The 53,781-nt window shown below is 69.5% G+C and carries 61 protein-coding genes and 3 pseudogenes (2 of these 64 running past the window's edge); 37 read left to right on the top strand and 27 right to left on the bottom strand.

What is annotated here, in order from left to right; genetic code table 11:
* Positions 1 to 47, bottom strand: partial view of a VOC family protein gene (locus J7I98_RS18130; RefSeq protein ID WP_214921757.1) — the 5' portion only. 355 nt of this gene lie to the left of the window's left edge; the window shows 47 of its 402 coding nt (coding positions 1–47); the start codon lies at positions 45 to 47; its stop codon lies off the left edge, out of view.
* A gap of 161 nt (positions 48 to 208) precedes the next feature.
* On the opposite strand from J7I98_RS18130, the gene J7I98_RS18135 reads away from it, so the two are divergent.
* From J7I98_RS18135 to J7I98_RS18165, 8 genes and pseudogenes are all read left to right on the top strand, one after another.
* The gene (locus J7I98_RS18135; RefSeq protein ID WP_308377845.1) at positions 209 to 625 is read left to right on the top strand and encodes a hypothetical protein; all 417 of its coding nucleotides are present in this window, start codon (positions 209 to 211) and stop codon (positions 623 to 625) included.
* Positions 626 to 669: 44 nt separating this feature from the next.
* A pseudogene (locus tag J7I98_RS41080) lies at positions 670 to 1,287 on the top strand (caspase domain-containing protein); the annotation flags it as partial.
* 297 nt (positions 1,288 to 1,584) lie between these two features.
* Positions 1,585 to 1,776: pseudogene (locus tag J7I98_RS42915) on the top strand (hypothetical protein); the annotation flags it as partial.
* A gap of 640 nt (positions 1,777 to 2,416) precedes the next feature.
* Entirely contained in the window at positions 2,417 to 2,773 is a 357-nt protein-coding gene (locus J7I98_RS18145) for a YciI family protein (protein WP_214921759.1), read from the top strand.
* Positions 2,774 to 2,821: 48 nt separating this feature from the next.
* Positions 2,822 to 4,063 carry an RNA polymerase sigma factor gene (locus tag J7I98_RS18150; RefSeq protein WP_214921760.1) on the top strand — a complete coding sequence of 414 codons (1,242 nt, stop codon included), beginning with the start codon at positions 2,822 to 2,824 and terminating at the stop codon, positions 4,061 to 4,063.
* A gap of 70 nt (positions 4,064 to 4,133) precedes the next feature.
* On the top strand, positions 4,134 to 4,571 hold the full coding sequence (locus J7I98_RS18155) for a hypothetical protein (RefSeq protein ID WP_308377846.1): 438 nt from the start codon (positions 4,134 to 4,136) through the stop codon (positions 4,569 to 4,571).
* A complete protein-coding gene (locus tag J7I98_RS18160) occupies positions 4,565 to 4,801 on the top strand; it encodes a helix-turn-helix transcriptional regulator (protein WP_214921761.1) in 237 nt (78 codons plus the stop codon). The genes J7I98_RS18155 and J7I98_RS18160 overlap by 7 nt, the downstream gene beginning before the upstream one ends.
* Positions 4,798 to 5,772, top strand: coding sequence for an NAD(P)-dependent alcohol dehydrogenase (locus J7I98_RS18165; protein ID WP_214921762.1), 975 nt, complete (start codon positions 4,798 to 4,800; stop codon positions 5,770 to 5,772). The genes J7I98_RS18160 and J7I98_RS18165 overlap by 4 nt, the downstream gene beginning before the upstream one ends.
* Before the next feature lie 138 nt (positions 5,773 to 5,910).
* Here the strand turns inward: J7I98_RS18165 and J7I98_RS18170 are convergent, their stop codons facing one another.
* Complete coding sequence (locus tag J7I98_RS18170; protein WP_214921763.1) at positions 5,911 to 6,837, bottom strand: LysR family transcriptional regulator; 927 nt, start codon at positions 6,835 to 6,837, stop codon at positions 5,911 to 5,913.
* A gap of 131 nt (positions 6,838 to 6,968) precedes the next feature.
* Here J7I98_RS18170 and J7I98_RS18175 point away from each other — a divergent pair, with 131 nt between their 5' ends.
* On the top strand, positions 6,969 to 7,976 hold the full coding sequence (locus tag J7I98_RS18175; RefSeq protein WP_308377847.1) for an aldo/keto reductase: 1,008 nt from the start codon (positions 6,969 to 6,971) through the stop codon (positions 7,974 to 7,976).
* A 31-nt stretch (positions 7,977 to 8,007) separates the two neighbouring features.
* Here J7I98_RS18175 and J7I98_RS18180 read toward each other — a convergent pair whose 3' ends face one another.
* Positions 8,008 to 9,711: a glycoside hydrolase family 18 protein gene (locus J7I98_RS18180; RefSeq protein WP_308377848.1), complete on the bottom strand. Its 1,704-nt coding sequence runs from the start codon at positions 9,709 to 9,711 to the stop codon at positions 8,008 to 8,010.
* A 261-nt stretch (positions 9,712 to 9,972) separates the two neighbouring features.
* Here J7I98_RS18180 and J7I98_RS18185 point away from each other — a divergent pair, with 261 nt between their 5' ends.
* The 4 genes from J7I98_RS18185 to J7I98_RS18200 all read left to right on the top strand — a co-directional run bounded on the left by J7I98_RS18185 (position 9,973) and on the right by J7I98_RS18200 (position 13,144).
* Positions 9,973 to 10,602, top strand: coding sequence for a hypothetical protein (locus tag J7I98_RS18185; RefSeq protein ID WP_214921765.1), 630 nt, complete (start codon positions 9,973 to 9,975; stop codon positions 10,600 to 10,602).
* A gap of 94 nt (positions 10,603 to 10,696) precedes the next feature.
* The gene (locus J7I98_RS18190) at positions 10,697 to 11,755 is read left to right on the top strand and encodes an NAD-dependent epimerase/dehydratase family protein (RefSeq protein WP_214921766.1); all 1,059 of its coding nucleotides are present in this window, start codon (positions 10,697 to 10,699) and stop codon (positions 11,753 to 11,755) included.
* A 40-nt stretch (positions 11,756 to 11,795) separates the two neighbouring features.
* Complete coding sequence (locus J7I98_RS18195; protein WP_251020806.1) at positions 11,796 to 12,161, top strand: hypothetical protein; 366 nt, start codon at positions 11,796 to 11,798, stop codon at positions 12,159 to 12,161.
* Positions 12,162 to 12,406: 245 nt separating this feature from the next.
* Positions 12,407 to 13,144, top strand: coding sequence for an ankyrin repeat domain-containing protein (locus J7I98_RS18200; RefSeq protein WP_214921767.1), 738 nt, complete (start codon positions 12,407 to 12,409; stop codon positions 13,142 to 13,144).
* Between the two features lie 53 nt (positions 13,145 to 13,197).
* Here J7I98_RS18200 and J7I98_RS18205 read toward each other — a convergent pair whose 3' ends face one another.
* The 3 genes from J7I98_RS18205 to J7I98_RS18215 form a co-directional block, all read right to left on the bottom strand.
* Positions 13,198 to 14,085 carry a class I SAM-dependent methyltransferase gene (locus J7I98_RS18205; RefSeq protein WP_214921768.1) on the bottom strand — a complete coding sequence of 296 codons (888 nt, stop codon included), beginning with the start codon at positions 14,083 to 14,085 and terminating at the stop codon, positions 13,198 to 13,200.
* Between the two features lie 227 nt (positions 14,086 to 14,312).
* On the bottom strand, positions 14,313 to 14,798 hold the full coding sequence (locus J7I98_RS18210) for a GNAT family N-acetyltransferase (protein ID WP_214921769.1): 486 nt from the start codon (positions 14,796 to 14,798) through the stop codon (positions 14,313 to 14,315).
* A 74-nt stretch (positions 14,799 to 14,872) separates the two neighbouring features.
* The gene (locus tag J7I98_RS18215; RefSeq protein WP_214921770.1) at positions 14,873 to 15,217 is read right to left on the bottom strand and encodes a helix-turn-helix transcriptional regulator; all 345 of its coding nucleotides are present in this window, start codon (positions 15,215 to 15,217) and stop codon (positions 14,873 to 14,875) included.
* A 135-nt stretch (positions 15,218 to 15,352) separates the two neighbouring features.
* Here J7I98_RS18215 and J7I98_RS18220 point away from each other — a divergent pair, with 135 nt between their 5' ends.
* Both J7I98_RS18220 and J7I98_RS18225 read left to right on the top strand, forming a co-directional pair.
* Positions 15,353 to 16,348: a zinc-binding dehydrogenase gene (locus tag J7I98_RS18220; RefSeq protein ID WP_214921771.1), complete on the top strand. Its 996-nt coding sequence runs from the start codon at positions 15,353 to 15,355 to the stop codon at positions 16,346 to 16,348.
* Complete coding sequence (locus J7I98_RS18225) at positions 16,348 to 17,274, top strand: 2-dehydropantoate 2-reductase (protein ID WP_214921772.1); 927 nt, start codon at positions 16,348 to 16,350, stop codon at positions 17,272 to 17,274. Before J7I98_RS18220 ends, J7I98_RS18225 begins: the two co-directional genes overlap by 1 nt.
* A 7-nt stretch (positions 17,275 to 17,281) precedes the next feature.
* Here the strand turns inward: J7I98_RS18225 and J7I98_RS18230 are convergent, their stop codons facing one another.
* The gene (locus J7I98_RS18230) at positions 17,282 to 19,309 is read right to left on the bottom strand and encodes a S8 family serine peptidase (RefSeq protein WP_251020807.1); all 2,028 of its coding nucleotides are present in this window, start codon (positions 19,307 to 19,309) and stop codon (positions 17,282 to 17,284) included.
* Between the two features lie 261 nt (positions 19,310 to 19,570).
* Here J7I98_RS18230 and J7I98_RS18235 point away from each other — a divergent pair, with 261 nt between their 5' ends.
* The 3 genes from J7I98_RS18235 (at position 19,571) to J7I98_RS18245 (ending at position 23,077) form a co-directional block, all read left to right on the top strand.
* Positions 19,571 to 20,779 carry an exo-alpha-sialidase gene (locus tag J7I98_RS18235; RefSeq protein WP_214921773.1) on the top strand — a complete coding sequence of 403 codons (1,209 nt, stop codon included), beginning with the start codon at positions 19,571 to 19,573 and terminating at the stop codon, positions 20,777 to 20,779.
* 169 nt (positions 20,780 to 20,948) lie between these two features.
* A complete protein-coding gene (locus J7I98_RS18240; protein ID WP_214921774.1) occupies positions 20,949 to 22,013 on the top strand; it encodes a lipopolysaccharide assembly protein LapB in 1,065 nt (354 codons plus the stop codon).
* Entirely contained in the window at positions 22,010 to 23,077 is a 1,068-nt protein-coding gene (locus J7I98_RS18245) for a polyprenyl synthetase family protein (RefSeq protein ID WP_214921775.1), read from the top strand. The genes J7I98_RS18240 and J7I98_RS18245 overlap by 4 nt, the downstream gene beginning before the upstream one ends.
* Positions 23,078 to 23,163: 86 nt before the next feature.
* Here the strand turns inward: J7I98_RS18245 and J7I98_RS18250 are convergent, their stop codons facing one another.
* Positions 23,164 to 23,604, bottom strand: a complete 441-nt coding sequence (locus tag J7I98_RS18250) for a DUF3618 domain-containing protein (RefSeq protein ID WP_214921776.1) — start codon at positions 23,602 to 23,604, stop codon at positions 23,164 to 23,166.
* Positions 23,601 to 24,020, bottom strand: a complete 420-nt coding sequence (locus J7I98_RS18255) for a phage holin family protein (protein ID WP_214921777.1) — start codon at positions 24,018 to 24,020, stop codon at positions 23,601 to 23,603. Before J7I98_RS18255 ends, J7I98_RS18250 begins: the two co-directional genes overlap by 4 nt.
* Before the next feature lie 145 nt (positions 24,021 to 24,165).
* Between J7I98_RS18255 and J7I98_RS18260 the strand changes: the two genes are divergently transcribed.
* Positions 24,166 to 24,906: a YqjF family protein gene (locus J7I98_RS18260; RefSeq protein ID WP_214921778.1), complete on the top strand. Its 741-nt coding sequence runs from the start codon at positions 24,166 to 24,168 to the stop codon at positions 24,904 to 24,906.
* A gap of 6 nt (positions 24,907 to 24,912) precedes the next feature.
* Here the strand turns inward: J7I98_RS18260 and J7I98_RS18265 are convergent, their stop codons facing one another.
* On the bottom strand, positions 24,913 to 25,824 hold the full coding sequence (locus tag J7I98_RS18265) for a UbiA family prenyltransferase (RefSeq protein ID WP_374225143.1): 912 nt from the start codon (positions 25,822 to 25,824) through the stop codon (positions 24,913 to 24,915).
* A gap of 122 nt (positions 25,825 to 25,946) precedes the next feature.
* On the opposite strand from J7I98_RS18265, the gene J7I98_RS18270 reads away from it, so the two are divergent.
* The 3 genes from J7I98_RS18270 to J7I98_RS18280 are packed head-to-tail and all read left to right on the top strand — an operon-like array spanning position 25,947 to position 28,583.
* Entirely contained in the window at positions 25,947 to 27,002 is a 1,056-nt protein-coding gene (locus J7I98_RS18270; RefSeq protein WP_214921779.1) for a type III polyketide synthase, read from the top strand.
* A 28-nt stretch (positions 27,003 to 27,030) separates the two neighbouring features.
* A complete protein-coding gene (locus tag J7I98_RS18275; protein ID WP_214921780.1) occupies positions 27,031 to 27,573 on the top strand; it encodes an isoprenylcysteine carboxyl methyltransferase family protein in 543 nt (180 codons plus the stop codon).
* On the top strand, positions 27,570 to 28,583 hold the full coding sequence (locus tag J7I98_RS18280; RefSeq protein ID WP_214921781.1) for an NAD(P)/FAD-dependent oxidoreductase: 1,014 nt from the start codon (positions 27,570 to 27,572) through the stop codon (positions 28,581 to 28,583). The genes J7I98_RS18275 and J7I98_RS18280 overlap by 4 nt, the downstream gene beginning before the upstream one ends.
* 56 nt (positions 28,584 to 28,639) lie before the next feature.
* Here the strand turns inward: J7I98_RS18280 and J7I98_RS42250 are convergent, their stop codons facing one another.
* Positions 28,640 to 30,259, bottom strand: a complete 1,620-nt coding sequence (locus tag J7I98_RS42250) for a transcriptional regulator (protein ID WP_285438044.1) — start codon at positions 30,257 to 30,259, stop codon at positions 28,640 to 28,642.
* A gap of 181 nt (positions 30,260 to 30,440) precedes the next feature.
* On the opposite strand from J7I98_RS42250, the gene J7I98_RS18290 reads away from it, so the two are divergent.
* From J7I98_RS18290 to J7I98_RS18305, 4 genes are all read left to right on the top strand, one after another.
* The gene (locus tag J7I98_RS18290; RefSeq protein WP_214921783.1) at positions 30,441 to 31,049 is read left to right on the top strand and encodes a hypothetical protein; all 609 of its coding nucleotides are present in this window, start codon (positions 30,441 to 30,443) and stop codon (positions 31,047 to 31,049) included.
* Between the two features lie 116 nt (positions 31,050 to 31,165).
* Positions 31,166 to 32,377 (top strand): Ig-like domain-containing protein, encoded by a 1,212-nt coding sequence (locus J7I98_RS18295; RefSeq protein ID WP_214921784.1) that lies wholly within the window; start codon positions 31,166 to 31,168, stop codon positions 32,375 to 32,377.
* Between the two features lie 152 nt (positions 32,378 to 32,529).
* Positions 32,530 to 33,426, top strand: coding sequence for a phosphatidylinositol-specific phospholipase C (locus J7I98_RS18300; protein ID WP_214921785.1), 897 nt, complete (start codon positions 32,530 to 32,532; stop codon positions 33,424 to 33,426).
* A gap of 108 nt (positions 33,427 to 33,534) precedes the next feature.
* Positions 33,535 to 33,906, top strand: coding sequence for a cupin domain-containing protein (locus J7I98_RS18305; RefSeq protein WP_214921786.1), 372 nt, complete (start codon positions 33,535 to 33,537; stop codon positions 33,904 to 33,906).
* A gap of 143 nt (positions 33,907 to 34,049) precedes the next feature.
* On the opposite strand, the gene J7I98_RS18310 is transcribed toward J7I98_RS18305, so the two are convergent.
* Positions 34,050 to 34,451, bottom strand: a complete 402-nt coding sequence (locus J7I98_RS18310) for a hypothetical protein (protein WP_214921787.1) — start codon at positions 34,449 to 34,451, stop codon at positions 34,050 to 34,052.
* Between the two features lie 388 nt (positions 34,452 to 34,839).
* On the opposite strand from J7I98_RS18310, the gene J7I98_RS18315 reads away from it, so the two are divergent.
* The 4 genes and pseudogenes from J7I98_RS18315 to J7I98_RS18325 form a co-directional block, all read left to right on the top strand.
* Positions 34,840 to 35,775 carry an SGNH/GDSL hydrolase family protein gene (locus J7I98_RS18315; RefSeq protein WP_214921788.1) on the top strand — a complete coding sequence of 312 codons (936 nt, stop codon included), beginning with the start codon at positions 34,840 to 34,842 and terminating at the stop codon, positions 35,773 to 35,775.
* 141 nt (positions 35,776 to 35,916) lie between these two features.
* On the top strand, positions 35,917 to 36,456 hold the full coding sequence (locus tag J7I98_RS18320; protein WP_214921789.1) for a hypothetical protein: 540 nt from the start codon (positions 35,917 to 35,919) through the stop codon (positions 36,454 to 36,456).
* Positions 36,457 to 36,749: 293 nt separating this feature from the next.
* Positions 36,750 to 36,878 carry a hypothetical protein gene (locus J7I98_RS42255; RefSeq protein ID WP_285438045.1) on the top strand — a complete coding sequence of 43 codons (129 nt, stop codon included), beginning with the start codon at positions 36,750 to 36,752 and terminating at the stop codon, positions 36,876 to 36,878.
* Positions 36,875 to 37,299: pseudogene (locus tag J7I98_RS18325) on the top strand (dihydrofolate reductase family protein); the annotation flags it as partial. The gene J7I98_RS42255 and the pseudogene J7I98_RS18325, both read left to right, overlap by 4 nt.
* Before the next feature lie 54 nt (positions 37,300 to 37,353).
* Here J7I98_RS18325 and J7I98_RS18330 read toward each other — a convergent pair.
* The 5 genes from J7I98_RS18330 to J7I98_RS18345 form a co-directional block, all read right to left on the bottom strand.
* Positions 37,354 to 37,932 carry a type 1 glutamine amidotransferase domain-containing protein gene (locus J7I98_RS18330; protein WP_214921790.1) on the bottom strand — a complete coding sequence of 193 codons (579 nt, stop codon included), beginning with the start codon at positions 37,930 to 37,932 and terminating at the stop codon, positions 37,354 to 37,356.
* 82 nt (positions 37,933 to 38,014) lie between these two features.
* A complete protein-coding gene (locus J7I98_RS42260; RefSeq protein ID WP_308377849.1) occupies positions 38,015 to 38,284 on the bottom strand; it encodes a DUF6098 family protein in 270 nt (89 codons plus the stop codon).
* A 10-nt stretch (positions 38,285 to 38,294) separates the two neighbouring features.
* A complete protein-coding gene (locus J7I98_RS18335; RefSeq protein WP_214921791.1) occupies positions 38,295 to 39,248 on the bottom strand; it encodes a YihY/virulence factor BrkB family protein in 954 nt (317 codons plus the stop codon).
* Between the two features lie 197 nt (positions 39,249 to 39,445).
* Positions 39,446 to 39,667, bottom strand: a complete 222-nt coding sequence (locus J7I98_RS18340) for a hypothetical protein (RefSeq protein WP_214921792.1) — start codon at positions 39,665 to 39,667, stop codon at positions 39,446 to 39,448.
* A 283-nt stretch (positions 39,668 to 39,950) separates the two neighbouring features.
* A complete protein-coding gene (locus tag J7I98_RS18345; RefSeq protein ID WP_214921793.1) occupies positions 39,951 to 40,115 on the bottom strand; it encodes a hypothetical protein in 165 nt (54 codons plus the stop codon).
* 260 nt (positions 40,116 to 40,375) lie between these two features.
* Here J7I98_RS18345 and J7I98_RS18350 point away from each other — a divergent pair, with 260 nt between their 5' ends.
* The 4 genes from J7I98_RS18350 (at position 40,376) to J7I98_RS18365 (ending at position 43,179) form a co-directional block, all read left to right on the top strand.
* Positions 40,376 to 40,567 (top strand): DUF2795 domain-containing protein, encoded by a 192-nt coding sequence (locus tag J7I98_RS18350; RefSeq protein ID WP_214921794.1) that lies wholly within the window; start codon positions 40,376 to 40,378, stop codon positions 40,565 to 40,567.
* Positions 40,568 to 40,842: 275 nt separating this feature from the next.
* Positions 40,843 to 41,457: a hypothetical protein gene (locus tag J7I98_RS18355; protein WP_214921795.1), complete on the top strand. Its 615-nt coding sequence runs from the start codon at positions 40,843 to 40,845 to the stop codon at positions 41,455 to 41,457.
* 86 nt (positions 41,458 to 41,543) lie between these two features.
* Positions 41,544 to 42,257 carry an aquaporin gene (locus tag J7I98_RS18360; RefSeq protein ID WP_214921796.1) on the top strand — a complete coding sequence of 238 codons (714 nt, stop codon included), beginning with the start codon at positions 41,544 to 41,546 and terminating at the stop codon, positions 42,255 to 42,257.
* Between the two features lie 79 nt (positions 42,258 to 42,336).
* The gene (locus J7I98_RS18365) at positions 42,337 to 43,179 is read left to right on the top strand and encodes an SDR family NAD(P)-dependent oxidoreductase (protein WP_214921797.1); all 843 of its coding nucleotides are present in this window, start codon (positions 42,337 to 42,339) and stop codon (positions 43,177 to 43,179) included.
* A 19-nt stretch (positions 43,180 to 43,198) separates the two neighbouring features.
* Here J7I98_RS18365 and J7I98_RS18370 read toward each other — a convergent pair whose 3' ends face one another.
* Positions 43,199 to 43,849 (bottom strand): DUF6629 family protein, encoded by a 651-nt coding sequence (locus J7I98_RS18370; RefSeq protein ID WP_214921798.1) that lies wholly within the window; start codon positions 43,847 to 43,849, stop codon positions 43,199 to 43,201.
* 108 nt (positions 43,850 to 43,957) lie between these two features.
* Positions 43,958 to 44,698, bottom strand: coding sequence for an SDR family NAD(P)-dependent oxidoreductase (locus tag J7I98_RS18375; RefSeq protein WP_214921799.1), 741 nt, complete (start codon positions 44,696 to 44,698; stop codon positions 43,958 to 43,960).
* A 198-nt stretch (positions 44,699 to 44,896) separates the two neighbouring features.
* Between J7I98_RS18375 and J7I98_RS18380 the strand changes: the two genes are divergently transcribed.
* Positions 44,897 to 45,631 carry a GvpL/GvpF family gas vesicle protein gene (locus tag J7I98_RS18380; protein ID WP_214921800.1) on the top strand — a complete coding sequence of 245 codons (735 nt, stop codon included), beginning with the start codon at positions 44,897 to 44,899 and terminating at the stop codon, positions 45,629 to 45,631.
* A 22-nt stretch (positions 45,632 to 45,653) separates the two neighbouring features.
* Positions 45,654 to 46,088 carry a protein-tyrosine phosphatase family protein gene (locus J7I98_RS18385; RefSeq protein WP_214921846.1) on the top strand — a complete coding sequence of 145 codons (435 nt, stop codon included), beginning with the start codon at positions 45,654 to 45,656 and terminating at the stop codon, positions 46,086 to 46,088.
* Here J7I98_RS18385 and J7I98_RS18390 read toward each other — a convergent pair.
* From J7I98_RS18390 to J7I98_RS18420, 7 genes are all read right to left on the bottom strand, one after another.
* On the bottom strand, positions 46,064 to 46,987 hold the full coding sequence (locus tag J7I98_RS18390) for a DUF6397 family protein (RefSeq protein WP_251020808.1): 924 nt from the start codon (positions 46,985 to 46,987) through the stop codon (positions 46,064 to 46,066). The two genes, J7I98_RS18385 and J7I98_RS18390, sit on opposite strands and share 25 nt — an antisense overlap.
* A gap of 108 nt (positions 46,988 to 47,095) precedes the next feature.
* Positions 47,096 to 47,494 carry a roadblock/LC7 domain-containing protein gene (locus tag J7I98_RS18395; protein ID WP_214921801.1) on the bottom strand — a complete coding sequence of 133 codons (399 nt, stop codon included), beginning with the start codon at positions 47,492 to 47,494 and terminating at the stop codon, positions 47,096 to 47,098.
* Between the two features lie 85 nt (positions 47,495 to 47,579).
* Entirely contained in the window at positions 47,580 to 48,185 is a 606-nt protein-coding gene (locus J7I98_RS18400) for an ATP/GTP-binding protein (RefSeq protein ID WP_214921802.1), read from the bottom strand.
* On the bottom strand, positions 48,166 to 48,582 hold the full coding sequence (locus J7I98_RS18405; protein WP_214921803.1) for a DUF742 domain-containing protein: 417 nt from the start codon (positions 48,580 to 48,582) through the stop codon (positions 48,166 to 48,168). The genes J7I98_RS18400 and J7I98_RS18405 overlap by 20 nt, the downstream gene beginning before the upstream one ends.
* A gap of 27 nt (positions 48,583 to 48,609) precedes the next feature.
* Complete coding sequence (locus tag J7I98_RS18410; RefSeq protein WP_214921804.1) at positions 48,610 to 49,053, bottom strand: roadblock/LC7 domain-containing protein; 444 nt, start codon at positions 49,051 to 49,053, stop codon at positions 48,610 to 48,612.
* Complete coding sequence (locus tag J7I98_RS18415; protein ID WP_214921805.1) at positions 49,050 to 51,524, bottom strand: sensor histidine kinase; 2,475 nt, start codon at positions 51,522 to 51,524, stop codon at positions 49,050 to 49,052. Before J7I98_RS18415 ends, J7I98_RS18410 begins: the two co-directional genes overlap by 4 nt.
* 62 nt (positions 51,525 to 51,586) lie before the next feature.
* On the bottom strand, positions 51,587 to 52,360 hold the full coding sequence (locus J7I98_RS18420; RefSeq protein WP_214921806.1) for an MHYT domain-containing protein: 774 nt from the start codon (positions 52,358 to 52,360) through the stop codon (positions 51,587 to 51,589).
* A gap of 151 nt (positions 52,361 to 52,511) precedes the next feature.
* Here J7I98_RS18420 and J7I98_RS18425 point away from each other — a divergent pair, with 151 nt between their 5' ends.
* Positions 52,512 to 53,111: a class I SAM-dependent methyltransferase gene (locus J7I98_RS18425; protein ID WP_214921807.1), complete on the top strand. Its 600-nt coding sequence runs from the start codon at positions 52,512 to 52,514 to the stop codon at positions 53,109 to 53,111.
* 46 nt (positions 53,112 to 53,157) lie between these two features.
* On the opposite strand, the gene J7I98_RS18430 is transcribed toward J7I98_RS18425, so the two are convergent.
* On the bottom strand, positions 53,158 to 53,781 hold the 3' portion of the coding sequence (locus J7I98_RS18430) for an oxygenase MpaB family protein (RefSeq protein WP_214921808.1). It continues 279 nt past the right edge of the window; the window shows 624 of its 903 coding nt (coding positions 280–903); the start codon falls outside the window, past its right edge; its stop codon occupies positions 53,158 to 53,160.

A 53,781-nucleotide genomic window follows, 5' to 3' on the forward strand; every position in this document is an offset into this window, starting at 1 on the left:
TAGGCATGGGCGCAGTCGAAGGCGACGTTGAACAAGGACGAGGTCATGGGTTGAGCCCTTCTCTTTCTTCGTAGTTGGGCAGTTCAGGCCATCTTCTCGAAGCAATGCGTTCACCGATGCCACGGGCCCCCTGGAAACGCCGGTACTCGCGCAGGCCGGCCTCTACGATGAGCACTTCTGAGCACCGTCGGGGGAAGGAACCAGGGGCGTGGAGTTCAATCTCACGTTCAGCAACGACACGGCCGGCAACGGCACGCAGGACGCACACAGCCCCGACCTCGCCGAGTCCGCGACGTCGTTGTACCGCTGGCTGACAGCAGAACCCGAGCTGCGCGGCTGTGCGGACGTGACCACCAGGTCCGGGCAGCCGGGTCAGGGTCACATGGGCGGAGCCCTGGACATCGTCAACGTCGTGCTTGCCAACGGCATCGCGCTGGGCAGCCTGATCACCGCCGTCGTGACGTGGCGGGGCTCGCGTCCGCGTCCGCCTCAGGTGCGGCTCGAACGCAACGGTGTAGTGGTCACCCTGGAAGGCGCCTCGCCCGAAACGGTCGAGCAGATCCTCAAGCTCTGGAACGAGAACACCGGGCCCTCGCCCACCTCGACGGACGGAGACGGCGAGTAACCGTGGCCTTATTGTCGGACCCGGCTCACTCGGAAGCCGTGCTGGTGGGTGTCCATGACTACGCCGAAATGGAGAACCTGCCGGCGGTCGCCCGCAACCTGGAGGGGCTGCGGAATGCCCTGACCGATCCCGCGGTGTGGGGGCTGCCGGCCGGGGCATGCACGGTGATCTCGCAGCCCGCCAGTGCGGGGCACGTGCTGGACACCCTGCGGGAAAGGGCCCGCCGGGCCCAGGACACCTTGCTCGTCTACTACGCGGGACACGGCCTGACAGACCTTCACACCGACGAGCTGTATCTGGCCCTGCCCGACTCGGACCGCGAACGCGAGTACACCTCGCTGCGGTACGAGTATCTGCGCCGGGCAGTGCTGGACCCCCAGGCGCGTGCCCGCCGTACGGTGGTGATCCTCGACTGCTGCTACAGCGGACGCGCGCTGCTCGGCAGGATGAGCGCGAGCGCGCATATCGCGGATCAGGCCGTTGTTGAGGGTACGTGCCTGCTCACGGCCTCCGCCGAGACCCGTCCGGCGCTGGCCCCTCCCGGGGAGACGTACACCGCGTTCACCGGTGAGCTGATCGGCGCCCTGAACGAGGGCGTCCCGGGCAGGCCCGATCCGCTCGACATGGACACCCTCTACCGGCACCTTCATCGGAGGCTCGCCGGCAAGTCCCGACCGTTGCCGCAGCAGCGCAACCGGAACACGGGCGGCCTCATCGCCATCGCCCGTAACCGTGCCGCAGAGCCCGGGGCCGCCGCACCGCCCTTCGCGCCCGACCGGTCAAGCCTCATCTTCCGGCACAGGGAGGCCGAGATGCGGCTCGTACAGATGGAGAAGCGCGCAGAGCAGTTGCGTCTGGAGAACGAGGAGCTGCGCCAGGAGGCGGAACGCCGTGCCCGGCAGACGGTGGAGACGGCACAGCGCCTCGCGAACGCCGTGACGGCCCGTCCCGAACCGGAGTTCACGCTGTTCTGGTTCGCCGTACCGGTGCCGCGTCCGCTCATGGGCGAGGACGGCTCGCTGACACCAGTGGCAGAACTGGTACCGGGCACCTGGTACCTCGCCGTCGAACAACGCGGAAACGCCATCCTCGCCCAGACCCAGGACGGCCTCAGAGGATTCCTGCTCGACACCCACGGAATCCAGCGCGGCGACAGCGGCGTGGACGCGGCAGCAGCCGCAAAGTCGGGCTTCCAGCCGTTCTGGTTCGCCGTACCGGTGCCGTGTCCGCTGAAGGACCAGGACGGCTCACTGCCACCAGTGGCAGAACTGGCACCGGGCACCTGGTACCTCGCCGTCGAACAACGCGGAAACGCCATCCTCGCCCAGACCCAGGACGGCCTCAGAGGATTCCTGCTCGACACCCACGGAATCCAGCGCGGCGACAGCGGCGTGGCGGAAAACCGTGCCCAGCAGACCGTGCGCAAGGCGAAGCGCCTGGCCGGTGCGGTGGCCGCCTCTCCGGAGCCGGACTTCACGCTGTTCTGGTTCGCCGTACCGGAGCCCCAGCAGCTCCTGAGCGAGGACGGCTCACTGACACCAGTGGCAGAACTGGTACCAGGCACCTGGTACCTCGCCGTCGAACAACGCGGAAACGCCATCCTCGCCCAGACCCAGGACGGCCTCAGAGGACTGCTGCTCGACACCGACGGAATCCAGCGGGGCTGATCGCGTGGCCGCCCCGGAAAATTCTCGGAAGAATTCCGGGGAAGCTGTCGATTCGGCCGTCTCCCGTTCGACGCAAGGGTGAGAGGCAGGGACAGCCCCCGCCCTCCCGACCGAGGAGGTCACCATGCCGCGCTTCCTGACATTGATCCGCATCGACGAGCAGAACGTCCCCGCCGAGGGACCCAGCCTCGAGCTCATGGAGCGTATGGGCGCACTGCTCGAGGAGATCACCAAGGCCGGGGTCATGCTGGACACGGCGGGCCTCGCCCCGACCACCGAGGGCACCCGGGTCACCTGGTCCGGCGGCAAGCTCAGCTACACCGACGGGCCCTTCACCGAGAGCAAGGAAGTCATCGGGGGTTATTCCATCGTGCAGGCCAAGGACAAGGCCGAGGCCCTGGAGTGGACCAAGCGGTTCCTGCAGACCCACGAGGACTACTGGACCATCACGGCCGAGGTCCGCGAGATCGCCGAGGCCTGATCCGCCCGCGCTTGCCCCGCCCCGCCACCCCTGTTCTGATGGGTGGCCGTGACGGCAGCAAGCGCGACCGAGACGGTCGAAACGGTGTTCAGGATCGAGTCCGCGCGGATCATCGCAGGTGTCACCCGCATCGTGCGGGACATGGGCATCGCCGAGGAGCTCGCGCAGGACGCTCTGGTCGCCGCACTGGAGCAGTGGCCGGAGTCAGGTGTCCCGGACAAGCCGGGCGCCTGGCTCATGGCCACGGCCAAGCACCGCGCGATCGATCTCGTACGCCGCAAGGAGACGTACGCGCGCAAGCTGGCGGAGGTCGGGCGGACCCTGGAGGACATGCCTCCGCCCGATCCGGCCGACGCCACGGACCCCGAGGGCATCGACGACGATCTGCTGCGGTTGATCTTCACCGCCTGCCATCCCGTGCTGTCGACACAGGCGAGGATCGCGCTCGCGCTGAAGCTGCTGGGCGGGCTGACTACGGAGGAGATCGCCCGCGCGTTCCTGACGTCCGAGGCGACGGTCGCCCAGCGCATCGTGCGCGCGAAGCGCACGCTCGCCAAGGCCGGCGTCCCGTTCGAAGTCCCGTACGGCGCCGAGCGTGCCGCCCGCGTCTCGTCGGTCCTCGAAGTCATCTACCTCGTCTTCAACGAGGGGTACTCCGCGACGGCCGGCGACGACCTGGTGCGCCCGGCCCTGTGCGAGGACGCGCTCCGCCTGGTCCGCGTTCTGGCGGGCCTGATGCCCAAGGAGCCCGAAGTCCACGGCCTGGCCGCACTCCTGGAGTTCCAGGCCTCCCGTATCGCGGCCCGCACGGGCCCGGACGGCGAGCCGGTGCTGCTCGCCGACCAGAACCGGTCCAGATGGAACCGCATGCTCATCCGCCGTGGCATCGAGGCCCTGGAGCGCGCGGGCCACGGCCCGTACTCCGTCCAGGCCGCGATCGCCGCCTGCCACGCGCAGGCCGTCCGGTACGAGGACACGGACTGGGCGACGATCGCCGCGCTGTACGGCCGGCTGATGACGCTGACTCCGTCCCCGGTGGTCGAGTTGAACCGGGCGGTCGCCGTCTCCATGTCGGAGGGCCCCGCGGCCGGCCTGAAGCTGGTGGACGCCCTGGCGGACGAACCGGCCCTCAGTGCCTACCACTTGCTGCCGAGCGTCCGGGGGGATCTGCTGGAGCGCCTGGGGCGGGGCGAGGAAGCGCGCAGGGAATTCGAGAGGGCGGCGTCGCTGACCCGCAACGCACCTGAGCGGAAACTGCTCCTGGAGAGGGCCTCACACTCCGCGAAGTAAAGAACACTTGACATCGTGTTGAGGCTGCTTGACACTCCAGGGTGTCAGGTTTTCTTTACATGGGGAGCGAGTGAGCCGAGTGGCCTTCGAAGAGAAACGCGCCTGGAGCATGCTCCTGGTCACGGTCGCGTCGTACGCGGTCTACCTGGCGGTCGTCCTCGGGCGGCCCGGAGACGCACCCCTCGCCGACACGCCTTATGTGTCCGCGCTGCTGTGGACGGTCGGCGCGGCGATCGCCGCGTCCATCGTTCTCCACATCGCGCTGGCGACGTTCTCGCCCGAGGACGCGAACACCAAGGACCAGCGCGACCGGGAGATCCACCGCTTCGGCGAGCACATCGGACAGTCGTTCGTCGTGATCGGCGGCGTGGCCGGGCTCGCCCTGGCCATGGCCGACCTCGACCAGTTCTGGATCGCCAACGCGATCTACCTGGCGTTCGTCCTGTCGTCGCTGCTCGGATCCGTGACGAAGATCGTCTCGTACCGGCTGGGCTTCCACCCGTGGTGAAGCCGACCAGGGTCACCAACGCGATCCGAGCCCTGCGCTTCACCCACGGCGAGATGACGCAGGCCGAGCTCGCCGGCCGCATCGGCGTCTCCCGCCAGACCGTCATCGCCATCGAACAGGGCCGCTATTCACCCTCTCTGGAGATGGCCTTCCAGATCGCCCGTGTATTCGGTGTACCGCTCGACGCAGTGTTCCAGTACCCACACAACAACGCGGGAGAGACCCAATGAAGGCCATCACCCATGCCACCTACGGACCGTCGTCGGTGCTGCGCCTGGAAGAGATCGCTCAGCCGGTGCCCGGCAGCGGCGAGGTGCTCATACGGGTCCACGCGGCCGCCGTCGACCCGGGCGTCTGGCACCTCATGGCGGGCATGCCGTACCTGATCCGCGCCATGGGCTTCGGCCTGCGGGCGCCCAAGGACCGCGTCCGGGGCCAGGACCTCGCGGGGCGCGTGGAGGCTGTCGGTCCGGACGTCACCCGCTTCCGGCCGGGCGACGAGGTGTACGGCACCTGCGACGGGTCGTTCGCCGAGTACGCCTGCGCCAAGGAGGGCAACATCGCGCGGAAGCCGGCGAACCTCAGCTTCGAACAGGCGGCCGCCGTTCCGGTCTCTGCCTGCACCGCTCTTCAGGCCGTGCGCAACGCCGGACGGCTGAAGGCCGGTCAGACCGTCCTCGTGATTGGCGCGGGCGGCGGGATAGGCCACTTCGCCGTACAGCTGGCCAAGGCCTCCGGAGCCCACGTCACCGGCGTCTGCAGCGCCGCCAAGGCGGACCTGGTCCGCTCCGTCGGCGCCGACGAGGTCATCGACTACACACGCGAAGACCCCACCGACGGCGCCCGCCGCTACGACCTCGTCCTCGACACCGCCGGCAACCGCCCCCTCTCCGGACTCCGCCGCGCCCTCAACCCCCGCGGCACCCTCGTCATCATCGGCGGCGAGGGCGGCGGCAACTGGATCGGCGGCAACGACCGGCAGCTGCGGGCGCTGCTGATATCGCCGTTCATCGGCCAACGGCTCCGCGGGCTGGCGGCCATGGATCTGCCCCACACCGACCTTGAGGTCCTCACGGAGCTCATCGAGGCCGGCTCGGTGACACCGGTCATCGACCGGACCTACCCGCTGGCGGACGTCCCCGAAGCCATCAACTACCTGATGGAGGGGCACGTACTCGGCAAGATCGTCGTCAGCGTGTAGACCTCTCCGACGGACACGGGGCGGTGGGCCCGGCCTGGAAGGCCATGCGGGATCTTGCCGCCGAGTACGGGGACGAGAACGTACGCCTGGTGGTCTGGTTCGGCTGAGCCGGTCTCGCGAAAGAGGCGTGAGACCTGCTCAACCGCCGAGTCCACCGACCGTCGCGTCCAGGGTGCTCGCCGGAGCGGTCATGTCCAGCAGCCCGAGAAGCCCACGGGCCGCCGGGCTCGTGGACTCCTCCTGCGGCAGGGCCGTCACGCTGCTGTACGTCAGATGCTCCGCACCGGCCAGCGGTACGGCGCGCAGCCCCTTCGCCTCCGGTTTCCTCGCGAAGTGCTGGGGAACGAGCGCGACACCCAGCGACTCGTGGACCAGCTCCAGCAGGCTGTGTACGTCATTGACCTCCAGAGAGACCTGGCGGCCGATTCCGGCGGCGGCGAAAGCCGCGTCGCCGACCCTGCGCGGCCCCCAGTCGGAGTGGAAGTCGATGAACGGCTCGTCACGCAGCTCGTGCCAGGACACTTCCGCGGCTCCACCGAGCGCATGATCCCCGTGGCAGAGCAGCATCATCGGCTCGTCCGTGAGCGGCAGCATCCGTACGGTCCGGGGCGTGTCCCCGCAGTCGATGGCGAAAGCCAGGTCGAGCCGTCCGCTGCCGACCTCCTCGATGAGCTGCGCGGAGCCGGCCTGACGCAGCCGGATCTCCACCTGCGGATGCCGCTGGTTGAAGCGCGCCAGCAGCCCGGGGACATGCACACCCGCGATGCACTGCTCGGTGCCCAAGGTGAGCGTTCCGCGCAGGAGCCCCTGGACCGCGGCCACGGCGTCCTTGGCGGCGCGGGCGGCCGAGAGGGTGCGCCGCGCCTCGGCCAGCAACGCGCGCCCCGCTTCGGTCAGTCCGACCGAGCGAGTCGTACGGGCGAACAGCGCGGTGCCGAGTTCGCGCTCCAGTTCCCGCACGGAGGCCGACAGTCCGGACTGGGACACCATGAGCCTCTGTGCGGCCCTGGTGAAGTGGCACTCCTCGGCCACGGTGACGAAGTACTCAAGGTGTCGCAGCTCCATGATTCAGAAGGATAGCTTCTGGAACCCTTCGCATTCTTCTGTTGGACGGGATGAAGGCTGATCCGACACGCTGGGATACGCAGCGTCCCGGCGCCCCCGCAACCCGAGCCACACGCGCAGAGGAGACCAACGTGTACACCGCCCACCCCAGCCGGTACGACACCATGCCGTACCGCCGTATCGGCCGTAGTGGACTCAAACTCCCGGCACTCTCACTCGGCCTCTGGCACAACTTCGGAAGCGACCGCACCCTCGACACACAGCGCGAGATCCTGAGGTGCGCCTTCGACCTCGGGGTCACCCACTTCGACCTCGCCAACAACTACGGTCCCCCACCGGGAGAGGCCGAGACCGTTTTCGGGCGCCTCTTCGCCGAGGACTTCGCGCCGTACCGGGACGAGGTCGTCATCTCCACGAAGGCCGGACATCTGATGTGGCCGGGCCCCTACGGGGAGTGGGGCTCGCGGAAGTCCCTGCTCGCGTCGCTCGACCAGAGCCTGAGCCGGACGGGGCTCGACCATGTCGACATCTTCTACTCGCACCGTTTCGACCCGGACACGCCCCTGGATGAGACGATGGGTGCGCTGCACACCGCCGTCCAGCAGGGCAAAGCGCTCTACGCGGGCATCTCCAACTACCCCGTCGAGGAGACGCACAAGGCCGCGACGATCCTGCGCGAGCTCGGCACTCCCCTGCTGATCCATCAGCCTCGCTACTCGATGCTGGACCGCGCACCCGAGGACGGCCTGCTCGACACCCTGCGCGAGGTGGGAGCCGGAGCCATCGCCTACTCGCCGCTCGCCCAGGGACTTCTCACGGACCGCTACCTCGACGGTGTCCCCGAAGGCTCCCGCGCGGCCGGCACGAGCCCCTTCCTGACCGCGGAAGCGGTGACGGAACCGCTGGTGTCGCGCCTGCGGTCGCTGAATGAACTGGCAGCTGAGCGGGGCCAGTCACTGGCCCAGATGGCGCTCGCCTGGGTCCTGCGCGACGACACGGTGTCCTCCGCGGTCGTCGGTGCGAGCAGCGACCGGCAGTTGCGCAACAGCGTCGAGACCATCGCGCGGCTGGAGTTCGGCGAGGCCGAACTCCAGCGTATCGATGCGATTCTCTCCTCGCCGCCAGTCCCCGCCGTCTGAACCGGCGGAGCTGCTTACGAGAGGTTTGCGTCTACGGGAGGTTGTGAACGTGCGGGCCGACCGCGTTGGACCAGGCGTTGCCGGCCTTCGCGTCCCAGTTCGTGGACCAGGTCATCGCACCGCGCAGGCTCGGGTAGGTCGTGGACGGCTTGAAGGATCCGCAGTTGGTACCACGGGTCAGGCAGTCCAGGGCGTTGTTGACGATCGTGGGCGAGACATAGCCGCTGCCCGCACCGCTCGTCGATGCCGGTACGCCGAGCCCTACCTGGGACGGTGCCAGGCCGCCTTCCAGCTGGATGCAGGCGAGCGCGGTGAGGAAGTCCACCGAGCCCTGGGAGTAGACCTTGCCGTCGCAGCCCAGCATCGAACCACTGTTGTAGTACTGCATGTTGACGACGGTCAGGATGTCCTTGATGTTGAGCGCCGTCTTGAAGTACTCGTTCGAGGTCGACTGCATGTCGATGGTCTGCGGCGCCATGGTGATGACCAGGCCGGATCCCGCCTTTTGTGACAGCGAACGCAACGCCTGTGTCATGTACGTGGAGTTGAGGCCGTTCTCCAGGTCGATGTCGACGCCGTTGAAGCCGTACTCCTGCATCAGCGCATGCACCGAGTTCGCGAAGTTCGTCGCGGAGGCCGCGCTGTTGACGGTGATTGTGCCCTTCTCGCCGCCGATCGAGATGATGACCGACTTGCCGGCGGCCTTCTTGGCCGCGACATCGGCCTTGAACTGGGCGACGGTGTAGCCGCCGAGCCCTGCCGAGTCGAGGTTGAAAGTGACCGCACCCGGTGTGGCGGTCGCGTCGGCGAAGGAGACCGCGATGATGTCGTACTGCGCCTGTACGTCGCTCAGCTTCTGGACGGTCGCGCCGTTGTTGAAGTTCTGCCAGTAGCCGGTCAGTGCGTGCTTCGGCACGTTGGGGTTGCCCGGGTCGCCGCCTCCGCCCGTGGTCGTGCCGGTGACGGCCGCCGACTTCGCGGACTCGCCCGCCGCGTTGGTCGCGGACACCTGGAACTGGTACGACGTCGAGGCGCTGAGCCCTGTCACGGTGGCCGACGTCCCGGATGCGGCCTGGACCTTGGTGCCGTTCCGGTAGACGTTGTAGCCGGTCGCGCCCGACACGCCGTTCCACGACAGGGCGACGGACGATGCCGTGGTCGCTCCGACTGCGAGCCCGCTGGGCACGGCGGGGATGCCGGGCTCGGGGTCGGTGCCCCCGCCGCCGTCGGGCCCGACGACGGTCAGGTCGTCGGCGTGGTAGGCGGGCTGGCCGTACCAGCCGTGCGTGTAGACGGTGACGGAGGTCGTGTTCGCCCCGGTCGTGAAGGTGGTGGTGAGCTGCTGCCAGCCCGAGGCGCCGGGTGTCCAGGTGGACACATCGGTCGTGCCGGTGCCGCCGGCGCCCAGGTAGACGTACGAGCCCTGCACCCACGCGCTCAGCACGTACGTCGAGTTGGGCTTGACCGCGACTGTCTGCGAACACTTGGCGTTGTCCTGCCCGGCCGGGGTCGCCTTGAGGGCAGCCGCCCCGCCGTGCACGGGGCTGGACACTGTGGCCCCGCTACCGGCCGTGCACGTCCAGTTGGCGAGTCCGGACTCGAAGCCGCCGTTCTTGGCGACGTTGACGTCGGCCGCCTGAGCGCTTCCTGTCAGTCCGGCAACGCCGAGCGCGGATGCGGCGACCACCGCCAGTGCTCTGGCGAACCATCTTCGTGAGCGTGTGGTGCGGTCCACTACTGCCTCCGGTGGGGGTATGGCGAGAGGGGGTGCACGAGACAACGGTGGCCACCGTTGCCGTAAAAATGGTCCAGACCAACGGAGTTGTCAAGACCTCTGCCACCGACCGTCGGAGGCACCCGGCCACTCCACGACCCGCCTCGGAAGAGTGCTCTGCCGTCACCGGATTCCCACCACAACACAACAAACCGTAGGCTGCCCCTCAACGGTCACCGATCACCACGCTCAGCAGTGGGCCGGAATCAGAAAGGCAACACCATGAATTCCACAACCAGCACACCGGGCAGCGTCGCGACTACCACAGCACTACTGCAGGCGGAACTTCCCCGGCTGGAAGAGCAGCAGCAGTCGCTGGAGTCAGAACTCGCCGCAGTGACCGAACGGTTGGAATCCGTACGCACCGCGCTCGGCGCTCTGCAGGCGCTGTCCCTCGCACCGGAAGTCCAGGAACCGGCCCCCCAGCCCGAGCCGGAGGCCAAGCCCGCCCCGTCCGCGAGCACCGAGGCCGAACTCGTCACCGGCCCCAAGGCGTCCTCCGGTGCGAAGCGGAAGAGCGCGGAAGCGCCTGCCAAGCAGAAGCAGCGCCCGGCGAAGAAGGCCGCCCAGTCGAAGGCCGCCCCGGCGAAGAGCGTCAAGGCGAAGCCCGCGAAGAAGACGGCACCGCCCGCGATGCCGGCCCAGGCCGGCGAGAGCCTCACCGAGCAGATCGCGGCGTTCCTCGCCAAGTCCGGCGAGAGCCCCGTCCGCGCCCGCGACGTCGCAGAAGCGCTGGGACGCGACGAATCCGCCAACAGCATCAACGCCGTACGCAGCACACTCGACCGCCTCGTCGCCACCTCCAGGGCACACCGCGCCGGCCGCGGCCTCTACCAGGCACCCGCCAACTGACCCCACCGAGGGCCCGGCTCGGCAAGGAAGGAGTTCGGCCACCACCGTGGGCTGCCGCCTCGACGGCGTCCGGCAGGCACAGCATGATGACGCGATGCGCTTTCTCATTCTCGGTGGGACGGCCTTCCTCGGTCGCGCCGTTGCCCGGCACGCGCTCGCGGCCGGGCATGACGTCACCTGTGTCGCTCGCGGCTCGTCCGGCAGCCCGGTCGCCGGCGTGCGCTTCGTCCGGGCGGACCGCGACGACCCTGACGGCCTGAGCGTTCTGGAAGGGGAGTTCGACGCGGTGGTGGACGTCACTCGCCGCCCGAGTCACGTACGCCATGCGTTGGGTTCGCTCGCCGGTCGCGTCGGACACTTCACCTTCGTGTCGACCGGATCGGTGTATTCGGACAACGCGACGCCCGGCCAGCGTGCGAACACCGCACCCCTGGTCGCTCCCGCGCCGCCGGAGGCGGACGACCCCGGTCTGGATCCGGCCGTCTACGGTCCGTGCAAGGTGACCTGCGAGCAGCTCGTACGGGACGCCTTGGAACCCGGCCGGGTGTTTGTCTGCCGGGCCGGGCTCGTCGTAGGACCGGAAGATCCGCTGGGACGCTTCGACTACTGGCTCAGGAGAGTTGGCGCTTCGGCCTCGTTACGGGCCTTGACGGGAAAGCTCTTCGCGATCCGAGGCGGTGAGATCCTTGTCCCCGGCGCACCGGAGGACCTCGTCCAGTTCATCGACGTCCGTGGCCTGGCCGCGTGGATCGTCGAAGCCGGCGAGCAAGGACTGACCGGCACGTTCGACGGCATCGGGGCTCCGATGACCTGGCAGACGTTCCTGACCGGGCTGGCCGACGGCGACATCACCCTCACCTGCGTGCCTCAGGATTTCCTCTTCGAGCAGCGGGTCGCGCCGTGGGCCGGGCCACGGTCGCTGCCGATGTGGCTGCCGCTCCCCCAGTGCGCGGGCTTCATGAGCCGCGACGTCACCCCGTCGCTGGCGGCCGGGCTGCGCTCACGGCCGTTGGCCGAGACCGCTCGCGACACCGCCGGACGCCTGCGCGGTACCGGCCACGCGATCGCACTCACGGCGGCGGAGGAGGCCGACGTACTCAGGGCCTGGAACGCCAGTCTCGAACCCGGGCCCGTTATGAAATCGCAGGTTTGAAAGAGGTTTCCGGTACTCGCGCCAGGCAAGCAGGGAGGGCATGAACAATCCCCATGAGCCCATGCCCGTAAACGACAACTACCACCCGTATGACCCCAACAGGGACACCCATAGCCGTAGCCGGAACGGCGACGGAGTAAACCGGGCAGCATTGGCGATCCATACGATCGCGGACATAGCAGCCGGATTTCTGGGCCTGTGGGTCCTCCTGTACCTGCTCGACGCCAACCAGGGAAATGTCTTCGTCGGCTTTGTGCACGGCATGGCCGACTGGCTGGCCGGCTGGTCCCAGGACATCTTCACGATGGAGACCGAAGGCCTGAGAGTTTTCCTCAATTACGGCCTGCCCGCCGCAATTTACCTTCTGCTCGGCCATGGGATCGCTGCGCGGGTACGTCGCCTCTGACCGAATTCAGGTCGAGCGCGTCGTCATATATGTCCGTGAGGTCCGCCATCAGATCATGCAGTAATTCGCGGATCTCACGGCATAGCGCGCCGTGGTGCGGTCTCCGGCGGGTAGTCGCGGCAGCCGCCCGGGGTGAGTGGTGGCGCGGGCAGCAGGTCGCGCAGCGAGGCATGGCTTGGCCGGATCACCGACCGTCGTGATCGCCTGCTGGCAGGATCGGAGCATCACCGACCAGGAGGACAGCCATGGACACTCTCAACTCACAAGACCCGCTGGCCATCGCGGTCACCAAGGCGATCCGCACCGGTGACGGCCCGGCGCTCCAGCAGCTCCTTTCCGACCACCCCGGCCTGGCCACCGCGAGGATCAGTGAAGAGGGCTGCGCCGCGGCCGGGACACGGAGCCTGCTGCACATCGCGACGGACTGGCCCGGTCACTTCCCCAACGCTCCCGCGACCGTCGCCACCCTCGTCGCCGCCGGAGCCGACCCCAACGCCCGCTTCGCCGGCGCCCACACCGAAACGCCCCTGCACTGGGCCGCCAGCAGCAACGACATCGCCGTACTCGACGCACTCGTCGAGGCAGGCGCCGATATCGAAGCGCCGGGGGCCGTCATCGGCGGTGGCACACCGCTCGCCGACGCCCGCGGCTTCGGACAGTGGCAGGCAGCGCACCGGCTCATCGAACACGGCGCGCGTACGAGCCTGCAGGACGCGGCCACCCTCGGCCTGCTCGACCGAGTCGAAGCCCTCGTCGAAACGCCGGAACCGCCGGCTCCGGACGAAGTGACCCGGGCCTTCTGGGGCGCCTGCCACGGCGGCCGCCTGCCCACCGCCCAGTATCTGCACCGCAACGGCGCGGACATCAACTGGATCGGCTACGACGACAAGACGCCCCTCGACATCGCCCGCGCCGAGGACGCCGAAGACGTGGTCCAGTGGCTACGTACCCAGGGCGCGAAGGCCCGCGCCGAGCTGACCTGAGTGCCCGGCTCACCGCCCGTACGCCGCGAGCGCAGCCTTCCGTCCACTACGCCCTACGCCGGGTGACCTTCCGCATCGGTCCGGTCGGCCTGGCTGGAGAACTTGGACAGAAACACGTCGAACCGGCCGTCTTCCCCAGCGCGGACTGGCCGCCGGCCCTGGACCGCCCATGCGCGGGCGGTGAGCGCGATCGCCCCGTCCGGACGCGTGGGCACAGCCTCGCTGAGCGTGTCACGCAATCGGTCCCGGACGGCCGGTGCGAGAGCGGCGACGTAGCCAGGGGCGGGCCCCTGCCCGGCCAGGAATGGTTCCCACAAATCCGCGAAGTCGGCGAAGACGGTGGGCACCTCGATCGGGGCTACCGCCACATCGACCAGCCCCGCCTCCATCCACAGCGCACGCAGCACATCTGGGCGGCACACCGGAAAGCGGTGGGTCTCGTCCAGGGCGACAGCCGACGGATCCACTGTGACCGCGGCATCCCAGAAGTGCCGCAGGAACGCCATGCCCTCGGCGTAGTCCCACACGTACGCCGCGACCAGCCCGCCGGGCCGCACCACGCGGGCCGCCTCGGCCACGGCCGAGCCCGGTGCGGGAAGGAAGTTGAGCGCCAGTCCGCTGACGGCAACGTCGCACGCTCCGTCGCCCACCGGCAGCGAGAGCGCGTCGGCCACCACGAAACACGCCGACGCCGGAGCGGCGGCACGCGCCGAGACCACGAACCCGGCGGACCGGTCCAGCCCCACCAGCATCCGGGGCCGACACCGGGCGGCCACTGTCGCGGTCAACGCGCCGGTACCGCACCCCACATCCAGCCACCACAAACCGTCCTCGCAGCTGAGCCACGCCACGAACCCATCCGCGACCGGACGGCTCCACCGGCCCATATACCGCTCGTAGGCGTCCCCGGCCGCCCACATGTCGAACCGCTGCTCCTTCATGCGACCACGATCCCCGACCGGGTCCGCCCAGACCGCAGACACGCGGGCCCCCGGCCAGGGCATCGCCCGTACCACTTCGTGCGCCCTGGCTGCCGGTCGGGTGCCCCACTGCTTTTTACGTTACTTCTCCCACGGCCACTGCGCGTGGCCGCGTCCGTCCACGGTCCGCGGGTCCGTCGTACGCATGCCGCTCGTTTCCAAGTCAGTGTCGGTACACCGCCGTACGGTCATCCCTGAGCGGTCCACCGATACGTGACGTCCGGCTCCCTCTCCTCGTTCCGGCTGCCGTCGTTGAAGTCGACCGCGCTGAATCCGTACCGCTCGTAGAAAGCCCGGGCGGCGGTGTTTCGCTGGAAGACGTGCAGGTTGAGCTCCTTCGGGCTGGCCTCGCGGGCCTTCTCCAGCAGCAATGACCCGATGCCCCGGCGTCGTACGTCGGGACGAAGGTAGAGGTGGTCGAGCTCTGTTCCGTCGAGGGAGGCGAAGCCCAACAGGTCACCCGTGTCTTCCGCCTCGGCCACCCACACTGTGGTGCCCGGCAGCACGACGTGGGTGATCCAGGCGAGTGTGTCCTCGTCGCTGTGCACCCTCGGCAGGTAGGGCATGGCCTCGGTGCGCGAGGCGAGGAAGACGCTGGTGATGGGTTCGGCGTCTTCGGCGGTGGCTGTGCGCAGCGATACTCCGCCGGTCCGTATGGACGCGTTCGGTGTCATGTCGTGTCTCCGCGATTCGTCTCGGTCAAGTCCGGCATGAAGTCACATGAGGTCATATGAGGTCAACGGCACGCCTAACCGGGGGCGTCGGCGCGGATGATCAGGTCCAGCAGTCCGGGAAAGCGTGCGTCGAATTCCTCGCGGCGTATCCGGTTGACCCGCTTGGACCCCTGATCACGCTGTTCGACGACGCCGGCGCCGCGCAGTACCGCGAAGTGGTGGCTGAGTGCCGCCTTGCCGACCGGCACGTCGAAGCTGCCGCAGCTGCGCGTCCAGTCGTCGGAGCCCGCCAACTCCCGGACGAGTTGGATGCGTACGGGATCGGCCAGCGCGGACAACGCGGTCAGGAGAGAAACGTCGTCGGGGTCCGTATGCACTGGTGCGGGGCGGTGTCCGCTGCCCGCCGCCTGGTCCGGCATGCCGCTCTCCTAGCCGTTCCGGCCTCGCCGGGGGTGCCATGAGGCATCCCGGCCCTTGCCTGGTGTTCGATCGTCATCTTACACTTCGAGTGTTCGCTTTCCATTGAACACTTTGCCCGAAGGGTGTGTGCTGCCATGCGTGCAATCGAGTTCCGGGAGTACGGCGATCCCGAGGTATTGAAGGTCGTACGGGCCGACGTCCCCGAGCCGGGACCGGGCCAGGTCAGCATCGATGTCGCATATGCGGGCGTGAACTTCGCGGACCTCAAGGCGCGCGCCGAGGGCTACCGCGTGGGGTCACTGCCCTACGTCCCCGGCCTGGAAGTGTCCGGCCGGATCCGCGCCGTCGGCGAGGGCGTCGAAGGGCTGCGCCCCGGCCAGGAAGTCGCCGCACTCACCAGCGGCGGTGCCTATGCGGAGGTCGCCGTCACGGAGGCCGCCACCGTCTTCCCGCTCCCGGAAGGCGTCGATCTGCGTACGGGGGCCACTCTCCCCACCGTGCTGCCGACCGCGCATGCCCTGCTGCACGAGGTGGGGCGGCTGCGCGCCGGCGAGAGCGTGCTGGTGCACGGTGCGGCCGGCGGTGTCGGCACAGTGGCCGGGCAGTTGGCCCGGGCCGCGGGCGCGGGCGCGGTGTACGGCGTGGTCTCCTCCACGGCCAAGGCCGGGTACGCCCTCAAGTACGGCTACGACGAGGTGTTCGTGGGCGACTCCTTCGCCGATGAGGTCCGCCGCGCCACCGGTGGCCGAGGCGTCGACCTGGTGCTCGACCCGGTAGGTGGCGACACCCTCCGCCGGGGCCTCGACGCGCTGGCCGTCTTCGGGCGCCTGGTGTCCTTCGGGAACGCGAGTGGGGCGCAGCCGTGGCAGGTGGGGCAGCCCGAGCTCTACGCGGAGGGCCGTTCGGTCGGGGGCTTCTCCATCCTCGCTCTCGCAGTGTCGGCTCCCGACGCCCTGCGGTCGCTCGCCGAGCGTGCCTTCCGCACCGTCACCGAGGGCGTCGTGGAACTCCCTGTCACTGCCGAGTTCCCCCTTTCGGAGGCGGCCGCAGCTCACACGCTGATGGGCGGTCGTACGTCGACGGGCAAGCTGCTGCTGCGGGTATCCGACGACCCGGAAGGTTCACACTGATGAGGATTCTGGTCGTCGGCGCCGGAGCCACCGGAGGCTTCTTCGGCGCACGTCTCGTCCGGGCGGGAGCGGATGTCACCTTCCTCGTCCGCCCCCACCGCGCCACTGCCCTGCGGGATAGAGGTCTGCGTATCACCGGTCTGGCGGAGGAAGAGGTCATCGCTCCGGAGTTGGTCACCGCTGCCGAACTCTCGGATCGTCCCTACGATCTGGTGTTGCTGTCGGTGAAGGCCACCGCCTTCAAGCAGGCCATCGACGATGCCGCCCCGGCGATCGGTCCGCAGAGCGCGATCGTGCCCATGCTCAACGGCATGGCTCACCTCGACGAGCTCAACGCCCGGTTCGGCGCCGGACCGGTCCTGGGCGGCGTGGCCAAGGTCGTCACCACCCTGAACAGCGACGGAGACATCGTCCGCCTCGCACCGCTCGCGGGCCTGACCATCGGGGAACAGGACGGCCGCCCGTCACCGCGCGTGGACAGAATCCGAGCGCTGCTGGCCGACGCGGGAATCGACGCGGGCGTGTCCGCCGACATCGTTGCGGCGATGTGGCACAAGTGGGTCTTCATCACCACCGTCGGTGCACTGACCTGCCTGATGCGCGGCACGGTCGGCGACGTCAATGCCGTCCCCGGCGGATCCCGCCTCGGTCCCGCCATCCTCGCCGAGGCCGCTGCGGTGGCGGCAGCCGCCGGTTTCCCCGTCCCGGCGGACGAACTCGCCGCCACCACAGCAACGGTGACCCAGCCGTTGTCCTCGTTCGCCCCCTCCATGTACCGCGATGTCGTCGACGGCCGCGCGGCCGAAGTCGAGCACGTCTTCGGCGACCTGGTGACGCGCGCACGCGCCCTGTCGGTCGACACGCCCCTGCTCGACTTGGCCACACTGCACTTGCGTGTCCATCAACATCGCACGCTCACCATGTGAGTACGCGTCAGGAGAGGCGCCAGGCGACGGCGTACGGCTGGGCGAACTGGGTGATCCGGTGGGCGCGGACAACGACCTCCGCGTCCCCGGCGGGGATGTTCTGCCAGCGCACCTGCTCGACGTTGTTGACGCGGTCGAATCCGGGTTCCGTGCCCATGTTTCCGTGGCGTTCCTGGGCGCCCGCCCGGACGATGAGGTCGAGGTCGTTCTGCAGGGCCGGACCGGGCGGGTCCGTCCAGACCAGGGTGATCTTCAGGGTGTGACCGGCCTGCTCCGGGACGCTGATACGGAACGTACGCTCCTCGCCCTGCTCCAGCTCCTCCTCGTCGGCGAAGCCCGCCCGGTTGCCGTCGCCGGGCAGGACAGCGGAGCGTTCGAGGTTGACGAGGCCGAAGCCGGAGTTGTTGTTCGGGGAGAGGCCCGCCTCGGTGGGGTTGTACTGGCCGGGGAGGTCCACCGCGCCATTGATCAGCATGGCCTTCAGGAGCGCCGCGCTCGGCCTGGGGGTGCCGTTCTTCATCAGGGCCTCGCGCAGCACCGCCACGCAGCCCGCGACCAGCGGTGTGGACATGCTGGTGCCGCTGCTGAAGAAGAACGCGGGGTCCGAGGAGACGCCGAAGAGCGTGTCGGGCCCCGCCGCGCGCGAGTGCGCCGACAGGATCGACGTGCCGGGGCCGACGACATCGGGCTTGATACGGCCTTCCTGGGACGGCCCACGGCTGCTGAACGCCGCCATCCCGGCCGGGTTGCTCGCCTGCCGGTCGTCGCGGATCGGGTTCGCGGGGAACGAGGTGGGCCTCAGCTGGCCGTAGGTGAGGGGGATGTCGGGGCGGCTGCCTTCGCTGGCGCCGATGGTGATGCAGTTCTTGGCGCCCGCCTGCCCGCTGACGGATGCCTGGTTGACACGGCCGTCACGGTCCCGGTCGTGACCGCTGTTGCCCGCCGAGAAGCAGATGACGTACTCCTTGTTGTCCCAGACCATCTTGTCGGTCTCGAACGCTCTGGTGTCGTACGGCAGACTCGGGCGGGTCGGGCCCCAGGAGTTGGTGTGGATCCGCGCCCCGTCCTCCAGGAAGGGCGGCTCGAACAGGTCGCGGAGGTCGTCCGGGATGCCCCCGAGTCGGCCGTTCTCGTCCAGGAGGGACTGCAGGACCAGTCGCGCCTCGGGCGCCGTGCCCGTGATCGGGCCGCCCATCGATGCCGACGTACCGTCGCCGAGGACCGAGCCCGCCACGTGTGTCCCGTGGCCGTCCGGGTCGTCCACCTGCTTGGGGTTCGTACGGCCGAGGGCGATCAGGCGGACGACGCGGCCGGTGAAGGCGGGGTGCACGTCTGCAGTGGAGCCGCGGTCGAAGCCGGTGTCGGCGACGGCCACAACCTGGCCATCGCCCCGGAACTTCGTGCCGTTGAGCGAGATCTGACTGTGCATCAGTGTTCCGGCGAGGGTGTTGTGCAGCCCCACCTCGGCGACCTCCTCGACATGCTGCACTTCGTCGAGGTCGGCCAGCGCGGGCAGATCCTCCTCCCGGACCGTCATGCGCACCTTGCGGCGGTTGGGCCGGACATCGCCGGCGCGGGCACCGACGGCCCCGGCAATCCGCTCGCGCACTCCGTCCGAGCCCGTGTCGACGTCCTCGTGCAGGACGACGTCGACCGTACGGGGAGCGGGGCCCGCCGCCTCCATGGGCTCGGCCAGGACGGCGACGGCCGGGCGCAGGCGGTCCGACCGCAGTGACGGCGCGATTTTGAAGCCCTTGAGATAGACGTCCGTCCAGGCCACGAAGGGCAGTGCGCGTACGGCCTCCAGATCGGAGGGCCGGTAGCCGCACAGATAGGTGCTCTCCGGAACGTATTCGTGGATCACCACGCCGAGCGCCGCCAGTTGCTGCTTCTCCTCGGCGGAGGGTACGTGCGTGGTCTGGACGAGCAGGTAGTTGGACGCGGAAGCGTCCTCGGAGACCAGCGATGCACTGGCCATCTCCCGCGACTGGACCAACGGGTCCACGGTCACGCCGTTGATGGTGATACGAGCCATTGCCACACTCCCCGGATCGCACGACTGACAGATGATTACAGTCTGTCACCATATGAGCCGGGTGTGTCACGGCGCGGCCGACGCGCCTACCGCGGCCGCGTGCGCCTGCCCCGCCTCCCGCGACGCACGTGACTGCTTCCGCTCACAACCTCTCGCGTGGCGTTCGCAAGTGTGGGCGTTTTCTGACGTTATGTTCGCTTGTATGTTCTTCGGGTCAGTCGGAGACGAAGTCTGTGAACGCCGCACCGGACGAGAGACGCGATGAGACTCCATACGACTGCCGGCCGGCGCCTGGCACTGCTGCTGACACTGGTCGCCGGCCTGGGCGTGGCCCAGGCACCGGCACCCGCGGCGCACAGCGGCGCGGCTCGGTGCCCGGCGTCCGTGCCCTACCGGTCGGGTGATTCCGGCTATCACACCTTCCGCATTCCGGCCGCGCTCCAGGTACCCGGCGGTGCGCTGCTCGCCTTTGCCGAGGGCCGGCGCAATTCCCCGGCGGACAACGGTGACATCGATCTGGTCCTGCGTCGCTCCTTCGACGGCGGATGCACGTGGCGGCCGCTCCAGCTGGTCGCGGACGCCGGGAAGGACACGGTCGGCAATCCCGTGCCGGTCATCGACCCCGTCAGCGGTGACATCGTGCTGGTGACCTGCCGGACGATCGACGGAGCCACAAAGGCGCAGGTGACGTCGGGTCAGGTCGTTCCGTCCGTACGTCGTGTGTACGTCCAGCGGAGCGACGACGGCGGGAGGACCTGGTCACGGCAGCGGGACATCACCGGATCCGTCAAACCGTCCGGCTGGCGGTGGTACGCGGTCGGCCCGGGTCATGCGGTCGCCCTGCGACACGGGTTCGACCGGGACCGGCTGCTGGTACCCGCGAATCACAGTTCCGGCGCCAACGGACGCAGCGGTGGGCACTCCCTCTACAGCGACGACGGCGGGCACACGTGGCGCATCGGTTATGTGAGCCGATCCGCCGGCGGCCCGCTCGCGCTCAACGAGAGCACGCTGGCCGAGCTCCCGGACGGCAGGGTCTACATCAACGCGCGTGACCACGACCGGAAGGCCGAAGGCACACGCGCGGACGCCTACAGCACCGACGGCGGCCTGACGCTGTCCGTCCCGTTCCGGCCGCAGCCCGAGCTGACGGGGCCGACGGTCCAGGGGAGCGTGTTGCAGGTCTCCCGCGGACTGCGGAGCGGACTGCGAAGCGGCCCGTTGCTGTACTCCGGTCCGTCAAACCCGGACGGGCGGTTTCGCATGCAGGTGCGGGCCAGCGCCGACGGCGGCCGGTCGTGGCAGCCTCTCTGGTCGGCGTCGGGAGACCCGGCCGGCTACTCGGACTTGGTGCAGACGAACTCGCGCACAGTCGGCCTGCTCTACGAAACAGGGAAGCTGACCTATCACGACACGATCCGCTACACACAGTTTCGTTCGCCGAAACTCTCCGCAGGCAAGCAACCCTGAGCCCGCGGCAGGCGTCTTGGTCCACAGCAGGGCGCTTCGCCGCAGGTGACGGGCGGCGCCCAGATCCCCGGAGCGTCAAAAGGTCCGGGCATCAGCCAGCTATACACTGCATGTATACATAGAGCGTATAGTTACCCGCTGTTGCCCTGGCCGTGCACGAAAGGCATCCATGCACAGCAAGGCATTCGCGCCCGAGTACCAAGGCGCCCTCACCAAACTGTCGGTGAACTCCTCCCTGACGGACGTACTGGCCGAGGGAACCGAGCACTTGAGGGCAGCCGAACTCTCCGGCTCGCAGCAGGAGGTGGCGCGGTCCGGGCTCGCCGTTGCCGAGGCGCACCGCAGACTGGGCAACATCAAGGAAGCCGACCAGGCCTGGAAAGCCAGCTACCGGGCCGCCCGATCGGCCGGTGACCTCGGGGCCATGGCCTGGGCACTGTGGAGCGGCGGCACGCTCGCCCGTCAGCGGGGCGCGCTGGCACTGGCCTTCCGACTGCTCGGCCTCGCCGCCGACATGGGCAAGCGCGGAGGCGACGTAGTGGCCCGCGGCTACTCCCTGGCCGGTCTGGCGGAGACCGGACGAATACAGGGCGACTACCAGGCCGTAGCTGTCCTGCACGAGCAACTGCTCGCCGAAGCACGCCAGCGCGGCGAGGCCCGCCACACCGTGTGGGCGCTGGAGGGCATCGCACAGATTCACCGCAACACCGGTTCGTACGACACGGCCCTCGCGATGTTCGAGGAAGCGGCCGAGATAGCCGGGAAGGCGGACGACCGGCGGGGACGCGCGTGGGCCCTGCGCGGCATGGCCGACATCATCTCCCTGCGGGAGGACAACCCGGAGCGAGCCCTCTCCCTGCTCGCCGAGGCCGAACTCACGTGCCGCGAGATGAAGTTGTCCAGCGCTCTCGCCTACAACCACAAAATGCGCGCCAACGTGCTTTACCGCGCCCGCCGTTACGGCGAAGCCCGAGAGGCCTACGAGCAGGCGCTCGCGGAGTTCCGTGCCATGAGCGAGCCGCGGGGCGAGGCGCTGGCCCGGCTGGGACTGGTCAAGGCACGCGCCCACCTCGGCCGGGACCGGGCCGAAACGGCCGCGGAACTGGACGAGTTGGGCCGTACGCTCGACCGGATCGGCCTGCGTCACGCCCGGGACATGGTCGACAAGGCCCATGCCGAACTCGGGGTCATACCTCTCGCCACGGCGGCGGGCGAGGAAGTCGGCCCACGATGACGATGCCCACAACAGCCCCGGCCACCGCACCGCAGATCCTCGCCCGCTGCCGCGACCTTGTGCGGCCGGCCCTCACGCAAGCGGTCCAGCGCCTACACCCCTGGCCGGCCGAGATGGCCGCCTTCTCGCTCGGCTGGAGCGAAGTGGGCGGCACGCTCGTCCCCGGCACGCACGGCTCACGCGGCTCGCACGGCAAGGGAGTGCGCCAGGCGCTGACCGTGCTCTGCGCCGAGGCGGCGGGCGCCCCCGGGGAGAGCGCCGTGGTCGGCGCGGTGGCCGTCGAGCTGATCCACACGTTCTCGCTTCTGCACGACGACATCATGGACGGCGACGAAACACGCAGGCAGCGCGCGACCGTGTGGAAGGCCTACGGCACCGGCCCCGCGGTGTTGGCGGGGGACGCACTGTTCGCCCTGGCCGTGGAGACCCTGGCGAACTCCCGCACCGTACACAGCGCGGCGGCGGTGCGGCACCTGGCCTCGACGCTCAACGACCTGGTGCGCGGTCAGGCGGAGGACCTGCTGTTCGAGTCCCGGCCGTGGACGGGGCCGGACGCGGTGCGGCCGGACGAGTACCGGTCCATGGCCGGCCACAAGACCGGCGCGCTGCTCGGCTGCGCTGCCGGACTGGGCGCCGTGCTCGCCGGGGCCCCGGCTCCCACCGTCGATGTCCTGGCCCGAGCGGGCCGGCATCTCGGGGTGGCATTCCAGGCGGTGGACGACCTGCTCGGGATCTGGGGAGACCCGCAGGTGACAGGCAAGCCGGTGCACAACGATCTGCGCCGGCTGAAGAAGACGTACCCCGTCCTGGCAGCCCTGGCCACGGACGGACCGGCCGCACGGCACCTCGTCGCGCTGCTCACCTCGGGCGAGCCGCTCGACGACGTCACCGCCCGGCGGGCCGCCGAGCTCATCGAAGACGCGGGCGGACGCTCGGCCACCCTGGCCGAGGCGCACCACCACCTGGACAGCGCCCGCGCATGCCTGGACAGCGTCTCGTTGGCGCCGGCGGCGGTCGGCGAGATCCTCACACTCCTGCCGTTCCTCATCGACCGCAGAATGTGACCACTCGCCCCACGCGAGCCGTCTCCCGGGTGTGATCCAAGGTGTGATCTGCGCAGTCGCTCTCCCGGGAGACGGTGACGCCTGGATCAGGTCCTCCTGCCACGCCGCATGATGATGACTGCGGCGAGCACGGCCAGACCGGCGAACAGCAGCACTGCTCGGTCGACCCGTACTCCCTCTGCCGCCTGATAGGCCCTCTCCCGCACCGGCTGCGGTGTCCTGTCCTCGATCTTCTGTCCAAGGACGTGGGCCGTTCCGGTCAGCTGTTCCTTGGCGTGTGCGGCCTTCTCGCGGACCGGCTGAGGGGTCTTGTCCTGCGCGGCATGGAGGGCGTGGGCGGCCTTGTCCTGCACCTGGCTCCTGGCCTTGGCCGCCTTCTCCTGTGCCTGAGTTCTGATGTCGGCCTTGGCTGCCAGCGCGTCGACCGTACGGCCCAGCTTCTCGCGGGTTCCCGCCACCTGCTCCCGCAATTCCTCGGGAGTGAGTGTGGAGCGGTGGGAGTTGTGCCCCCGTCGGTGTTTCGTCATCGCCGTGCCCTCTCCTTGATCTCGGCCACGTCGGCCTTGACACCGGCGATGGCCTGCTCGGGTGCGGGAGGGATGGCCCGGCTGACCTGCTTCTTGCCCACGAGGGCGAGTACAGCCGCCGTCACGAGCAGCGCGCCGGTGACGGCCAGGGCAGAAAGCCACAGCGGCCAGACCAGGTCCAGAGCCACGATCGCGGTGGCCACGCCTGCCAGCAGGGCGACGAAACCGATCACACCGGCTCCGCCGAACAGGCCGCTGCCGAGCCCGAACCGTTTGCCCTTCTGCCGCATCTCGGCCTGCGCCAGCTGCAGCTCCTGCCGCATCAGCTGGGAGATCTGCTCCGATGCCTGCTTGACCAGCTCGCCCACCGACTGCTCGGTGTCAGTGCGGGGCGGGTGATCCAGTGTTCTGCTCATTGTCGTGACCTGCCTTTCGGGGCAGCAGCGGCCTAACGGTTTCCGGCCTTCCGTGTTGCCACCACGGGTCCTCTCCCTCGTTGCGTGTGGTGTGGCTGCTGTCTTTCGGCGCGTACCCCTTTGCCGTCGGGGGCATGTGCTGGGTGTGACGTCGTTTTCGGCGGAGCAGCCGGTCGTGTTTCCCCTGCTGACGGCGCGGTGGCTCAGCCAGACCTTTCTGAATTGGCCGTACGCCCCGGAGGAGGTACAGGCCCTGTTGCCGGGCGGCCTTCGGGTGGATGTGTTCCGCAACGCCGCATGGGTGGGCGTCACCCCCTTCCTGATGACCGAGGTGAAGGCCCTCGGTGTGGTCGCCGTACCGGGCCAGGAATTCAGCGAAACGAATGTACGAACGTACGTACGACTTCCGGACGGCAGACGCGGCCTGTGGTTCCTGTCCATCGAGGCCGGCAATCCGATCATGACAGCCGCCCGTCTGGCAGGTGTCCCCTACCACGCAGGGAACCTGAAGATCGGGACGGACGGTCCTGTCGTCCACTACACCGGGGAACGCCGCGGTGGCGGCCCCCGATACCGGCTGACGGTACGTACGGGCGCTCCGGTCGAGATGACCGAACAGGATGCCTGGCTGACCACACGATGGCGGGCCTTCACCCGGAGAGCGGGCCTGCTCTGGGAGACACCGGTCGAGCACCCTCCGTATCGCCTGGCACGCGTCACACTGCTCGACCTGGACGAGACCCTCACCGTGGGCGCGGGCCTCTCGGCTCCTGTCGGAGAGCCTGTCGTTCATTACTCCCCGGGAGTCGGGCCCGTACGGCTGGGAGTGACACGTCCGGCCGTGGCCTGCCGCAGTCGTTCCTCGGCCTCGGCCCTGGCGCCGTGACGGGCGTCAGGTGATGGTTGCGCCCTGCTGGAGCAGCAGGGCGACATCGGCCGCGGCGATGCCGATCGCCCCGAGAAACGGCAGCCTCGGCCACCGGTGGCCCAGCAGCGCGCTGCCGACCGCCACGATCAGCGCCACCGCCAGGGCGGTCGCACCGGCAATACCGACCGGGCCGGGACGGGCGAGGGCGAGCAGTGCGGTGGCCGTCACGAGAGGAAGCGGCAGCAACAGTCGCGCGCGGGTGGGGCCCAGCCGCTGGGGCCAGCCGTGTACGCCGGTCGCCAGATCGGCAGCGATGTCCGGGAGCACGTTCGCCAGGTGCGCGCCGACTCCGAGCAGCGCTGCGGAGGCGACGACCCACCACGCGGGCCAGGGCCGTCCCGCCAGGCCGAGCGATACGAAGGCAGGGAGCGCCGCGAATCCCACGGCGTACGGCAGCCAGGACAGCGGGGTGGCCTTCAGCCGGAGGTTGTACGTCCAGGCTGCGGCGACCCCGATGAGGTGGACCGTACCGGCGAGTGGACCGTAGGCGAGGGACAGCGGTACGCAGAGGGCCAGGGCGGTGATCGCGGCGCGGCGTACGGCGGTGACGCTCACCGTGCCGGCGACCACGGGTTTGGTGCGACGCCGGGCGGTGGTGTCACGTACGGCGTCGACGGCGTCGTTGCTCCAGCCGACGGACAACTGCCCTGTCAGCACGGCGGCGGCGACCAGCAGGCACCGTCCCGCGACCTGACCGCCGGCCACCGCCATCCCGGTCATCAGGAGGGTGACCGCTGCGGTCGGGCCGGGGTGACACGCCTTCAGGAGGCCGGCCCCGGCTTGAAGCCTCGCGCCGGAGGACGCCGATGCCGGGGGTGCCGCTTCGGCCCGGCCCGTAGCGTCCACGTCCACATCAGCGCCCACGTCCGCGTCCACGCGCTCATGCTAGGCAGCCCGGCCGTCGCGGAGGCAAGCCGCCGGACGGGCGACATGGCGTGATGCGGTGCCGAGCGGGGGCACTCATTGCAAGGTCCCCCGTTCTCGACCTCGGACCGCAGATGACCCGGATCGCCGCTGTTCACGGAGTTTTGGCTCCTCACCGGCACGCCCAACGAGAGATCACGGACATGATCGCCCGCGTATGTCTGCCCGAGGGGACGGATCGCTGCGTACTCGACCGGCTGCACGACAGCGCGAAGGTGAAAACCCGTCATACGGTGCTGCCGCTCGACGCATACGCGGAACTTCGCGATTTCGGGGCGGTCAACGACGCCTTCATCGAGGGGGCCGTGAGCCTCGGTGGCGAGGCGGTCGGCGCGGCACTGGACGCGGCGGGCCTCTCGCCGCGCGACGTCGACCTCCTGATGTTCACCTCGGTGACCGGCATCGCCGCACCGTCGGTCGACGCTCGCCTCGTGGGGCCGCTCGGACTGCGCCCGGACGTCAAACGCGTCCCCATCTTCGGGCTGGGGTGCGTCGCGGGGGCGGCCGGAATCGCCCGGCTGCACGACTACCTTCTGGGCCGCCCCGACGACGTGGCCGTCCTTCTGTCGGTGGAGCTGTGCTCTCTCACCTTCCAGCGCAGCGACGCCTCACCGGCCAATCTCGTCGCCGGCGCGCTGTTCGGGGACGGCGCCGCGGCTGTCGTCGCGTGCGGCGCGCGGCGTACGGCCGCCAGCGGGCCGGTGGTGGTCGAGACGCGCAGTCATCTCTATCCGGACACCGAGCACGTGCTGGGCTGGGACATCACGGCCTCCGGCTTCCGCGTCGTACTGGATGCGAGTGTCCCTGATGTCGTGCGCAAGAACCTCGCCGCGGACGTCGACGCATTCCTCGCGGATCACGGTCTCCGCCGGGAGGACATCGCTGCCTGGGTATGCCACCCCGGCGGCGCCAAAGTGCTTGAGGCTGTCGAAGAGGCCCTTGAACTGCCGGACGGCGCACTCGACTTGACCTGGAGTTCACTGGCGGCAGTGGGCAACCTCTCGTCGGCCTCGGTGCTCCACGTCCTGCGCGACACCCTTGCCCAGCGCCGCCCACCGGCCGGCACGGCCGGACTGCTGCTCGCCATGGGCCCGGGGTTCTGCTCCGAACTCGTCCTGCTCCGCTGGTAGGCCATTGGATTGCTAGGGAGGGCAACCCATGCTCTGGTTCACCTTGCTGGTCCTGGCGGTCGGCGCGGAGCGCGTCGCCGAGCTCGTCGTGGCCCGCCGCAACGCCCGCTGGAGCCTGGCCCGCGGGGCCGTCGAAGCGGGACAGCGGCACTATCCGGCGATGGTGGCCCTGCACACCGGGCTGCTCGTCGGCTGCCTGGCGGAAGTCCGGCTGGCAGGGCGGTCGTTCGACCCGGCGCTCGGGTGGGCCATGGCCGCCGTCGTGGTGGCGGCACAGGCTCTGCGCTGGTGGTGCATCCGCACGCTGGGGCCGCGTTGGAACACCCGCGTGCTGGTCGTACCGGATCTTCCCCTGGTCGCGAGCGGCCCGTACCGGTGGCTGAGCCATCCCAACTACGTGGCGGTAGTGGCCGAAGGGCTGGCCCTGCCGCTGGTGCACGGCGCCTGGGTGACCGCCCTGATTTTCACCGTACTCAACGCCGCACTCCTCACCGTACGGATTCGCTGCGAGAACCGGGCGCTGACTCCCGCGCGCGCCGCTGTCGGCAGCAGGGCGGGTGCCGGGCTGTGATCGACCTGCTGGTGGCGGGCGGCGGGCCGGCCGGGCTGGCCACGGCCATCCACGCGGCGTCGGCCGGCATGGAAGCGGTGGTGATCGAACAGCGCAGCACCCCGGTGGACAAGGCATGCGGCGAGGGGATCATGCCCGGCGGTGTACTGGCTCTGGACGCCCTGGGCGTCCGCGTCGGCGGTCGGGCACTGCGCGGCATTCGCTATGTGGACGGACGGTATTGCGCGGAGGCCCTCTTCCGCGACGGCTCGGGTCTTGGTGTTCGCCGTACGGAGTTGCATGCGGCGCTGGCCCGGCGGGCTGCCGAACTCGGCGTCAGGGTCGTCACCGGCAGGGTCGGAGAGGTGCGGCAGAGTACGGACACGGTGAGCGCGGGAGGGCTGCAGGCGCGCTGGCTGGCCGCCGCGGACGGGCTGCACTCGCCGCTGCGCCACTCGCTCGGCCTGGACCTTCCCAGCCGTCGGCCCCGGCGCTTCGGCCTGCGAAGGCACTACCGGGTGGATCCGTGGACGGACTTCGTCGAAGTGCACTGGTCGCCGTTCGGCGAGGCGTACGTGACACCAGTCGGCGACGGCCTGGTCGGAGTGGCCGTACTGAGCACAGTGAGGCGCGGCTACGATGCACACCTGGCCCACTTCCCTCGGCTGCTCCAGCTCCTTGACGGCCCCACCGCCACCCCGGTACGCGGCGCCGGCCCACTGCGCCAGCGGGCACGCCGCCGTACCGCGGGGCGGGTACTGCTCGTGGGCGACGCGGCGGGTTACACCGACGCGCTCACCGGCGAGGGACTCGCCCTCGCGATGGCTTCGGCCGAAGCGGCTGTGCGCTGCCTGAGGTCTGGGCGGCCTCAGGCGTACGAGGGGTGCTGGCGGCGGCTGTCCCGTAGGCATCGCCTGCTGACGGAGGGTCTCGTACGGCTGAGCGGTCACGCCGCCGCAGCTCGCCTGGTGGTACCGGCGGCGGCCAGGCTGCCGTCGGCCTTCGCCGCGGCTGTCCATGCGCTCCAGTGACGCGCTGCACGGCTTACGGAGGCGTGTCGGGCAGCGCGCCGACCGATCCTGGTCAGCTACCCGTGATCCTGGCTGGTGATCCAGCGGCGGTCGGTGGCGGCGTACTCGTAGCGCGGCATTCCCTTGGTGCCGCTGGTGCGGAAGGGTCGTCCGTTGTCGCTGATCCGGACCGTGCCCGAGCGCGCGCCGCTGCTCCACTCCAGCTCCAGGTACCAGTAGCAGTCGCAGTTGACCGTCCTGGAGGTCACCAGCAGCACCTCGGGGTCTGAGGCCGTCACGGTGTACGGGAACGAAACCGCCGGAATCCGGGTTCCGGCCACGCCGTCGAAACCCGCGACGGAACGGGCGACGGGGCGCGGGGCGTCGAGGTTCACGTCGATGTAGCGCGGGCTGAGTGCGCCGCCGCAGCCGTTGTTCATCCCGTAGACGTTCCGCTTGACGGGCACGGCGCGCTCGGTGACGCGCACGCGAAGTGCCTCAAGCACCACCGTCTTCTCGGAGGTGCCCTGGAGGGAGATACGCACATTGGTGTCGCCGCCGTGCAGTGCGCCGAGGGAGCGCGCCCACTGTTTGGCGTCCTGTTCCACGGGGGGCGGAGGGACCTGGTCCGGGCTGCGGTTGATCAGGTAGTTGTGGTTGCAGCCGCTCTGCCAGACGTCGGAGTCGGCGGTCCAGGTGAACGGGACGGCGGTGCCTGTTGCGCCGCCGGTCTTGGGGGCCGGGGCGCGCGGGCCTGTGGTGGTGGGCGGCGTGCTGCGAGCAGGGTTCCGGCGCGGGGGCGCGCTGGTTGACGCCTTGGCGCCACCGGACTTGCTCGGGTGCCCGGTGGGGCTGCCGGTCGGCGGTGGTCCCGTCCGGTCGTCGCTGGCCCCGTCGATGGAGGCGACGGAACGGCGGTCGTCCGCGGCTCCGGACCCGGGCCCCGCAAAGGCCAGCGCGGCAAGCCCGGAGGCGACGGCGACAACCGCGGCCGCGGCAAGAACCACCTTGCGCAGGCGTCGCGGTCGGCGGGGCGAGGGAATTGGGGCTGCGGTGACGTGGGTCGGGGGCCCGGGGGACGGCGCCGGCTCGGCCGGCCCGGGGGGCTGCGCGACCGGTGCGGGGTGGGCCGCGTGATCGGGAGCTGCGGGTTGCGGGGCCGCGGGCTGCTGGGTAGCGGGGGCACGCGTTGAGTCCGGTGTCGCGGGTGCCGACGCCGGCCCCAGGGTCGCGGTGACTCGGGTCGGCCCCTTGTGGGCCGACGCCTTGTGGGCCGACGCCGTGTGGGCCGACGTCGTGGGTACCAACCCCGGTACCGACACCGTAGGGGCCGACGCAGTGGGCACCGACCCCGTACGAGCCGACACCATAGGCACCGACGTCTCAGAGGGCGGCGTCGAAGCCGCCGTCGTAGAGGCCGTCTTCCGGATGGTCTGCGGGCGCCGGGTCGCGTCCGCCAGGATCCACAGTCGGTGCAATTCGAGCAGCTCCTGCGGTGGTGCGCCGCACAGCCGCGCCAGCCGTTCTACCGGCGCGAAGTGCGCCGGTACCGCCTCGCCCGAGCCGTACCGGTGCAGTGTCGACGCGCTCACGCCCAGGCGCCGCGCCAGGGCCCCGTAGCTCCGGCCCGAGCGTTCCTTGAGCGCGCGCACCTGCTCCGCGAAAAGCTCGACTTCGGCTTCTCTCGACGTGCTCATCCGTCCCCCCGCCCCTCCGCCATTCCGGGCCGCATTCCACCCCACCCGCATATCCCCACGTCAGTGGGGGTGGAATGGTTCCACCATCCCGTACACCCGCGTTGGCATTGCGCTGGTCGGCTTCGCCCGCCGAAGCTGATCAATGTCTTCATCAACCACCGCAACGGGGGATATTCCGTCCATGCCTGCATTCCGTACCAAGCTCGCCACTACCTTGACCACCGTCGGCCTGGCCCTGGTCGCCGCCCCGCTCACCCCGGCCACGGCGGCCCCCTCCCCGGCGTTCCTCAACGCCGCGCAGATGCCCGCCTCCTCGACCCCGTGGTCGGCCGGGAGGGTGACCACGGGCCTGCCGGAAGGGGGCGTGCTCTGCGCTCCGGGTGCCCTGCCGGGCAAGGGCACCAGCCACCGTACGTTCCGTACCGAACTGGACACCGGAGGCCTGCAGATCACCACGGTCGCCGCGTCCACCGCGAAGGCCGCCGAGATCGTCACCACACTGCGCCGGGCACTCGCCACGTGCGCGGGGCGCATCGAGCAGCAGTACCCCACCACGCAGGCGAGCAGCGTCTACCACGGCAAGCTGGCGGTGGAGGAGGGCGCATACGTCTACAGCCTCGACACCGAGGACCGCGAGGCCGGAAGCACTGACATCAACTTGTTCTCCGTGGGCCGCGACGGACGCACCGTCACCTACGTGCAGTGGGGCCGCCTGGGCGACCTGGAGGACGCCCCGCTGAAGGGCTTCAAGGCAACCACCCGTACCGCGGTGAAGAATCTCTACCGCTGATACGCCCAGGGGCGGCGCGCTGTACGGACCGCAGCGCGCCGCCCCGCATAGCCCGGCCCGCAATGGGCTGCACACCCTCACCACTCGTAGGACTCACCACTCGTAGAAGGAGTCCATTGATCACTACACGCCGTCGGCGCCGTCTGCGCGTTCTGACAGTTTCACTCCTCGGTCTTGCGCTGGTGACGGGGTGTCAGTCGTCGGACTCCGCGGATACGAAGAACCGGGAGCCGGACCCGGCGGCCTCCGACACAGCGCGGGCCCGCATCACCGTCTCGCCCGCGGGCGCCGGGGCCGGTCCCGTGGATCCCGGACACACCGTCAAAGTGGTAACCGACCACGGAACGCTGACATCCGTCGAGGTCAAGCCCGCCGGGGGCAAGGGCGTCCAGGTGACCGGCACCTGGAAAAACGCCAGGCGCACCTGGCAGTCCGACCGCACGATGACACCCGGCACTGCGTACGTCGTCGAGGCCACCGCCACCAACGCGGACGGCGCCACGACCCGGACCCGGAGCACGTTCCGTACGAGGGTCCCCAAGCTGCTCAACGGCGTCACCGTCACGCCTTCCAACGGCGCGGTCGTCGGCGTCGGGCAGCCCGTGTCGATCGCCTTCGACGCACCTGTACGGGACAGGGCGGCGGTCGAGCGGCGGCTGTCGGTCACCACCACCCCGAAGACCGAGGGCTCGTGGGGCTGGACCCGCGACCCGCTGACCGGCACCGAGCGGGTGGACTGGAGGCCCAGGCACTACTGGGCCAAGGGCACCAAGGTGACGATGCGTGCCGAGCTCAGCGGCGTGGACACCGGCGGCCGCCACCTGCGGCGCGACGTCAGAACCACCTTCACCACCGGAACCGCCCGGATTTCCGAAGTGGACCTGCGCAAACACACGATGACGGTGTTCGAGAACGGCAGGAAAGCCAAGGTCATCCCCATATCGGGCGGCGAGCCGCGGTACCCGACCTGGAACGGCACGATGGTCGTCCTCGGCAAGCAGCGCCTCGTCCGCATGACGTCCGAATCGGTCAATATCGACGACCCGTACGACAAAGATGTGCCGTGGGCGGTCCATCTGACGACCTCGGGCACCTATGTCCACGCCGCCCCGTGGAACGAAGGCAAGGGCTACTTCGGCCGTGTCAACAAGAGCCACGGCTGCGTGGGGATGTCCGGCGCGAACGGCAAGTGGTTCTACAAACGGTCCGTCCCCGGTGACATCGTCAAGGTCACCGGATCACACAGTGCCACGGTCGCGACCGGCAATGGGTACGGCGAGTGGAACCTGAGCTTCGAGCAGTGGCGCAGGCTCAGTTCCCTGCGCTGAGCAGCCACACCGCCTCCCGGCCCGGGTCGCATCGCGGAACGCCCGACACGGGGCGGGTGGAACCATGCGGCGAGTCCGGGCCGGGGCCTACCAAATGTGACCTGTCCACGTCATAATCCCAAGGCCGATCGGGCGGCCGAGGGGACGGGCTCATGAGCGTGGACCGGCGAACCTTTCTCACAGGTGCGATGGCGGTCTCCGCGACCGCCTTGCTGGGCTTACCGAGCGCAGCCGCGGCGCCACGGACGCTCTCCGTACACGACTGGATGGCGGGCCTCGACGACTCCACGCCAGTGCAGCGGCTGACCATCCCCGGCACCCACGACTCGGGCGCGCGGGTAGGCGGACCTTGGGTGGCGTGTCAGAACACCTCCGTCGCCGAGCAGTTGAACAGTGGCATCCGCTTCCTGGACGTACGGTGCCGGGCCATCGGCGACTCCTTCGCCATCCACCACGGCGCGTACTACCAGAACCTGATGTTCGGCGATGTGCTCATCGCCTGCCAGGACTTCCTGCGGGCCCGTCCCTCGGAAACCGTCCTGATGCGCGTCAAGCAGGAGTACTCCGAGGCGGCCGACGCCGAGTTCCGCCGGATCTTCGACCTCTACCTCGACGCGAAGGGCTGGCGGCCGGTCTTCCGTATCGACGCGAGTCTGCCGACGCTGGGGCAGGCCAGGGGCAAGATTGTTCTGCTCGCCGACAACGGAGGGCTGCCCGGCGTCCGGTACGGGGACTCGGTGCTCTTCGACATCCAGGACGACTACATGGCCGAGCCGGGCGCCAAGTACCCCAAGATCGAAACCCAATTCCGCAAAGCCGCCCAGCAGCCCGGAAAGCTCTTCCTCAACTACGTCAGCACGTCGGCGCTGCTGCCGCCCCGCTGGAACTCCGACCGGCTCAACCCCAGAGTGCACGGCTTCCTCGACGGCGCGGAGGCGGGCGGCTGGAAGGGGCTCGGTGTGGTGCCGATGGACTTCCCCAACACCCGGCCGGGACTGGTGGAGTCCCTCATCCGGCACAACCCCGGACAGGGCGCCCAGAGCCAGTGAAAGAGCCACTCCGGGCGGTCGCCTCCGGGGGCGGGCCGGCACCCGGGAACGTAGGCTGGAAAATGGACTCGGGGCACATAGGCTCACCCCGCCGGGAGGCGGATGATCATGGCCGGAATCGTGAGCAGGAACTTCGACTCCGCGGATGAGACCCGTCCGTTCGAGGAGGGCAAGGGCAGGCTCGATTTGATCACCACAGACCGCGGCCCGGTGGGCCGGGCGGTGTTCGAGCCGGGCTGGCAGTGGTCCAAGCACATCAAGCCCATCGCGGGAACCGACAGCTGCCAGGCCGCCCACACCGGTTACGTCGTGAGCGGCCGGATGAAGATCACCATGGACGACGGGGAGACCGGAGAGATCGGGCCGGGCGACTTCATGGACATCAAGCCGGGCCACGACGCCTGGGTGCTCGGCGACGAGCCGTGTGTGGCCCTGGACTGGGTCGGCTTCGGGGACTACGCCAAGCCCGCAGGCTCCTGAAACACGACTTCGCCGCCTCCGGTGAGTCCCGGCCGAGCCCGCGCGCCCGCTCCGACTTGTCGTACTGCCCACCACATGTGATCAGGCGCAGACCCCCCGCGTGGTCGATGTTCTCGTAGACGTCGCATGCGGGCGTTGGCCGGTCAGGCACTGCGGCTGGTTACCCCGTTGACCTGCGCGTCCCTGACGGGCTGCGCCGGAATGGACGCCCCCGGCGACGCCGTCTCGCTCAGGTGCCCCACGCTCGGGCGGGCCCGGTCCACGGCCGCGGTTCCGGTGATGGCCGTGGTCGCCGGGCTCAGGGTGGCCGGTTTGGTGCGGTCGTTGCTGCGGTCGGCAGGCGCATTGGCCATCGCGGCTGACCAGGTGCGGAGCCGGTGGCTGGCAGCCTCGTCGAGGCTGACGGGCGCCCCGCTCTGTACGGCCAGCCGGCTCGCCTCCCGGCCGAGTGCGGCCACGTCGTCCCAGCGGAGGTGCAGCACTACGGACAGTTCAGCACCGCCGTCCGGAAGCCCTTGCATCATCGGCTCGTCACGATTAGTCATTGCCGCTCCTGTCGTTGACGCTGAGACCTTCGCCGCGCCTGGCTGGAGCGCGGACAGCCGGTAGTACGCAATGGGCGGACGTCGTGTTCAGAGCGAACCACCAGCACTGAAACCGATCCATGTGCGTTTCGCGAGCGATCGAACGGCTACCAGCACGGCTCCTGCCCGGACGCCTGGTACACCCAGCTGCGCGACGCGTACATGCCACCAAGGCCGTCGCCCAGGAACTGGGCTTCTGGGAACTCGACTTCTGGGAACTCGACTTCTGGGAATGTGCGGCGCCCCCAGCAATGTGCAGCGCTCCCACATTTGTCGCGTACGCGTCTGGACGTCCGCGCCCCGCGGGGCCACTGTGGTGCCCCATTCACCGCGCGGGAGGGGGACAACTGTGAGGCGCGGACGGATCGCGGTTTTCGTCGCACTGGCACTGGTCTGGGTGACCGGTTGCTCGGACCCCTCCGACTCCTCCTCCGCTCCCCCGCCGGCTCCTCCCGGTACGTCGACCGCCGCGCGGCCGGTGGAGTCCGGGTCGGCCCCGCCCACCGGGGCACCGTCGACGTCGCAGCAGCAGCCGCGTAAGAAGTCCCGTGTGGTGTACGTCGGGGACTCGCTCGCCATGGAGAACCAGCTGGTCCTGGCCGACCGGATCTCCGCCGACGGGCGGGCGACCGTACACCGTGCGCCGTACTCCGGTACAACATTGTGCGATTACCGGGCGGACAGGCCTTACGACTCTCTTGTGCCGCCACGCCACAAGGCGGCCGCTCTGGTCAAGTCCCAGCGCCCGCGGGTCGTCGTGCTCCAGTTCTGGGGCAACTCCTGGGCGTACACGCCGTGTATGGACTCGATCCCCCAGGGCGGCGGCTCGCGCTACTACACCCGGTACGCGGCCGACGCGAAAGCGCTCACGGAGCAGATCGCGGCAGCGGCCCGGGACGTCGGAATCCCACGGCCCAGGATCGTGTGGGTGCTGCAGGCGCCCGACGCCTTCTCCCCGGACCGGGTCCGCCGCGTCAACGGCATCTACCGGGCCCAGGCCGCGGCCTCCGGGGACATGGTGGCGGACGCCGGTCGGCACGTGAGCCCGGCAAGTGACCGCTACACCTGGGCGCAGCGGCTGCCCTGCAACAACGACGAACGGGCCCGCGCACGCGATTGCAGCGGTGGGCTTGTCACGCTGCACCGTGACGACGACCATCTGCACTTCTGCCTCGCCCCGACGACGAAGCGGCCGAGACCCTGTCCGGTGCGTTCGCCGGGCATCGTGCGCTGCTGCAAGGCGATCGCCGCGGTCGTCGACGCGTATCTGCGCCGAACGGCGTGACCGGCCCAGAACCCTCGTCTGCCGTTCTCGGATCGCGCAGTAGCCCGGAATGCCCGTTCAATGTATCGAAGCGTGCGCCGCAGTGACGCACAGCAACCCATTGGTGGGTGCCACCGGCAGTTCCGCGAACGGAGCCGCGCCATGACAACCGAGGACGTGGCACAGCTGGTGTCCATCCTCGGCCACGACGCAAGCGAGCATCGCCCCCCGACCCTGGATGGCGCCACACCCGAACCGTTGGCGCCGAGCGTCGGAGCGAGCGTCGGCACCGCCCGTAGCCCGGCATCCTCGGAACCCGCGGCTCCTGCGACCCCCGCAGCTCCCGCGGCTGTCGATCTGCCGTTCGGCCCGCCGGTGTGGCCCCCGTCCGCCCCCAAGCCGGCCTTCGGCGACCCGTTCGTCACCGAACCGGGCGGCAACACCGTCTCGCCTGCCCTTCGTTCCGTACTGCGGTGGCCCGCGGCGCTCCTGCTCGCCTGCGGCATCATCCACCTGCCGACAGACTTCGCCCACCTGCGCTCGGTCGGATACGCGGACGCGTTCTTCCTCGCCGTCACCCTGCTCAGCATGGTGACGGCGTATGGCTGGCTGTACGGGACACGGCGCGCGTCTGGGTGGCAGGCGCTGCGGCTGCTGTCGGCATCGATGCCCTGCATACGATGGCGAGCCTCGGCAACTTGAAGCTCTCTCCCGGCTGAAGCCGGGAGATTCCCTCCTAGGTTGCTCTGGCGGGTTTGACAGGTCATGCCTGTCCGGCGACGACCCTCCCGGCCGCCGGAGCAAGTACGGGACTCGCTCACGTCATGCTGTACCTCTGCGACTCCAGCTTGGTTGTCGCTGAGGTCTCCGATGACTCTGGCGAACTCCGGCGCTCCGCGCCTTCGATTCAAGGATGGCCTTCACCTCCGCCGTAAACAGCGGAGCACTGGCCAAGATCAGAGGTAGACCTGACGCACAGCAGTCTGAGTGCGTCCTTGGCGTGGGCGGACACCGCAGCGGTGGCCTGTGCCGCGATCGGCGCGGTGCTCGCCGGTTCGGCCCTGTTGCACCGTGAGAAGCCGGACGACGCGACGAACGCACCTGAAGCGACGGCCGGGCAATGAGGAAGATCATCCTGATGATGTCGGTGTCCCTTGACGGGTTAATCGAGGGCCCGGACCGTCAGATCGACTGGCACATGGTCGACGACGAACTGCAGTACCGCGACCATGGCCGAGTTTGCCGGTATCTGGCGGGACATGCCCAAGGTCGTGTTCTCCCGGACCCTGGAGCGGGCGGACTGGAACACGACCATCGCCCGGGACGTCGACGTCGACGAGATCAGGGCGCTCAAGGCGCAGCCCGGCGGAGACCTGGCGCTCGGTGGGCCCGACCTCGCTGCGGCGTTCATGGAGCACGGTCTGATCGACGAGTACCGGATCTACGTACGCCCGGTCCTGATCGGACGGGGCAAACCGCTGTTCCCAGGGATCGGACGCCAAGGTCAGTCTCCGGCTCGTCGAGACCCGGACCTTCGGCAACGGGGGGTCGTCCTCCTCCATCACCTCGTACCGAGTACCGGCGTGCCGAGGCCTCCGCTCAGGGGTGATCTTCGCGGAACAGCGCGTCGATCTCCCGCAGGAAGTGGTCCATGTCCCTGGGCCTGCGCGAGGTGATGAGTACCCACCCGCCGGAGTCGTCGCTGACAACCGGCTTGTCCACCCAGTTGCCGCCGGCGTTGCTGATGTCCGTCTTGATCGACGCGTAGGAGGTCAGGGTCTTGCCCTCCAGCACCCCCGCCTCGACGAGTGCCCACGGCCCGTGGCAGATCGCCGCAACCGGGCGCCCCGAGGACTGGAACGAACGGACGATGCCGACCGCCTTGTCGTCCAGGCGCAGCCTGTCGGCGTTCTGCGTGCCGCCGGGTACGAGCAGCATGTCGTACGAGGAGGGCTCCGCCTCGGCCAGCGTGAGTGTGGGCTCGACGGTCTCGCCCCGCTTCTTGTCACCGATGAGGGTCTGGATCGGATCCGCCGAGACGGCCGCCACGTCCACCTCGGCGCCGGCTTCCCTCAGGTGCTGCACGGGGACGACGAGTTCGTCGTGCTCGACGCCGTAGTTGGTCACGATCGCCAGGACACGGCGACCGGCCAGATCGTTGTCTTGGGCAGTTGTCATACGCCGTCTTCCCCAGGTCTGCTCGTCTCGGAGGGAGCCGCCCGGGGCTTCGCCACCCTGGGCCGGCTCCCCATCACACTTCCTACGTCCGGCCCGCAACGGCAGCCAACACGCCACGGCGCTGCCGGCTCCGCGTCATCCGATTGCCTGGCCGTCTGCTGCCGATCAGGGGACGGCGACCGGCGCTCTGCGCTACGCCTTGCGCGCCCCGTGACCAGCGAACGTACAGATGCTCGTGACGCTCGACGAGCGCGGTCACTTCATCGAGGGTGCGCAGGACGGGCAGCTCGTCCGCGGTGCTGCTCATACCGGTCCTCGGGGCGGAGCGGGCAGGCATCGTGGCATCGGTCATGGCGGGTCGCTCAGGGCTCGTCGAGCTTCCGGGTGTCGCGGGGCTCGACGTACGGCTCCTCCTCCTGCGGGTGCCCGGCCTCGATGGCGCGGCCGCGTTCGAGCTCGGCGTTGAACTCCAGGCCGAGCAGAATGGCGATGTTGGAGATCCACAGCCACACCAGGAAGATGATGACCGCCGCCAGGCTTCCGTAGGTCTTGTCGTAGCTGCTGAAGTTCGCCACGTACAGCGCGAAGAGGGCGGAGGCGGCGATCCAGATGAGCACCGCGAGGATGCTGCCGGGGGTGACCCAGCGGAAACCGCGTTTGACGTTCGGCGCAGCCCAGTACAGCAGCGCGATCACGAAGCTGAACAGCAGGACCAGAACGGGCCACTTGACGTAATTGAACACGGTGATGGCGGTGTCCCCCATGCCGAGGACCTCGCCCGTTTTCTGCGCCAGCTTGCCGGTGAAGACCACGCCGATCGCGATCGCAGCCAGCAGCACCACCACGACGAGCGTGATGCCGAACCGGGTGGGCAGTGTCTTCCACACCGGGCGGCCCTCGCCGATGTCGTAGACGGCGTTGGAGGCGCGCATGAACGCCGCGATGTAGCCCGAAGCCGACCACAGGGCGACGACGATGCCGATGATCAGAGCGGCACTCGCCTTGCCCTGGCCGCTCTCCAGCTGGGTCAGCGTGCTGTTGAGGATGTCGCGGACCGCCCCCGGGGCCAGGCTGCCCACATTGTCGATCAGCGGCTTGATCGACGAGGTGCCCAGCAGTCCCAGGATCGACATCAGCGCCAGCAGGGCCGGGAAGATCGACAGCACGCCGTAGTACGTCAGGGCAGCCGCCAGGTCGGTGAGGTTGTCTTCCTTGAACTCCTTCACGGTGCGTTTCAGAACGCCCGTCCAGGACTCCTTGGGCAGGTCCGTCGGCTTCTTGACCGGCTCGTTGTTGTCCGGTGTGCGTCGCGCCATGATTCACCACTCTCCAAAGAGGCAGCGTGTGGGCGTCATCCGGGCCAGGTGCCGGTCACGTGCTCAGTGGCGGTCGTGCCTGCGCCGAGGGGCTTGTCAGCAATCTTCGATGCCTTCATTGCCGGCCTCCGCTTCGTGGCTGGTCGTTGCGCAGGTACCCGGGGCGGCGTGACACATCCGTGGCTGTCGCCGCCTTCTCACAGCAATCTGCGCAGCAGCAGGCGGGGGGCGGGGCGTACGAGGGAGGCACGGGCCACAGCGGCGGTGAACCCGACTGCGGCAGCGGTGTGCCCGGAAGGGAAGGAGGAGCTGTCCGGCCGCTCGTGCGGGCCCTCGTGGCGGATCAACTGCTCCGGTGGCCTGCGCCGCTCGTACAGCTGCTCGCCCACCGCGTTGCAGACCGGCTCGGACACTCCCATGCTCGCCGGCCCCACGGCCGCCGCCTTCCGGCCCCTGTGTCCGCCGGTCGCGGCATCGCCACCGCCAGGCCCGGCCCGGCCCGGCCACAGCTTGGTGCGCCCGGCCGCGGGCTCCAGGCGCGTCTGTCATGGATCCGCTCGCCGTATCCCGTCCGGAGCCGACTCGCACGCCGGGGCGGCAGGCCGGCACGTACTGCCTCGGCTTCCATGGCACCCCCGGCGGCGGCGACTCGCATCCCGGACGCGGCGGCCGGCGTGCGCGGTTCCCGGCCGGTGCCGACGCCTAGCGCCGGTACGCCATCGACGCGCGCACGTCGCTGAAGTCGACCGCCAGCTCCACCTCCCGCAGAGTCTGCTCGGCCGCCTGGCGCACCTCGGCCGGGACGTCCCCGCGCTCCTCCACCAGACCGGCGTAGATCGGTGCGTCGGTCTTGTCTGTGAAACTCACGTCGAACTACCTATCGATCAGTTGCGTACGCTGACCGCCCGGCGGGCGGAAACGGGGGCGAGTTTACGTCCTCTTCATCCGGCGCTGTGGCGCGCACCAGAGAACGAGCCGACTCCGGGCGATCGAGGGCGTATATGCGTCGGTATGGGGGGCCGGGGCCCGGCCCGTCGTCGGTCCGGGCCGGGGATCGAGGTACTCCATCACGGTGACAGCGGCGACGCCCGGTATTCGTACAGAAGAGATCGGGCACCCATCGGCGCATGAAGGTGAACCCGATCGAAATGCAGAACTCCCTCGGCGGCGTCAACTACCCCGCTTCCAAGAAGCAGATCATCGACCAGGCGAAAACCAACGGCGCGAGCCAAGAAGTCAGGAAAGCGCTGGGTGCCCTGCCGGAGAAGGAATACGACTCTCCGGCGGCCATCAACAAGGAAGTCGGCAAAGGAGCCTGAATCCTCGACCGCAGCCTGAATATGACCGGTACCCCGTGACAGCAGCTGTCACGGGGTACCGGCATTGGGACTGGCACACCGCGCACCACGCACCGCACCAGAACACCGCCACCACAACGCCGTAGCCGTGGGCGGTCACCCGGATGCCCCGGCCGCCTTGCCTTCCAGCCCTCCCAGCCATCGCATGGAGTACATGACGCGAGCCCACCGGGGGCTCGCCCACGCCGCCGGAGCGGCATCGCAGCTGCGCCGTCGGATTTGCAGGAAAGGGCGCTATGTACGTTCGCACCATTTACGCGACAGGTGATCCGGCCGAACTCGACGGCGTGGTCGAGGCACTCAGCACCGAGGGCCGCAGGCTGCTGTCGGAACAGGCGGGCTATCGCGGCATGGGCTTGTTCGTCGACCGCGAACTCGGCAAGCTCGTGGCGGGAACGTGGTGGGAGGACGAAAAAGCGGAGCAGGCCAGTGACGATCGCCTGCGCGAGCGGCGGGCCGAATTGCTGGCGCCGTTCGCGCGGACTGTGGCGGTCGACAAATGGGAGGCGGCAGTCGCCCGGCGTCCGGCCGCGCTCGGCTCCGGTGCCTGGTTCCGGCTGCTCCGGCTGGAGTTCGAGCCGTCCGACGCGGACCTGCTGGTGGACACCTTCGAGAAGACCGGACTGCCCAAGCTCGAGACGATCCGCGGTTTCGAGGGCGCGTCGCTGCTCATCGACCGCGCGAAGGGCCGAGCCACCGTCGGTGCCCTCTGGACCGATCGCAACACGCTCGTGGCGTCCCGGGCCGCCGTCGCGGGTATTCGGGGCGAGGCCACCGCGAAGGCGCGTGTGATCACGCGGAGCCTCGAAGAGTTCGAGGTGGTCTTCGTGGCCCCTGTCTCACCTGCCTGACGAGTAGGCCCTCCCCCGGGCTACAGCATTTCCAAGATACGGAATATATTTTCCGATACGTCGTAGCCCGGGGGAGGAATTACACCATGTGCATTGAAAATGCACTACCGCGCCGAGCGGCCGCCGAATTGGTGGGAACCGCTGCGCTGGTGACCGTGATCATCGGTTCCGGCATCCAGGCCACCGGGCTCAGCCAGGACGACGGAGTCCGGCTCCTCGCCAACGCACTGGCCTCGGCGATCGGGCTCGGCCTGCTCATCGCCCTCTTCAGCCCGGTCTCCGGGGCTCACCTCAACCCGGTCATCACACTCTTCATGTGGTGGTCGCGACGGGGCGGCAACGACGGGCTCAGCCGCCGCGAGGTCGCCCTGTACATCACCGCGCAGTTCACCGGAGCCGTCACGGGCGCGCTCCTCGCCGAAGCCATGTTCGGCCGGATGCCCGGCGTCTGGTCCACCCAGATCCGGTCGGCCGGCCATCTACTCATCGGCGAAACAGTCGCCACAGCAGGGCTGGTCCTCCTGGTGCACGGGCTGGACCGCATAGGCCGCGCGAAGCTCACCCCCGTCGCAGTCGCCGCATACATCGGGGCGGCGATCTGGTTCACCTCGTCCGGATCCTTCGCCAACCCCGCGGCTACGGTCGGCCGGTCGCTCACCGATTCCTTCACCGGCATCGCTCCCGCGTCACTCCCCGGTTTCATCACCGCTCAGCTCCTCGGCGGCCTCCTCGGCACTGGCTTGGCGGCCGTCCTCTACGGGCCACTGGCAAAACCCTGGACGGCTGAAAGCGCCGGCTGACCGCCGCGGGGGCCGGTGCACATCCGCACGGCTCTTTATGATCAGTCGCACTACAGGCGACCGGGGAGGCTGAACGACCATGGCTGATAGGCAAGTTGTCATCGTTACTGGCGGGGGTACGGGCATTGGTGCTGCCACTGCCCGGTTGTTGCGCACCGCCGGGCACCGAGTGGTTGTGTCCGGGCGCCGGCCGGAGCCGTTGCATCAGCTCGCGGAGGAGATCGGCGTCCTGGCCCATCCGTCCGACATCGGCGACCCGGAGTCCGTCGTCGCTCTCGTGGACGCCACATTGGCCGCGTACGGCCGCGTGGACGGGCTCGTACTCAACGCGGGCACGGGGCGCAGTGGCGCCGTGGGTGACCTGTCGATCGAGGACTGGGACGTAGTCATGCGCACCAACCTCACCGGTCCCTTCCACCTCCTGCGCAGCGCACTCCCGCACCTGCTGAAGGCGCGCGGGTCGGTCGTCGCGGTCGCCTCGGTGTCCGCGCTACGCAACGGGGTGGGCAACGCCGCGTACGCCACGTCCAAGGCAGCCCTGCTTCAGCTCTGCCGGTCCCTGGCCGTCGACTACGGACAGCATGGGCTGCGCGCCAACACCGTGTGCCCCAGCTGGGTGCGCACCGAGATGGCAGACCGGCGGATGGCTCGCTTCGCTGAGGAGGCGGGGCTCGGGGACGGCGAGATCGATGCGGCGTACGACGAAGCGACCCGGCTGCTTCCCGCGCGGCGCCCCGGCGAACCGCAGGAGGTCGCCGAGGCGATCGCCTGGCTGCTCTCGCCCGCGGCGTCCTTCGTGAACGGTGCGGTGCTGACCGTGGACGGCGGGGTGACGGCGCTCGACCCCGGGACTGCCGCGTTCGACTTCCGCATCGAGCCCCGAGAGAACGAGCCCCGTACGGCTGGTGGGAGTCGCGGCTGAGCCTCTGGGTGACCGCTCGTCAGCCCCCGGCGGCGGACGTTCGTCGGGGCGGGTACGGCACCGCGGGGCGTCTGTGTGCCCAGCCGAGGAGGACGACCGAGCACACGGCAGCAAAGGCGCACCAGGTCGAGATGAACTCCAGCCGCCACAGGGCCGCGCAGATCGCCGCCCCGACGGTGACCAGGACTCCGAGCAGCCGCAGTCGGCGGTCGTCTGCGAGGAGCAGCGCGCCGGCTGTGGCCACGAGGTAGCCCGCGACGAGCATCTCGGGATGCGGCAGGTCGAGTACGTAGCCGAGGGTGTGGCCGCGGATTTCGGCCGTCACGGGACGGGTGGCCAGGCAGTACGCCAGAGCTACGGCGGTCGCTGCTCCGGCTGCGACGGGGACTGCCAGTCGGCGCCGGGCGTGTGCCGACGCGGCGCACAGCACACCCAGCGGCACCCACAGTGCCAGCAACGGAAGGGCGATGACGGCCCAGACGACCGTGGCGGGGCCCGTACCGCCGTCCGAGCGCCAGACCACGGACTCGATGATCTGATGCGCCCCGAGGAGGAGCGGCAGCGCGGCGAGTGGCAGATCGCGAGCCCGGTGCGGGCGCGCGACGCACGCAGCCCCGACCGCGGCGATACCGATTCCCGCCACGAGATCGGCGGTCGCACTCCAGCACATTGGCGTCACCCGGACCACAGCGTCACGTGAATCGGTCGTTACCGTGGGCAACGCTACGGCGCTCCTCGCCGACGCCCCCGGGGACACTCGGCTCGGGCCGAATTCGTTTCACCGCCCACCGGAGACCCTCAGGACCGTCCCGGTGGTGTACGAGGCGTCGGGTGACAGCAGCCATGCGACGGCCGCAGCGATCTCGTCCGGCTCGCCGGGTCGCCCGAGCGGGATCTGCGCGGCCGCTTTCGCCGGGCGATCGGGGTCCCCCATCGCGGCATGCATCTCGGTGTTGATGACGCCAGGGGCGACCGCGTTGACCCTGATGCCGTCCGCGCCAAGTTCCTTGGCCAGTCCGACGGTCAGGGCGTCGGTGGCTGCTTTCGTCGCGGCGTAGTGCACGTACTCGCCGGGACTGCCGAGCGTGGCCGCTGCGGAGGAGATGTTGACGATGGCGCCGGAGCCGAACGCCGCCATGTCCCGCGCGGCGCGTCGGCAACACATCAGGTAGCCCAGGAGGTTCACTTCGACCACCCGGCGCAGGTGCTCGGTGCGGGCATCGGTGAGTCTGCCGAGGGGGCCGGTCACTCCGGCGTTGTTCACCAGGCCCGTGACGCGCCCGAGTTCCGCCGCGGCGGTGTCGAACAGCCGCTCCACGTCAGCCTCGTCGGACGTGTCCACCCGCACCGTGACACAGCGCGCCCCCGCCGCACGCACTGCGTCAGCAGTCTCCTCCGCCGCCGCACTGTTGCTGACGTACCCCAGGACGAGATCGTGCCCGTCGGCCGCCAACCGGAGGCACGTTGCCGCGCCGATGCCTCGACTGCCGCCTGTGACGATGGTGACCGGGCGTGACATGGATTGCCTCCTGCGATCGCTGGTACATACACGGTTCAACAGCAAGTCGTACCTCACCGCCCGCCGGGCACGGCGGGCGGCCCCTCAGATTCACATTTGCGGCATATGGCTCATAATTGGCCCTATCCGGCTGTCTCGGCGCCGCACCTCGCTCACGAGGTGACTGGTCCGAGGGCTGGACAAGGACGAGGAGGAGTCATGACCGAGTCCTGTGTCACCTGGCTCTATGCCGTCGCGTTCGACGTCGGCCCGAACAATCACCTCGCCACCGAAGTCACCGGAGTGACAGGAGTGGCCGGTGAGACGGTGCATGTCGTCAAGGAAACGTGTCTGGCCGGCTTCGTCGGTTCGGTGCCGGCCAAGGACTTCGGAGAACAGGAGCTGCACCACCACCTCCAGGACCGTGGCTGGCTGGAAGAGGCTGCCCGGGCCCATCACGAAGTGATCTGCACGGTGGGTCTCCAGAGAAACATCGTTCCTTTCCCCTTCGCGACGATCTACCAGGACGACGACCGCGTGCGCTCTCTCCTCGCCGAGCGGCGGACGGACTTCGTGGCGGCGCTGGACCGGGCGGCGGGACGGAGGGAATGGGGCGTGAAGGCTTATGCCGCCCCGCGAGCGCCCGAGCACCATGACGCGCGGGCCGCTCGCGCCGCCGACGGTGACGACCGCGCGGAGCAGATCCATGACGCACTCCGCGATTTCGCGGTGGAGACCGCGCAGCTTCCCCCTGCGTATGCCCGCCCGGCCGGACACAAGGGCTCCGTGATCCTGAACAGCTCCTATCTCGTGCCGGACATCCGCACAGAGGAATTCACCGCCGAGGCGGATGCACTCCGGGAGCGCTTCCCCGATGTGCGGATCGAACTCGCCGGCCCATGGCCCGCTTATTCCTTCACCAGCCCCGACGCCTCGCCAGTCCTCCTATGGTGAGCACGTGAATGACGTGGATGACGTGAATGAGACGACCTGGAGCCCCACTGACGTCGGCGTCCTTCGGCTTCCCTCCGGGCGCCTGGTCCGAGGTCGGGCGCTTCGCCGACCCCTTCCCGCCGGCCCGGTGCCCGCATACGCCGTCTACCTGCTCGGCAAGCAGCCCCCCGAAGTCCCATGGGAATCACGGTGGTTGCACTGGCCGGACTTCTGGCTGCCCAGCAGTCGTACGCAGGCCCGAGCCATCCTCGGGGATGCCTGGAACCGGGCGGGCACCGAACGCATCGAGGTCGCCTGCGGCGGTGGCCGTGGGCGGACCGGCACCGCCCTGGCCTGTCTCGCCGTCCTCGACGGCGTGCCCGCCGACCAGGCAGTGGACTTCGTACGCAGGAACTACGATGCCCACGCCGTCGAAACGCCCTGGCAACGACGCTACGTCCGGCACTTCGCCGACTGATCGCGAGCCGTCCTCCTGGCTCGCAGCCAGGCGCGCAAGCCCCGCGACGTTTCAGGGCGGGGCGGCGGCAGTGGACGGCCAGCCCCCGGGCGGGGAGCCGAGCGGTGTTCTCGTGCCTCGTCCAGCAGCAGGGCGAGGCTCACCCTCTGCCAGAGAATCTCGTCCGGGTCGTCGGCCAGCGACAGGCGGGCCATGGCCTCCCGCGCGGCGGTCGACTCGCCCTGGCCGCCCACGAGTCCGGGCCGGAGCTTGTTGAGGTACGCACGCTCATAGGGGTCGTCGACGACCTCCGCGAGCTGGACGGGGTCGAGCACGGAGCTCGTGATCGCCGCCTGTTCCCAGGGATCGGCGGTCTGACGCGTCAGGTGGCCGAGGCGTCGGGCCCGCCAGTTTCGGGGTCGCCGGTCCTCCCCGGCATCGAGCATGCTGCGCATCGCCTGCGGCGACCGTCCGGTGAGCAGACCCGGCTCGCGGTCGGCGAACTCCCGGAGTTCTTCGGCGAGATAGAGCCAGACCACTGCCCGATAGCGGTTCAGATAGAACCTCACCGGAGTGATGTATCCGGTGCGGGCGAGTCGGCCGAAGCGGTCCGGGCTGATCTCCATGAGCTGGGCGCCCTCGGTGGTGCCGACCGTCCGGATCCGCTCACGCAGTGTGTCCGACGCGCCGTTCGTCGAACGCAGCCGGTCCATCTCTTCACGCGTGACGCGGCGGTGAGTGCCGCCCGGATCCGAAGTGGTGTGGATATGCCCCAGCAGAACACCGAGGTCGAACTCGCTCCGCTTCAGACCCAGTTCCTCGGCCGCCCGGGCCGTGGTCAGCGGCTTCGCGGCCTGCGCGGCTGCGATACGGGCGGTGCGGTTGGTGTGGTTGGTGCGGTGTGCTTCCTGAACGGCCATGATCGTCTCCCCGTGAGATCCGAATACTCTCGGTGACGACCGTAGCCCGAATCGAGAGCTGCCCGCCCGGCCTGTGGATAACTCCCAGGCCGGGCGAGTACGCGCAGGTCAGCGCAGGTCGGTGCCTCGGGCGGCGACACCGAGGTGCTCGCCGACCCGGTTCACGAGCAGTGTCATCTCGTACGCCACCTGCCCGATGTCCGCTTCCGCCGCGCTCAGCACGCAGAGGCAGCTGCCGTCGCCCGCGGCCGTGACGAACAGGACTCCCTCGTCGAACTCGACCATCGTCTGGCGGACTTTGCCCGCCCGGAAGTGGCGTCCCGACCCCTTGGCGAGGCTGTGCAGCCCCGACGACACGGCAGCCAGGTGCTCGGCGTCCTCCCGGGCCAGCCCTGTGCTCGCCCCCGTGACCAGGCCGTCGTTGGACAGCACCAGTGCGTGCCGTACGTACTCGACCCGGCTTGTCAGGTCGTCCAGCAGCCAGTCGAGTCCCTTGTCCAGCGCCATATCGCGGCCTCCCCGTTCATCTGTTCCCCGTGGCCCTGATCGAACGCAAGCCTTCCCCACGGGCGCCGTCGCGGCAAGGGCAGGGCTATCCGACCGTGTCGAGCAGCCTGGCGGTGTGCATTCGGCCGGCGTACTCGACCAGGCGCACCAGCACCTCCTTCCCCGAATCGCGGTCGCGTGCGTCGCACAGCACGACTGGTGTGCCCCGGTCCAGGTCCAGGGCGCGTGACACTTCGTGCGCGCCATAAGTCCGGGTGCCGGGGAAGCAGTTGACCGCTATGACGAACGGGATGCGGCGGTGCTCGAAGTAGTCCACGGCGGGGAAGCAGTCCTCCAGGCGGCGGGTGTCGGCTAGGACGACGGCGCCCAGTGCGCCTTGGGACAACTCGTCCCACAGGAACCAGAACCGGTCCTGACCTGGCGTACCGAAGAGGTACAGCGACAGCCCGGATCTGATGGTGATGCGTCCGAAGTCCATGGCGACGGTCGTGGTGGTCTTCTGGTCAACACCCCCTGTGTCGTCCACCGTCCGGCCCGCCTCACTGAGCTGTTCCTCAGTGCGCAGCGGCCGGATCTCACTCACCGCGCCGACGAGGGTCGTCTTGCCGACCCCGAAGCCGCCTGCGACGAGAATCTTCAACGCGAGGGCGGCCGTTTCGTCGGCCTTGTCATCAGAGCGCTCGGAGCCCATCGATCACTTCTTCCAGGATTTTCTCGTCGGGCAGCTGGGCGGGAGGTACGGGCCGGCTGACCGTGACGTAGCCGGATTCGAGCAGGTCACCGAGGAGTACACGGACCACACCGACCGGCAGGTCGGCGTCCGCGGAGAGTTCCGCGACGGACTGGGTCTCCGTGCGGCACAGCGCGAGCAGTGCGCGGTGTTCGGGGCCGAGCAGCGATTCCTCGGCGCTGCCCGGCGCGTCGTCTGCGATGTCGACGAGCGCGATGAGGTCGAACCGCACCCCGCTCGGGCCCGGCTTGGTCCGGCCGCCCGTCATGGCGTACGGGCGTACCAACGGGCCCGCGTCGGCGTCGTACCAGTGGCTGCCCTCGTGGTCGGTGTAGCCGGTGCCCCTGTCGTCGGTCATGTGCGGTGCCGCCTTATCTGCGTACGGTCAGCCCGCGGCCGTCGGCCGTGCGGCGAGGCGTGGCGGTGTGTACAGGTGCTCGCCCACGCGTTTGACGAGTCGGGCCATCTCGTAGGCGATGAGGCCGATGTCCGCGGTCGCGGCGCTCAGGACGGCGAGGCAGGAGCCGTCGCCGGCCGCGGCGACGAACAGGAAGCCGTCGTCCATCTCCACCAGTGTCTGGCGCACCTCTCCGGCGTGGAAGTGGCGTCCCGCGCCCTTGGCGAGGCTGTGGAAGCCGGAGGCCACGGCGGCCAGGTGTTCGGCGTCCTCTCGGTTCAGTGCGCTCGACGCGCCGACGGCCAGACCGTCGTTCGACAGCACGACGGCGTGCCGTACTTCGCCCACCCTGGTCACCAGGTCGTCCAGCAGCCAGTCGAGTTCGCCGGAATGGCCGGTGGTGCCGGTTCCGACCCTCTCGTGCTCGATCATGCGTGGTCTCCTTCGCTGCCGCGGGTCCATCCGCTGCGGTATGCCGTCATGCGGTCCCTGGCCTGTTCCGGGGTGCGCTCTTGCGCGTTTTCACCGGAAGGGGGACGTGGTGAGGGGGGCTCGGGCGGGGGTGCTTCGCGCAGTTGCGGGACGAGGCTGGCCTGGCGGACCCTGCGCGGGAGTCCGTCCTCGCCGTTCCGCGTTCCGTGCGGGTCCGTGTCGCCTGATTCCGTCCGTTCAGTGGGGCGGCTCTTGTGCAGGCGCAGCGAGGTGACTCCGGCGGCTTCCTCCGGCCGCGGGTGCGGGTGTGGCTGTGCCGCCAGGACCGGGCGTGGTGCGGGGGCGGGGGCAGGGGCGGGGAATGCGGTGCCGTTCGTCCGGGCGGGCCCCGGTTCGGGAGCGGGAGTTCGCCCCGCTTTGGTGACCGCGCTCTGCAGCAGCGGAATCGGCAGCAGCACGACGGCCGTTGTGCCGCCGTACGGCGACGTACGCAGATGCACCTTGATGCCGTGCCGGGAGGCGAGCCTGCTGACCACGAAGAGCCCGAGCCGGTCGCTGTCGAAGAGGTCGAGCGCTTCGGACTGCTCGATCCTGCGGTTGGCCTCGGCCAGGGACTCCTTGCCCATGCCGAGTCCGCGGTCCTCGATCTCCAGGGCGTAGCCGTTGCCCACCGGTTCGCCGCTGACGCGCACTTTGGTGTGCGGCGGGGAGAACTGGGCGGCGTTCTCGACCAGTTCGGCGAGGAGGTGGGTGAGGTCCGCGACGGTAGCGCCCACGACGGCGGCCTCGGGCAGGATCCGTACCTCTACGCGTGCGTAGTCCTCGATCTCGGACACAGCGGCGCGGACGACATTGGTCAGCGGTACGGGCATGCGCCAGGCGCGGCCGGGGGCCGCTCCGGACAGGATGATCAGGCTTTCCGCATGCCTGCGCATCCGCGTGGTGAGGTGGTCGAGGCGGAAAAGGTCGCCGAGTTCGCTCGGGTCGTCGGCGCGGCGCTCCATGGTGTCGAGCAGGTTGAGCTGACGGTGGACGAGGACCTGGCTCCTGCGGGCGAGGTTCACGAAGATTCCGGATACGCCGTTGGCCAGTTCGGCGCGTTCCACGGCCGCGCCGACGGCGGCCCGGTGCACGGTCGCGAGGGCTTCTGCGACCTGGCCGATCTCGTCGTCGGCGGGCGGTTCTTGCGGCGCTTCCGCGTTGACGTCGATTTCTTCGCCGGCGCGGAGCCTCTGCATGGCGTGGGGCAGTTTGCGGCGGGCGATTTCGAGGGCGCCGTTGCGCAGGCTGACGAGTTCGACGACGAGTCCGCGGCCGATGCGTACGGAGATGACGAGGGAGGCGGCCACGGCGCCGAGGCCCAGGAGCACCGCCGCGCCCGACGGCGTGAGCACGCCCTGGGCGAGCGGGTCGGTGCGGTCGGCCGCGTTCCCGCCGGTGCCCGCCCCGATCGCGCGCACGCCGCGCTGTACGGCGGTGTGGGCCGTCTTCCAGGTGGCCTCCGGTACGGCCTGGGCGGCCTTCCGTCCCGGCGGGGCGGCGATCACCTTGTCCTCGGCCGCGAGTACGTCGTCGTACGCGCCCTTCTTGCTGAGCGCGCGCCATGCTTCGTGCTCGGTGTCCGGCAGGTCGTCGGCGGCGGCTTCGGTCAGGTGCCTGCGCGTCTCCACGGCTCCGGCGAACTGCCGCTGCCGCTTGACGTCGAAGGTGCGGGTGCGCTGTGCGGAGGAGAGCAGCGCGTCCTCGCGCGCCAGCATCTCGCCCGCCCGGGCGAATTCGAGCAGTACGCGTGCGTCGGAGCCGAGCCGGGCGTCGTGGATGCCGGTGAGGGCGCCCGTGACGCCGAAGGCCTCCTGGATGGTCCTGGTGTACTGGTCGTACGTCTTGTCCCAGGCGGCACTGCGGTCGAGGATTCCGGTGCGCAGGGTCCGCAGATTCTGCGCACCGGATACGAAGGTGTCGAGTCTGCTGACCACGGTGTCCGGCAGCTCTGCGCCTGCGGCAACGGTGTGGCGTTCGTCGAGCCGGAGTGCGTCCACTGCCTTGTCGGTGCGTTTCGCCTGTTCTTCGACTGCGTCGGCACGGTCGCCTTTGGGGGAGGCCAAGTAGCGTACGGCCGCCCGGCGTTCGGCCTGGAGTTCGGCGACGGCGACGGCGACAGGGGTACGGACCTGCTCGTCGACACGTTGCAGTTGCCGCTGGCGGGCCACGTCCTGGGCGGTGGTGACGGTGGCGAAGGCCCAGAGTGCGAGCAGTGAGACGACGGGCACCATCAGCAGCGAGACAATCTTCGCCCGTACGGTCCTCGGGCGCAGCCGCCGGCGCCCGGATGCGGACACAGAGGTGCCCGCCTGCGGCTCCTGCCCGCGGATTTCATCGGCGGGCGGACCGGCATGTGCCCGCCGTCCGCGCGTCGGAGGCGCGGACTCGGGTGGTAGGTCGGCGCCCGGGGTCCTGCGGGGTGTGCGCATGGCCTCCTCGTTCCGGGTTACGGGTCGTACTGCCTGGGCGGTTCAGTGCGGCGCGGCGGCGGCTAAGGGGCGGCAGTTTCGGTCAGCCGTTCAGCAGAGGCGTACGCCGCGCGCTCGCGCGCTGTGGGTGAGAGTGCGACGAAGGCGGCGGTGAGGAAGAGGTATGACCCCAGGCCCACGGCGAGGGGGAAGGTGAACTGCATCGCCGCGGCCCCGGGGAGTTCACTTCCGGAGAGACTGATCCGCACGCTCACCGCTGCCATCCCGGTGTAGTGCATGCTGCTGACCGCCGCGCCCATGACGAGTGAGGCGACGGCGACCGCGACCGGCGATTTGATGTTCAGCGCCGCCCAGAGGGCTGCGGTCGCGGCGACAACGGCGATGGCGACGGACAGTGCGACGAGCAGCGGGTCGTAAACGACGTCGCCGTGCAGGCGCAGAGCCGCCATGCCGAGGTAGTGCATGCTCGCCACTCCCACGCCCGTCGTGAAGCCACCGAGCAGCAGCGCCCTGCGACGGTCGCGGCCGTAGCCGACGGCGAACACACCGGCTCCGACGACCAGCATCGCGACGAGCAGGCTGAGGATGGTCAGCGGCACGTTGTAGCGGATCTCGGTGCCGGTGACGCCGAAGCCGAGCATTGCGACGAAGTGCATGGTCCAGATGCCGGTGCCGAGGGCGGATGCTGCGGTGATCAGCCAGTTGCGGCGGGAGCGCCCGCCCGCGGCCAGCGCTCGTACGGTGCAGCGCAGGGCGAGGGCGGCGCCGATGGCGGCCATCGCGTACGACAGCACGGGTGTCAGCCAGCCGAAGGTGGCGTGGTCCAGGTGTCCCATGGCTCAGGGACGCTAGACCTGAAGGGGGCGCACACCGGGGGCGCGTTTCGAAAGCTGCCGGAATATGACAGAGATACGTTTACGAACGACCGAGCAGCGCTCGAACGTGTGCACCGCACGCGCGCCGGAGTCTCTGCGGGATCATGTCCGTATGGCCGACGACCACACGCATGTCCAGGAATTCTTCACCGCCCGTGCCGCCGACTGGGACACCCGTTTCCCGGACGACGGACCCGCCTACGCCGCCGCGGTCACTGCGCTCGGACTGCGGCCCGGCGACGCCGTGCTCGACGCAGGATGCGGCACGGGACGCGCCCTGCCGTACCTGCGCGACGCAGTGGGCCCCGGCGGTGCGGTGCTCGGCGCCGATCTGACGCCCGCGATGCTCGAAGCGGCGGTGCACGCCGGCCGTCATCGCGGGGCGCAGCTGCTGATCGCCGATGTGGCCCGGTTGCCGGTCGCGGACGGGGCGCTGGACGCCGTCTTCGCGGCCGGGCTGATCGCGCATCTCCCCCGGCCGGGGGAGAACCTTCGCGAGCTGGCCAGGGCAGTGAAGCCCGGCGGCCTGCTGGCGCTGTTCCACCCCATCGGCCGGGCCGCCCTCGCGGCCCGGCAGGGGCGGCAGATCACCCCGGAGGATCTCCGCGCCGAGCCCAACCTCCGTCCGCTGCTGGCCGGTTCCGGGTGGCGGATGACGTCGTACACGGACGAGAGCGACAGGTTCCTCGTCCTGGCCGTACGTGGGGACTGATGACGTGGGCACCGCTAGCGAGGACTGATACGTCAGGACCGGCGAGTCAGGGCTGCGTGGCCGCCGGGCTCTCCGTGTGCGGGACCGGGCAGCCGCCCACGCCGGGTGTCGGGAAGGTCCCCAGGCTCCCCACCTTGTAACCGTCGGGGTATCCCTTGATCTCCGGGTTCTGCCGGGCATAGTGCGGCGTACTGCGCGGAGGCAGCAGCCGTACGGCACGGGCGCGCAACCTGAGCGCTCCCCTGACCACCGCGCGGGTCGCGGGCGCCGGGGTGTCGTAACGGAACGCCCGCAGCAGAGCGTCGTCGAGGAGAGCGAGGCTCGCGCCGCGCACCAGGGGCGCTAGGGGGCCCGGGTACCAGGAGGCCATCAGGGCCAGGGTCGCGTCGGAAACCTTCCGTGCCCCCTCGTCCCAGCCGAAATGCTCCGCCTCGTAGGTGTCGAGGCAGCGCTCGAACTCCTCGAAGGACTGCGGGATTTCCTTGATGCCCATCTGCTTGCCGAGCAGGGCGTAGTAGGCGGCACAGGCCCGGAGTTCGTGGTCGGACAGTCGGCGCCAGCCGTAGGAGTCGATCCAGCGCTTCGGCATGACGACGAAGGTGCACAGCACGTAGCGCATGTCGTCGTTGCTGATGTCGTAGCTGCGGTGCATCTGGTTGATGCGGCGGAT

The organism is Streptomyces sp. ISL-98 (assembly GCF_018614055.1).
Taxonomy (GTDB): Bacteria; Actinomycetota; Actinomycetes; order Streptomycetales; family Streptomycetaceae; genus Streptomyces; species Streptomyces spiramyceticus.

Bases quoted from the DNA above. Each gene is read 5' to 3' on its own strand.
- J7I98_RS18320 (WP_214921789.1), top strand. From the start codon at position 35,917: ATGACAACCGAGGACGTGGCACAGCTGGTGTCCATCCTCGGCCACGAC.
- J7I98_RS18220 (WP_214921771.1), top strand. From the start codon at position 15,353: ATGCGTGCAATCGAGTTCCGGGAGTACGGCGATCCCGAGGTATTGAAG.
- J7I98_RS18255 (WP_214921777.1), bottom strand. From the start codon at position 24,020: ATGAGCAGAACACTGGATCACCCGCCCCGCACTGACACCGAGCAGTCG.
- J7I98_RS18195 (WP_251020806.1), top strand. From the start codon at position 11,796: ATGAACAATCCCCATGAGCCCATGCCCGTAAACGACAACTACCACCCG.
- J7I98_RS18425 (WP_214921807.1), top strand. From the start codon at position 52,512: ATGGCCGACGACCACACGCATGTCCAGGAATTCTTCACCGCCCGTGCC.
- J7I98_RS18405 (WP_214921803.1), bottom strand. From the start codon at position 48,582: ATGACCGACGACAGGGGCACCGGCTACACCGACCACGAGGGCAGCCAC.
- J7I98_RS18370 (WP_214921798.1), bottom strand. From the start codon at position 43,849: ATGTGCTGGAGTGCGACCGCCGATCTCGTGGCGGGAATCGGTATCGCC.
- J7I98_RS18205 (WP_214921768.1), bottom strand. From the start codon at position 14,085: ATGAAGGAGCAGCGGTTCGACATGTGGGCGGCCGGGGACGCCTACGAG.
- J7I98_RS18300 (WP_214921785.1), top strand. From the start codon at position 32,530: ATGAGCGTGGACCGGCGAACCTTTCTCACAGGTGCGATGGCGGTCTCC.
- J7I98_RS18335 (WP_214921791.1), bottom strand. From the start codon at position 39,248: ATGGCGCGACGCACACCGGACAACAACGAGCCGGTCAAGAAGCCGACG.
- J7I98_RS18360 (WP_214921796.1), top strand. From the start codon at position 41,544: ATGTGCATTGAAAATGCACTACCGCGCCGAGCGGCCGCCGAATTGGTG.
- J7I98_RS18380 (WP_214921800.1), top strand. From the start codon at position 44,897: ATGACCGAGTCCTGTGTCACCTGGCTCTATGCCGTCGCGTTCGACGTC.
- J7I98_RS18355 (WP_214921795.1), top strand. From the start codon at position 40,843: ATGTACGTTCGCACCATTTACGCGACAGGTGATCCGGCCGAACTCGAC.
- J7I98_RS18310 (WP_214921787.1), bottom strand. From the start codon at position 34,451: ATGACTAATCGTGACGAGCCGATGATGCAAGGGCTTCCGGACGGCGGT.
- J7I98_RS18305 (WP_214921786.1), top strand. From the start codon at position 33,535: ATGGCCGGAATCGTGAGCAGGAACTTCGACTCCGCGGATGAGACCCGT.
- J7I98_RS18230 (WP_251020807.1), bottom strand. From the start codon at position 19,309: ATGGCTCGTATCACCATCAACGGCGTGACCGTGGACCCGTTGGTCCAG.
- J7I98_RS18145 (WP_214921759.1), top strand. From the start codon at position 2,417: ATGCCGCGCTTCCTGACATTGATCCGCATCGACGAGCAGAACGTCCCC.
- J7I98_RS18420 (WP_214921806.1), bottom strand. From the start codon at position 52,360: ATGGGACACCTGGACCACGCCACCTTCGGCTGGCTGACACCCGTGCTG.
- J7I98_RS18165 (WP_214921762.1), top strand. From the start codon at position 4,798: ATGAAGGCCATCACCCATGCCACCTACGGACCGTCGTCGGTGCTGCGC.
- J7I98_RS18185 (WP_214921765.1), top strand. From the start codon at position 9,973: ATGAATTCCACAACCAGCACACCGGGCAGCGTCGCGACTACCACAGCA.
- J7I98_RS18200 (WP_214921767.1), top strand. From the start codon at position 12,407: ATGGACACTCTCAACTCACAAGACCCGCTGGCCATCGCGGTCACCAAG.
- J7I98_RS18390 (WP_251020808.1), bottom strand. From the start codon at position 46,987: ATGGCCGTTCAGGAAGCACACCGCACCAACCACACCAACCGCACCGCC.
- J7I98_RS18215 (WP_214921770.1), bottom strand. From the start codon at position 15,217: ATGCCGGACCAGGCGGCGGGCAGCGGACACCGCCCCGCACCAGTGCAT.
- J7I98_RS18225 (WP_214921772.1), top strand. From the start codon at position 16,348: ATGAGGATTCTGGTCGTCGGCGCCGGAGCCACCGGAGGCTTCTTCGGC.
- J7I98_RS18240 (WP_214921774.1), top strand. From the start codon at position 20,949: ATGCACAGCAAGGCATTCGCGCCCGAGTACCAAGGCGCCCTCACCAAA.
- J7I98_RS18410 (WP_214921804.1), bottom strand. From the start codon at position 49,053: ATGATCGAGCACGAGAGGGTCGGAACCGGCACCACCGGCCATTCCGGC.
- J7I98_RS18270 (WP_214921779.1), top strand. From the start codon at position 25,947: ATGACCCGGATCGCCGCTGTTCACGGAGTTTTGGCTCCTCACCGGCAC.
- J7I98_RS18290 (WP_214921783.1), top strand. From the start codon at position 30,441: ATGCCTGCATTCCGTACCAAGCTCGCCACTACCTTGACCACCGTCGGC.
- J7I98_RS42250 (WP_285438044.1), bottom strand. From the start codon at position 30,259: ATGAGCACGTCGAGAGAAGCCGAAGTCGAGCTTTTCGCGGAGCAGGTG.
- J7I98_RS18235 (WP_214921773.1), top strand. From the start codon at position 19,571: ATGAGACTCCATACGACTGCCGGCCGGCGCCTGGCACTGCTGCTGACA.
- J7I98_RS18190 (WP_214921766.1), top strand. From the start codon at position 10,697: ATGCGCTTTCTCATTCTCGGTGGGACGGCCTTCCTCGGTCGCGCCGTT.
- J7I98_RS18245 (WP_214921775.1), top strand. From the start codon at position 22,010: ATGACGATGCCCACAACAGCCCCGGCCACCGCACCGCAGATCCTCGCC.
- J7I98_RS18275 (WP_214921780.1), top strand. From the start codon at position 27,031: ATGCTCTGGTTCACCTTGCTGGTCCTGGCGGTCGGCGCGGAGCGCGTC.
- J7I98_RS18210 (WP_214921769.1), bottom strand. From the start codon at position 14,798: ATGACACCGAACGCGTCCATACGGACCGGCGGAGTATCGCTGCGCACA.
- J7I98_RS18365 (WP_214921797.1), top strand. From the start codon at position 42,337: ATGGCTGATAGGCAAGTTGTCATCGTTACTGGCGGGGGTACGGGCATT.
- J7I98_RS18375 (WP_214921799.1), bottom strand. From the start codon at position 44,698: ATGTCACGCCCGGTCACCATCGTCACAGGCGGCAGTCGAGGCATCGGC.
- J7I98_RS18415 (WP_214921805.1), bottom strand. From the start codon at position 51,524: ATGCGCACACCCCGCAGGACCCCGGGCGCCGACCTACCACCCGAGTCC.
- J7I98_RS18340 (WP_214921792.1), bottom strand. From the start codon at position 39,667: ATGGGAGTGTCCGAGCCGGTCTGCAACGCGGTGGGCGAGCAGCTGTAC.
- J7I98_RS18250 (WP_214921776.1), bottom strand. From the start codon at position 23,604: ATGACGAAACACCGACGGGGGCACAACTCCCACCGCTCCACACTCACT.
- J7I98_RS18170 (WP_214921763.1), bottom strand. From the start codon at position 6,837: ATGGAGCTGCGACACCTTGAGTACTTCGTCACCGTGGCCGAGGAGTGC.
- J7I98_RS18395 (WP_214921801.1), bottom strand. From the start codon at position 47,494: ATGGCGCTGGACAAGGGACTCGACTGGCTGCTGGACGACCTGACAAGC.
- J7I98_RS18330 (WP_214921790.1), bottom strand. From the start codon at position 37,932: ATGACAACTGCCCAAGACAACGATCTGGCCGGTCGCCGTGTCCTGGCG.
- J7I98_RS18400 (WP_214921802.1), bottom strand. From the start codon at position 48,185: ATGGGCTCCGAGCGCTCTGATGACAAGGCCGACGAAACGGCCGCCCTC.
- J7I98_RS18350 (WP_214921794.1), top strand. From the start codon at position 40,376: ATGAAGGTGAACCCGATCGAAATGCAGAACTCCCTCGGCGGCGTCAAC.
- J7I98_RS42260 (WP_308377849.1), bottom strand. From the start codon at position 38,284: ATGACCGATGCCACGATGCCTGCCCGCTCCGCCCCGAGGACCGGTATG.